Origin of the sequence: Citreicoccus inhibens (assembly GCF_019039035.1) — a bacterium.
In the GTDB taxonomy this organism is placed as follows: domain Bacteria; phylum Myxococcota; class Myxococcia; order Myxococcales; family Myxococcaceae; genus Citreicoccus; species Citreicoccus inhibens.
Map to the genome: position 1 here is coordinate 1 of NZ_JAHNZT010000046.1, position 51,047 is coordinate 51,047.

Here is a 51,047-nt window from a genome sequence, read left to right on the forward strand (position 1 = left end):
GAGCCGATGGTACTCCGCGGGAAACCGCGTGGGAGAGTAGGTCGCTGCCGGATTCTTTTTGAGAAGCCCTCGTCGCCTTCATGGCGCCGGGGGCTTTTCCTTTTTCTGCGCCTCACGCGCGCGACTGGCCTGTGGCGCCGTGCCGCCCAGCGCTGGGCCTTGCTGCCCGTGCCTCCTGCGCTTCGCGTCTGGGGCGTGTGAGCCGCGCTCCTTGCTCGCGGTAGGACCTGGCGGGCCTGCTGGCCCGGCGAGTGCCCCCGTCCGTGGCCGGTCCCTCGTTCGCTGGGCGCGGGCTGGGACTCAGGGCCCCCGCTCAGGCGCGAACGCGGGGCGGATACCTGTCACCTTCACACTCTTGATGTCGGCTCCTGCTTTGGCGGGGCTCAGCGCGAAGCTGGGGAGCCCACGAGGGTCTGTTTCCAGGCGGGACGGGTGCTGATGCGCTCCCACCATGCGGCCAGATGGCGGCGCGTCAGGACGAGGTCGTCCTGCTTCGCGGTGAAGAGGAACTGGAACGTGGGGACGTAGACCAGGTCCGCCAGCGAGTACTCGCTTCCGGCGAGATAGGGGCGGCTCTCCAGCGTACGGTCGAGCACATCCAGGACGCTGGCGACGAGCTCTCGAGCCCTCTCGACCTCGGCTGGGTCGGTCTTCCCTCCGAACCTGGGATTGAGGAACAGCTGCTTGCGAATCTCGAAGACGGGCGGCTGGAGGTACGACGGCTCCACGCTCACCCACTGGTCCATCACCGCACGGGTCTTGGCCTCCGAGGGCATGAGGCTGGGCGCGGAGGAGGGGAGACTGTCGATGTAGCGGACGATGGCGCCGGACTCATAGAGGCGGAAGTCCCCGTCGAAGAGGACGGGGATCTTCGCGAAGGGGTGCCGTTCTCGGTGCTGCGGCGTGCGCTGCTCACCTTGGGCCAGGTCCACGAGGACAAGCTCGGCGGTGTGGCCCTTCTCTGCCAGCGCGAGCAGGACCTTCAGGGTGCAGGTGCTGTAGGTATTTCCGTAGAGCTTCATGGCGGATCTCCGTCAGCGGCCGGGCCTCTTTCGACGCCGGCATCGTGAGACCTACCCTGCGCTCTCTGGGTGTCAGCTGTATGTCAGCTATGTTCTGGGGCTGGTGACCGCTGCCTCCAGTGGTCCGCATCTGGGAATCGTGCTTGGCGCCGTGGGGCGCGCTTCGTGCCGCTGGGGGAGGGGCGATGTCCACGACCTGTTGTGCTCCGCTTCGGCTCGGTCATGCTGCGCGTGCGCGCTCGCCGTTGTGCCCGCGTGGGCGCCAGTGGCGGACTCCGTGGCAAGCCGAGCCAAGAGGCCGCGAACTCGATGGGGCCTCTCTTCGCCGGTCGATCAGAAGATGCCCTGTCCCGGCGTGAGGATGTGGTCCGGGTCGTGGCGCCGCTTGGCGTGCTCGAACCGCTCCCAGTCGGGGTGGAAGTGGCGGCGCCAGTCTGCTGCGGTGAACGGTACGGCATCTACGGGATAGATCTTCCCTCCACAGGCCGTGAGCCGGTCGAAGATGGCTCGGTTCTTCTGCACGAGGGCTGCGACGTTCTCTGGCGTCGGTGGGATGGCGGTGCGAAGCATCGAGAAGAGGAAGATGTGGCGGTCGTCGGGGGTGCGTAGGAAGGGCGTGGTCAGCTCCGAGGCGCGGAAGGGGTAGAGGAGGATGGGGCCTTGGCCCATGTCGGCCTCGGTGGTCTGAGAGAGAACCTCCTGGACGAAGGACTCGGCGGCCCGGGCGGGGACGAACATGTCCAGCCACGGATGGGGAAAGCCCCAGACCCCGAGTTGTTTGAGGAACTCGATCAGCGGAGCGAGGCGGTTGGCGAAGTCGAAGTAGCTGCCGTCACTCACCTGGAGCGTTGCCGGCTCGAAGCCCAGACCTGTGAGGAGTCTCGCATCGTGGGGCTCCGCACCTGGGGCGAAGTACTTCACCACCTCGAGTTGATACGCCCAGCCCCCATTGGAGGCGACGGCGGAGCCCTCGACGTAGTCGAAACGACCGTCCTCGATGAGCCTCCGCTGGTCCTCCATGAAGCGGTGGAGGTCGTTGTAGCGCGCGGTGTACGTCCGTGCGCGGGGCGGCACCTCAACGAGCCTCACCCTGGCTCGCACGATGATTCCAAACTGGCCCAGGCCCGAGCGCACGGCGTCGAACAGGGGGCGCTCATGTGTGCGCGAGCACCGCACGAGCTCACCTTGCCCCGTGACGACGTCCATCTCCATGACGTTGTCCACCTGGAGTCCCCAGCGAAAGGCCTGCCCGCCGATGCCCCCCGCCGACAGGGTCCCACCGATGCTCAGCTCGATGTAGTCGGTCAGCACTGGCGGACTCCTGCCTCGGGGAGTCGTGGCCTGAAGCAGTTCGTGCCAGCGGACGCCTGCATCCACCCAAGCGCTGTCTTCGCCAATCTCGTGGATGCTCGACAGCGCGGACATGTCGATGACGATGCCTGCCTCCACCTGGGATTGGCCGAAGGTGCTGTGGCTCTCTCCGAGGCCCCGCGCCCCGGCAATCTTCAGTCCCTGGTGCCGAGCGAAGCGGACCATGGCCACGATGTCCTGCACCGAGCCGGGAATGAGAACCGCCCAGGGCATGCGGTGGCGGATGTGTCCGAAGTCCTCGGTGGCCGCGGCCCTCGATTCCGTGTCCATCCGCAACTCGCCATCGAGTCTCGGCAGAGGGACCGCGCCAGTCTCCATCGTGGAGGCCCAGCTCCGGGTCATGGGATTGAACGCGACAGTCACCAACGCACCTTGGAGCAACGCTCGCCTGGAGACGGTTCGACTCGACATTCACTCCTCCTTCTTCGGCCGCGCCCCCTATTCTGAGGCGGGCCCCCGACAATTGTTCTCTCCCCCTGGCTCCAGAGGTCGGGGGTTCTTGTAGGGATGGAGCGGAATTACGGCGCCATGGCTGCGAAACGACAAGCGGCCCGTACCGACATGCCGGTACGAGCCGCTTGCTGACGGGACTGCGTGCCTCGGAGCCCTCGTCAGTTGACGAAGACTTCAGCCAGCGCCGCGCGGACGGCCTCCTTCAACGCCGGAGTCTCCAGGGGGGCCCCCTTGCTCCGGACCTTTAGCGTCGCCAGGTCGAGCTTCCGACTGGGTGGGGCCAGGAAGTCATCCGATACCCGACGCAGATGGGAGCCGAACTTCCCCGCATCGACATCGGCGCTGTAGCAACTCGTGAACGTCGACTCGCGGTCGTTGTTCTTCACGAGGAGCGAGAGGCGATAGACGTACGGCCGGCTCCGACTGAAGGCAAACTGGCCGAGCGAAACCCGCATGTGATTGCCATGGGCATCCGGTGCGGCGTAGTCGACGTCGAACTCGATGACTTTCGCCTGGGTCATCAAGCGATCCAACGCCTTGCACTTCGCCCCGGGGGTGCCTCCTGGCGCGGGTGAATGATTCTTCGCGCCTTCGAGGTTCGCCTTCTTCGCGAGTTCCGGTGGAATCAACGCGTGCTCCAGATTGGCTCCCTTGAAGATTGCGCCCAGGAGGTTGCACGACACGAACCTCGCGTGACGGAGGTCGGCATCGGTGAAGTCACAGCGGCTCAGGTCGCAGTCGACGAACTGGGCATGTTGGAGAGAGGCTTTCCGGAAGATGGAGCCCTTGAGGTTCCAGCCATTGATTCGCGTGGCGAGTGCCCATGACGACTTCTGCGTCACCTTGGCTTGGGTGAAATCGCACTTCACGGCCTTGATGCCGCTCTGGTACACGATGGTGGTGAGGTCGGCCTTCTGGAAGTTGGACCCGCTCATGTCCGTCCTGCTGACGGAGAACGACGGCCAGAAGGAGCTGTCCAGGACCTGGCCGGCATGATTGCCCTGACGGCCGGCCTTGGGCTTCTGCTCGACGGGCTCCTGATTCGGCTTGGGCGGAAGTGGCCTCGACTCGTTCCACACGTCGAACGCGGTCGTCGAGAAGAGGTGCCCCTCCTCCAGGTGCTCCAGATACTTCGCGTCTGTCACCTCGACCAGGAGGTCGAAGCTGTGCAGGCTTTTCCAGGCGGCATCGAGGAATGCCCCGGTGCCCTTGTCCTCGAGCGGGGAGAGCTCCGCGCGGAGCTTCTCGAGCTTTCTCTCGGGGAGGGCGTTGTGCCGCTTGAGGAGCCGAACCCGCTGGATGTACGTCGGCGTGTTCTCGGCGTGCCAATGTTCATCGTAGTCGGGTCCTCCGACCTCGTCGATGAGCGACGAGCGGGCTTTGGCGACCTTCTTTGCCAGCGCCAGGCGTGTCTTCGCGACTGCTTTCGGAGACCCCTTCGTCAGCGCTGGAGTGTCGCCTGCGCGCGCGCGGGCATCAATGAGCAGTAACAAGGCGAAGGAGCGTGTGTCCGCGTAATCCTTCATTCCCCCCGCGAAGCCTGTCAGGCAGTGCAGCGTGACGGTGCGCCCTGCGAGCTTCCCCACACGAACGTAGTAGCAATCTGACGACACAGGTCACTCTCCTGGAAGTCCTCTGGGGCTGGACTCTATGCGATTCTTGCCAGCTCGCTTCAGCGGAAACGCTGTGGTTCGGTGTTCGCAACTCAACAGGGATGAGTGGGGCCGTAGACTCCGCGGCGCTCAGCCCGGTGGATTGTCTATCTCTCCGCCGCCAGCGTCGCGGATGACCGCTCCAATCCGCCGGTCCTGTTCCACACGCAGGTGGAGCGCGAGTTCGAAATGCACGGGTTTGCCTCGACCTTCTTGCGGCCGACCGGCTTCACGACGAATGCCTTGATGTGGGCCTCGCTGATTCGTGAACGCGGCATGGTGCAGTGTCCTTACTGGCTCGCGGCGAGGTCTCTCATTCACGAGCGGGACATCGTGGCGGTGACCGCGCGCGTCCTCGTCGAGGCCGGACATGAAGGCGCGAAGCACGTCCTCTCGGGCCCCGAGACGTTGACCCAGTTCGAACAGGTCCGATTGATTGGCGAGGCCTTGCGGTAACCCCTCCGCTACGGGGAGTTCTCCCCTTGAGGAGGCGCGCAAGCAATTGCTTGCCGCGAGGGGAAGCGAACGATTCGTCGCGACCGCCCTGTCGGGCTGAGCTCGGAGGGGCACCGAGCCCGAAGTCACCACCCACACCGTTTGAGAGGTGTGGGGCACGCCGGCGCGCACGTGCCGTGAGTGGGCGGAAGACCCTGCCTGCGACTTCGGTGGGGCGGTGGCTCCGTGAGGCCGTTCGAGAGCGCGGTCGCCGTTATCGCGGGCGGCACAATGGGCCGCGGGCTGGTTGGGTCGCCAGGCTCTTGGTGACGAATGGCTCGAAGGTCCTCGTCACATGAAGGCTGACGGCGCGTGCCATGATTTGGGGGCCACTTGGGGCATGTCGGGGGCATCGTGAAGGCGGCGCTGTTTGGCTCCTCCTTTGTCTTCATGCCGGGGCGGAGGTCGTCGTGGATGATGCCCTGGTTCTGCCTCACGTCAGCGGATCGCGGGGCCGAGTCGTCACTCCGGGTCGAGTCGCCTCGGTCCGGGGCCTTGCTCCCCGAGCGCGTCCTGGGGATTTCGCAGCGGGAATGCTCGAGCGAGAGGCACCCGCAGCCTCAGCTCGGAGGGAAGGGCGTTGGGGGAGCGAGGCGTGGTGTCGAGAAACCGCGAGATTCCCGCCCCGCGCAATGGCACACGTGTGCGCGCCGGCTTGGCCTGCTTTCCTCAGCCGCTCGACTTCAGGTGCGAGCGCGAGGCGGCGAGGTGACGCGAATGCGTGATTGCGCCTCGGTTTCAGGTCGCTCCCGTTCCCCATGGGGCCTCGGGCCGCTGCGGCCAGTGAGGTGCGATGGACGCTCCCGCGTGGCGGTGTTCCGGGGGCGTGGGAGGGGGCAGGCTTTCATGGTCGCCATGGAGTGCGACCGAGGTTGGCGCCCCGTCCTCGCGCCGAAGTCCTCTGGGGGGAATAGGGCGCGGAAGCTCTTCAATTTTTGCGCGCCGCGGGGAGCATGCGCATCTTGCCGTCGGTCACGAGCGCGTTGGCTCCGTCCGGTGCCGCGCAGTACCACGTGAAGTTCTGGGGCGCCAAAGGCCGCGTCTTCATCTCCGGGAGGGCGCGGCGCGGCGTATCGTGAGCCCTTCACTGAGCAGGGGGACCCGTGAAGCCGTTGGATGACAAGAGACTGGCCGAGACCTCCACGCGATGGACCTCGGCCTCCCGTATCGAGTGCTGGCGAGCCCTTCCTCCCGACGTGCGGCAGGCTGTGCTGGAGATGTGGAGGAGTCCGCTCGACATTTGGAGCCACACCACGGAGGACGTGACGCCCCTGCTCAAGGAGATATCCAGGCTGCGCAAGGCGTTGCAGCACGACCGCGAGCGGCCGAAATAGGACCGTTTCGGTTCGCAGCGCCCGAGGTCGCGGTCGATTCTCTGCAACACCGCCGCTCCACGTGTCTCCTCTCCATAGGGCCGGGTTTTCCTGTGGATTTTCGTGAGGACGATATGAAGACAGCGACATGTTTCCTGGGGCTTCTCTCCGTGCTGGTGGTGGGTTGTGGCAACTCCGACGCGGGGGAGGGAGGCGGAGGAACGTCGGACACGGCGCTCCAGTGTTCTTCCGTGGGCTGGTGCACGACGTGGGAGTCCGACCACCAGGTCGTGACGGATGCGCCTCCCCTTGCGGGTGGCACGCTGACCGATGGCCTCTACCGCACGGAGAAGGGCTATGGCTTCCGGGAGGCCATGCTCATCCAGGGGAAGTCCATCCTCCTCATCGCGGGGAACTGGAGCAACTTCGTGGGCACCTGGAAGACGGAGGGCGAAAAGCTCATCGTCTCCGTGAGCGGCAGCTGCAACGACTCCTACGATGAGCCGATGACGACGACGTTCACCTATGCCTTCGCCGTCAAGGGGGAGGAACTCTACACGCGAGAGCTGGATCGCTCCAACATGCCCGTGGTGGGCTGGCGCAAGGTTCGCTCGCTCTGTGAGGAGGACGCCTCGTTCAACTGCAAGGCGAGCAACTGCGCCTGCATCACGACGACGAACAAGACCCTCGTCGGGCAGCCTGGCTGTTCCTGAGCTGTCGTCGTGCGAGGGCAGGGCGGCTGGTGACGAGCGTCCTCCGAGGAATTCCTGCTCGGGACTCATACTCCCTGTCCGAATGTCTGCCTTGAGCACCTGCCGTGAGCGGGAGGGTGTGGCGCTCGCTCCGGCCTCTCATGGCAGACTCGGGTGTCGAGTTCGTGGATTCGGAGCGCTGCTGTTCCGTCACCCCGCGGGCGTGATGCAGGGAGGGACAGGGATGCGCTCGGGTGTCTCCGAGGCCCTCGAGGCCATGTTGGAAGCGATGGGAGAGCCACTGGCCACCCGTCTTCGGGTGGCGCCAGGCGGCCGTGAAGCGGTGTCTCGCGCGCTGGAGGCGGCCGCGTCGCTCCGCGGTGTCGCGCCGGCGCCCCTCGACTTCGCGCGACACCTGGGCGCGCAACTGGTGAAGGCGGAGGACCCGGCGCTCGCGCTGGAGCGGCTGCATGCCAGGGACCTGGCGCTGGCGCTCGCGTGTGCGACGCGACTGCCCGGCGCCGACGCGCGGTTCGAGGTGGAGGTCCTCCAGCGCATGCGGGTGCCGCTGTCGCGAATCCACCCGTCACCCGCCTTCGCGGACGAGGTGCTGCAGACGCTTCGCGCCAACCTGCTGATGCCGCGCGCGGAGGAGCCACTTCGGTTGCTGGGGTACGCGGGCGTGGGCTCGCTGGTGCAGTGGGTGAACATGGTGGGCGTGCGGCTGGCGCTACGGCTGAGGAAGGCCCAGGGGGCCGCATCGCAGGTGGATGCCGAGGTGCTGGCCGCGTGCCCTGCACCGGGGGGGCTGGAGCTGAGCGTCATCCGCGAGGACGCGAGGGCGCATGTGCGGGCGGCCTTCGTGAATGCAGTGGCTTCGCTGGATGACGAGGACCGGGAGCTGTTGCGCCTGCACTTCGTGGAGCGGCTGTCATTGGAGAAGATGGGGGCGCTGTATGACCTGCACAAGTCGACGCTCTCTCGTCGCTTGAGCGGCGTCCAGGAGACGTTGGAGAAGCGGACGCGGCGCTTGCTGTCGGAGCGGCTGGCCTTGCGTGAGGCGGAGCTGGAGAGCCTGGTGCGCACGCTTCATGGCCGGCTGGACTTGAGCTTGTCAGGGCTGCTGGGAGGGCGTGAGTGAGCTGTCCCGAGGAGAACACGCTCGCGCGGTATGTGAATGGGCTGCTGGGCGCGGATGGGGCTCGCGAGGTGCGCGTGCACGTGGCGGGTTGCTCCGAATGCCGGAGCGTGCTTGCGGCGCTGAGCGCGATGGAGGTGCCTCTGCCCGACGCGGGACAGCTCGTCACGGGCAGTCGGGTAGGACGCTACGTGGTGCTGGGGTTGCTGGGGGAGGGGGGCATGGGCCGGGTCCATGCCGCGTATGATCCGGAGCTGGACCGGAAGGTGGCGCTGAAGCTGCTGAACCTGGGGCGGCTGCGAGAGGACTCGCTGACCGAGGCTCGGCAGCGGCTGGAGCGCGAGGCCCGGACGATGGCGCGCCTGTCGCATCCGCACGTGGCGCAGCTCCACGATGTGGGGGAGTACGAGGGACAGCTCTTCTTGGTGATGGAGTTGGTGGAGGGCGGCACGCTGCGGCGGTGGCTGCAGGAGAAGCCACGCGCACGCAGGGAGCTGCTCGCGCGCTTCATCCAGGCGGCGGAGGGGCTGGCGGCGATGCACGCGTTGGGCATCGTCCACCGGGACTTCAAGCCGGACAATGTGCTGCTCACGCGGGACGGGCAGGTGCGCATCACGGACTTCGGCCTCGCCAACGCGACCGCGGTGCAGGGCGCGGCGAGGTCCGGGGGCGTACCCCCGAGCCGAGACACCCTCACGTTGACGGGGGCGGTGCTGGGGACACCGGCATACGGCGCACCGGAGCAACTGCGAGGCGAGCGCGGTGATGCGCGCTCGGACCAGTTCGCCTTCTGCGTGGCACTCTATGAGGCGCTCAACGGGCAGCGTCCCTTCGAGGGCGCGACGCGCGACGAACTCTTGTCGTCGATGGAGCGGCAGGCGGTGCGGCCCGAGTCGCCGGGCGTGCCGGGTTGGCTCAAGGCGCTGGTGCGCCGGGGACTGAGCGTGGACCCCGCCCGGCGCTTCGCGTCGATGGCGGCTCTGCGAGTCCAGCTCTCGCGGGACGCGGGGGCTCGGAGGCGCAGCGCTGTCACGGCGGTGGTTGCGGGCGGGCTGGTGGGGCTGGGGTTCCTCGTGCTGGGGCCGACCGCGGCGACGCCGAGCGAGACCTGTCAGGGCAGTGCGCGACACCTCGCGGGGATCTGGGATGCCGCCGTGCGCGAGTCCACGCACCAGGCCTTCCTCGCCACTCAGGCGCCCGACGCAGAGGCGTCCTTTCAGGCCGTGGCCTCCTCGCTGGACCAGTGGACCCGAGACTGGGCTCACGCGCATCAATCCGCCTGTGAAGCGGCGCATGTCTTTGGGGAGCAGTCGGAGGCCGTGTCGGGGCTTCGGATGACGTGCCTGGACCGGCGCCTGGGCGAACTGTCCCGGCTCACCGTGGCGCTCCAGGGCGCGGACGCTCGGACGGTGGAGCGGGGCTTCGGGTTGGGGCACTCGCTCGGTGGCGTGGAGCCGTGCGCGGACGTGCGGACCTTGCAGGAGGCGGTGTCGCCCCCGGACGACCCGAGGGTCCGCGCGGAGGTGGACGCCGTGCGCGTGGAGCTGGCGCGGGCGCACGCGGAGATGCTCGCGGGCCATACTCCGGAGGCCCTGCGAATCGTGCTCCCGGCCCGCGCGCGCGCGCTCGCCACCCGGCATCGCCCCTTGGAGGCGGAGGCGCATCAGCTCTGTGCGTTCTTGCAGGAGGACTCGGGCGCGTTCGAGGCCGCGCGCGACTCGTTGGCGCAAGGCGCGTTGGCGGCCGAGGCCGGGAGGCATCTGGGAGTGCTCGGGCGGGTGTTGCGGGCCCAGGCCTGGGTGCTTGGGTCCGACCTGGGGCGGCCTCAAGAGGCCTGGCCCGTCCTGAATCGGGCGCGTGCGGTGGCGGAGACGCTTCGGGACGCGGAGCTGGACACGCTGTTGGACAACGTGCAGGCGGAGCTCCTGGAGCAAGAGGGCCGCTACGAGGAGGCGGAGCCGCTGCTGCGGGCTTCGGTGGAGGCCGTCAGCGCGCGGGGACAGACGGACGCTCACGCGGAGCTGAGTGGCCGGCTGGGCCTGTTGGTCCGGCGTCAGGGGCGGCTGCTGGAGGCGAAGCGCTGGCAGGAGGAGTCCCTGCGCCTCCACGAGAAGCACTACGGCCCGGCGCACCGGGACACGGGACGGGCCTTGCTCAACCTGGGAGGGACGCTGGCGCTCCTGGGCGAACTGGAGCGCGCTGAGTCCATGCTCCAGCGGGCGCTTGGAATCCTTCGCCAGACGCTGGGTGAGGAGAACCTGTCGGTGGCCCGGACGCTGTCCAATCTGGCCCTGGTCTATTTCGAGTGGGGGCACGGCGCCCAGGCGCGAGAGGCCGCGGAGCAGAGCTGGGCCGTGGTGCGCAAGTGCGTGGCGGCTGACAGCCCGGTGTTGATGGGGATGGCGTCGAACCGGCTGGGCGTCCTGGGAGAGCAGGGCGAGCGGCGGCTGGAGCTGGCGCACGCGCGAGAGGTGTTGGCGCATCGCGAGCGCGCCTACGGCGCCGCGCACCCGGAGGTGGCCCTGGACGCCCACGAGGTGGGGCGGCTGCTGCGCCTGATGGGGCGGCCGGACGAGGCGCGCGGCTTTCATGTCCGAGGTGTCGCGCTCCAGGAGCCGTGGGTTGCCAAGGGCGAGGTAGACGGCGCGGGGCTGCGCGCCCTCGCGGATGCGCTCCTGTTCCTGGGGCGGGTGGACGAGGCGCAGCGCCGTGTGGAGGAGTCGCTCGTGAGGATGGAGAAGGACCTGGGGCTCCTGTCGTCCGAGCGCATCGAGGCGTTGCTCGTCCTCGGGGATGTCCAACTCGCACGAGGCCAGCCCGCCGAGGCCCTGCCCCCCCTGCGGACCGCGCTGGAGTCGCTCACGAGCAGGCAGGTGGTCTCCGCGCGTGTGCCTAGGGTGCGTCGTCGGTTGGCGCAGGCGCTTCGCCAGACGGGGGCCGAGAAGGCGGCGTGTGCGGAGGCACAGCGAGCCTGGGAGGAACTCTCCGTCTGGCGTGTGGCCTATGCCCAGGAGACGCGAGAGGCCCGGGCCGAGTTGGCGCACTGCCCCGGTGGGTAACCCAGACCGGCGCGTCCCGGCCCGAGTTGTGCTCGCTTCGCAGGCGGTCTTGGTCGCGCACCGTGAGGCGTTGGTCGGCATTGGGCAGGGGCGAGGTTTGGACCGGGAGGGAAACCTGGCTCCGTGTGCGCTGGCGAGTCCTCCGGCCCCAGCACCTGGGACCCACGCCTCAGTAGTACTTCGCGCATTCATCCCAGTTCGCGACGTAGCACTCCCCTTTGTAGATGCGAGCGACGTTGGGCGGGCACTTCCCTGGTTCCGATGACTGAATCTTCACCCAGCACCTCGGGCGTTGCTTCAGGTCCGTGGCAAAGTCATCGCTTGGATCTGTTGGGATGATCTGCCCATCCACCGGGTCGTTTCGGAGCACCACCACGGCCGCTGCCGCTCCAGCAAGGAGGACAGCAACGCCAATCGCTACCACCATCGGTCGAGTCAAGACGTCTCCTGGGAGTCCGCAAGGATCCGAGTTCAGAGGTTGGTGTGGGCTGGTGGCGCAGCCCTCGCGCCGGGCACTCGCGGCATGTGTCTTTTAGCTTGGAAGTCGATGAATCTAAAACTTCGAGGTGAATCAAGCGTTGAGGGAGGGGCCTAGTGAAATCCTCTCCAGGGCCGGCGTGACTGGGCCTGCCGGTCCATCAACAAGGTGCTCGAGCGATGCGGAAGAAGAGTGGGTTCTCCTGGATGCTGATGTTGAGCGGATTGGCGCTGGCCTCTGCTTGCGATCGCGAGCCCAGGCCTGTCGAGGTCATTGCCTCTCACGGGCCCGGCGACCTGGTGCTGCTGATGGAGCGAGAAGGGGGCGCGGGCCCCTACGTCGCGAGTACGGCGGAGCGCTTCCGGGTTGTCGCCTCGGGAGAAGCGTTCAAGGCGGTGCGCTGGAGTGCCACCGCCGGTGCGCTCGAGCCTGACGCGGAGCACGTCACCTGGCGGTTGCCCTCGGAGGGGACCGCTTCGTTGTCTGTCACCGTCGAGACGGAGTCTGGGAAGACGGCGGAGGGTTCGTTCCACTTCAGCGTGGTGGCCGCTCCGCTCGCGGCCAGCGCGGCGATCGACACGGGGCCAGACGTCACGGGAGGTCATTGCGAACTCGCGTTTGACGACGCGGGACAGGGGCATGTTGTCTATACGAACGATACCCATAACAGCCTGTGGTATGGGATTTGGGACGGCACGACATGGAAGACGGAGCAGATTGATGGTCCCGGCTTCAACACCGGTGGCACCTTCATCACGAAGCCCGTGCTGACGCTCGACGCGGCGACTGGCACGCCGCACGTGGGTTATCTCAAGGGGGCGGGTGTCCTCTCCACCGCCACGCTGCGCGTCGGATATGCCACCCGCGTGAATGGGGCATGGGTTCGCGAGAACCTGGACTCTGATGCGACGACCAAGCTTGGCATCGCGCTCAACCCCGCGCAGGGAAAGCAGCCCGTCCTCGTCTTCGCCAACAACTACGTGGGCACCATCCGGATCGCGACTCGGACGGCGGCCAATACCTGGTCCATCGCGGTGCCGGCCCTCAGCACCTCCCACCTCACGGGTGAGCCCGTCTTCGATGCGAGCGGGGCGCTGTATGTCATGACGAATCAGGCCAACACCCCTGCCGTCAACTACCTGCGAGTCATCCGGGGCTCGGTCATCGACAACTTCCGGGTGGAGGAGACCGGCACCGTGTCGCCTTGGCTCGCGATGGTCTGGGGGCAGGGCCAGCACCTCCTCGCGCTTGCAAACGGAATCCCAGAAGGGGGCTGGTCCGCAATCGATGACATCACGGTGGGGACGCCGCTGTCGGCCAGCACCGTGAGCTCCTCCCCGGTCGACTACAAGTTCGACGCCTCGGATCTGGCGTACGGCGGGGGCCGGCCTGTCGCCGTCCTCCGCAACGGGACGGCCATGGAACTCAGCACGCCGGACGCGCAGGGGCTTTGGACGTACACCCAGCTGGGGACCGTGGATGCCGCCATGCGCCCGAGTGTGGCGATCCGTCCCACGGATGGCACGCCGCACGTCTGCTATCAGCGGGGCGGCAAGGTGAGCTTCCAGTAGGTTGTCGCCCGCGGAGGCCAGCCTCGGTGTCGAGGCTGGCATCTCCAAGCGGCGACGCCTGCTCAATGGGGCCCCCCCGCGGGCGCGCCCCTCTCCAGGTGATTGGTCATGGCCTCGGACACGGCGAGGCGCCTGCCTCGTCGCGGCGCGCTTCCGAGGGCCTATTCCTTCAAGGCCTTCACAGGATAGTGGCCGGTGTAGGAGTGGAATCGCTGCTCCAGCTTCCCGGGCACGAGCACGCCCGTGTCGAACAACTTCAGGATGAAGTCCTCGTACTTCGTCCCCTGGGAGAAGTCCGCGCGACGCAGCTCCTCGTAGAGCAGGTAGGCCAGCACGTGCATTCCATCGTCGTGGTCGCGGAAGAAGGCCGCGCCCGTGAGCGGCTTGCCATCCCTCGCGCGGAGCAGGCCCTGTCGCTCGCTGACGAAGACGTCGATGGCCTCGGCGCAGTCCTCCTCCGTCAGGCCCTGGGCGGTGGTGTAGCCGAACGCCGGGTCATGCTCGCGGACCAGCCGCTGGAAGTAGGGGTCTGCCTCCAAGGCCGTCAGCCGCGCGTCGATGGCGCCCTCGCGCTTGAACGGAGGGTGGAGCAGCTCGTGCAATGCGGTCTTCACCGTGACGCTCAACGGGTAGGTGAGGTCGGTGAGGAAGTTCCAGCCCGTCACCCGGATGCCGTGGGGTTTGGCGAACTTCAGGACGTGGGCGTTCAGCTCCTCCACGTGGAGCGCCCGACCGAGGACGTCCTCGTCCCAGCCCACCACATCATGGGCCGCCACCTGGGCGCCGAGCTGCGCGATGGCCTGCTCGACCTGGGGCAGGTACTCCGCGCGCCAGATGCGAGAGAAGTCGATGCGTTGGAGGAACGCGAACAGCACACCCAGGTCCTGACGCACATCCTCCATCTCGGAGAAGTCGGAGTCCTCGCCGTAGCTCGTCGCCTTGAAGTCCTGGCGCATCGCCTTCCAGGCGGCGTCGTCAGCCACCGTCCTGGCCAGTCCGTCCACGGTGGCGGCGCCTGTGACGGAGAAGACGAGCGTCAGGTGGGGACCCACCATCGTCCCGGCCTGCTTTCCCATCCGCTCGGTGAGGTGTTCGAGCGCGGCCTTCTCCCTGGGCTCGAGCAGGGCGGAGAAGCGCTGGAACTCCGCGGGATAGAACTGCGTGTAGAACGCGTCGCCACGCAGGAGGTTGAGCAGGCAGAGGGCGTCATACGCCTCGGAGGGACGTAACACCCAGTGCGTGCGCCCCGCCTCCACCCGAGTGAGGGCCGGCGCGGGGGGCGTGGGGACCTCCTGGTGCGCTGCGCAACCGGATGACACCAGCCACAGCGTGGCGAGGAGGACCCGGGTGGGTATTCCCCGGCGGGAGTCGGAGGGCCGGGAGCGAGCGGGGACGGGGAAGTCGAGCGGGGCCGGAGTCATGGCGTCGAAGCTGAACCCCGTCGAGCGGGAATGTCTTGGACGAAAATCACCCCGTTGGACGAAACGCGCAGCCCGTGAGCCGTCGCCGGTACTCGGCGGGGGTCAGGTGGAGTCGCCGGTTGAATTCGCGCGTCATGTGACTCTGGTCGCAATAGCCCGCCTCCAACGCGATGTCGCTGAGGGCGTGCCCCGTCTCCCGCAGGGCCCGGCTGGCGCGCTCCAGTCGAGTGCGGCGCAGGTGGTCGGCGGGAGTGCACTGGAAGAACTGGCGGAAGCCGCGGCCCAACTGCGTGGGGCTCACCCCTGCCTCCCGAGCCAGTTGAGCGAGAGTGGGCGGCGGCCCTCGGCTCGCATCGAGTTGGTCGCGCACCCGCGCGAGCCACGCGGGAGGGGCCGACGCCTTCTGGGGCTTCGTGGCGCGGACGGCCTCGGCCAGCAGCTCCAGCGCGAGCCCTTCGATGGCGAGCGTCGCCACGTCATCTCCACGGTGGAACTCCTGATAGAGGCCCGCGCTCAGCGTGGACATCCGCGCGGAGGTCAGCTCCATCCGGCTGTTCAGCTGGGAGACGAGGGGGGCGCGCGACCGCCAGAACGACTCGGAGAAGTCGATGTTGAAGGTGCGTGTGCGCTGTCCGGCGATGCGCTGCTCGTGGGCGACCTCGGGGGCCTGGAAGGCGACCGACCTGGGAGGACATTCCCGGGCACGTCCTTCCATCACGTCGGTGAAGCTGCCTTCCAGCGTGAGCCGGAAGCCCGCGTGCCGGTGTCGGTGCCGGGCGAGGACGATGCCGGGAGCATAGGTGCTCTCCGTCAGGACGAGCCCCGCCACCTCCAGGCGCTGGAGCGGTGTGCCGAGATAGCGACCAAATCCAAGGACAGGTGCGGAGGACACGAAGTCCCAATGCACGGCCCGCGAATCGATTGCAATCTCCAGGCGCCAGGGCCATTGGGCTCGACCCTGGCGTGGCGCCGTGGGGGGGGGCGCAGTGCCACTTGGGCGAGCCGAGCCTGGGCGCTCCCTGACGCAGCGACCGAGGCCCGGGGAGCCACTGCCCCGGGCCTTCCTGGCAGCGCCGCGGGTGCTTGCGGAGCGGTGTGTCGCGATGGTGTCTTCCCGCGTGAGGATGTCCGCGTGGGCCGTGGTGATGGAGTCGCCCCGCTCGGCGCTCGGTCCTAGGGTTGTGTGACGTGCACGAGGCTGGTCATCGCGTCTACGTACAGCGTCGTGTCGTCGGCATGCAGCGGCAGCAGCGGAGTGACCGACACCTGGTTCAGCTTCGTCTTCCGAAGCTGTTGCGTGGCCGGATCCTTGAACACGGCGTACGGGACATCTTGGATGACGTAGGGCTCGCCCTCCACGTGCCCGATGATCATCAACACGTGCCCGGGAACGACGATGAGATCCCCCACCTGTGCTTGGGCGAGCGCGCGCAGCCGCTCGGTGTGCGAGTCCTGAGCCGTGAAGAGGCGGTGCTTCAGCGCTTCGCTCTTTCCTTGCAGCCCGGAGTTGGGCGGCAGGAACAGCCCCATGCTCCGGTACACGTCGCTGGTCAGGCCGCTGCAATCGCGCGCATTGAACTGGTGCCCCCAGCCGTAGCGCTCGCCGAGGAACTTGAACGCCTGTCGAAGGATGTTGGCGCGTGTCAGCGGCAGATAGCCCGGTGCGGTATCGGCGGTACGACGCAGCAGCGCGCTCTGGAAGACCAGTGTCCCGTCCTGCTCGCGCGCCGGTAGCAGCACTGGCCACGATGCATAGCTGCTGGCGCCGTTGATGGGGTCTCCGGCGGGCACATCGGCCCGTGGCAGCGCGACCCCCATGTCGAGTTCGAGTTCGGACACTCCGGGGGCTTCTGGCGTGAAGACGGTGCGTACCTGATCGCCCGTGACGACACGCCCGGGCGCTCTCGTCACATACGAAAACACCGTGTCCGCCGTGCCTTCCGCGACATCTCCGCGCTGGACCCACGCGGGCCCCTGGGTCGTCAGGACGAACAGCCATTGCTGATCCGCGCTGTGATGCGCGATGACGACCGGCTCGCCTGGGAACAGGACGCCGGCCTGCAGGCTTTCGTAATCGCGCAGGTTCTCCGCCGCGAAGAATCGCCGGGTGGACGGCAGTGACCGCAGAGGCGTGCGCCGAACGCTGAGGCCATAGCGCGCGGTGGTGGCTTCGGGGATGTGCGCAGTTGCTGCGTTCTGGCGCAACTCTGCGCGCATGGCCTCCGTCACCGGCTGCCCCTGTTCGTCGATGGCCGCCTGGATGGGAGTCTGCTGCGCCTCTTGGATCCAATTGGCGACCTGCGTCCGCGTCAGCGTCGCTGGGATGCGCTTCAGGTCGACCAGGCCGCCCGCTGGACCGAATGCGCGCATGCGCTGCGTTGCCACCTGGTCGGCATCGAGCAGCACCTTGTCGGGAGATGGCGCGCGGCGGATCCAGAACTCGGGCGACAGCATGTCTTCGCTGAACGCGGGAACCCCGGCTGGAGATACGGCGAGCGCGGATGGCGTGGCGCAGGCTGCGAGGCCGGCGGTGGTGCCCACGACCATGAGCGAGAGAGCCCGCATGCGCCAAGTGCGTGCTTCCACTCGGCGCGTCGTCGCAGGTGTCTGGGCGGACGGGGAGTCCAGGCGGCTCATTCGTTCAACTCCGTGAGGGGACGGCTCCAGGCGGCCGTACTTGCGTGCCGAGACGAGCAGGTCATGCCACGTGTGGCCGGCTGCTCACCCATGGATCCAACGAGCGCTCAGCGCGATCTATTTCACCTGTGCGCGGTGTTTTCACCGAGAGGCCCCCTGGGCTGGCCCGCGTCGCCGTGTTCGCGGTGGAGGATTCCGATGACGACGTCATGGGAGCCCTGGGACACGCTGCTCGAGGTGTCGTCGCTCCAGCCTCTCCTCGGCCGGTCGGTCCGCCTTCATGGCTGCGTGCCTCCTTCACGGAGCCACTCACAGGAGCACGGAGCCCCTTCTTGCGAGGAGGGGGCGCGGGCAGCGAGAAGCAGAATCATGCCCCCACGGAGGATGAGGCGCGGAACGGTACGAACTTGGGCGTCAGGCCACGCAAAGGGTTGCTAGCGTGCTCGGATGGCGACGAAGAAGACGCAGTCCACCGGTGATGGGGCGCAGGACCGGCCTTCTCCTTGGCGTGACGTGAACACGTTCCTGAAGGATGGCTGGCCCTCGTTCGTGGAGACTCACTCGGACGGCTCGCCGCAGGCGGAAGCCCTGGATGGGGCGGTGACGGAGGCATTCACGCTCTGGGGCGCGCCAGTTCCCCCCGATCTGGCCTCGCTTTTCGAGCCGCTTGCTTCGCGCGCGTCGCCACCGCTTGCGCAGTTCAGCATCGGCTCGTACGTACCCCGGCTGGCGAAGATAGGGAACCTGGCTGAACAGCGCCTCGTGGCGGCCCAGCACTATCGACCCCTGTGGAAGGAACTCCTCGCTGGCGTCGTCGAGGTTGGCTCCACTTCGGCGGGTGACATCTGGATGTATGGCCGTGAGCCCCAGCGCGGCAATGCGCGGGCTCAGATCTACCTCTACAACCACGAGACGGAGGAACTCGAAACGCCACAAGCCGCCGACCTTGATGCGCTCGTGTTTCGCGCGGCGCTTGTGCGAGCCCATCAGCAAGGTGAGGTGGATGCGGCGACGCTCGCGACAGCAGGCAAGGCGCTCGAGGGCCGCGTTGGAGACCTCTGCTTCGAGGACGTGTTCCCGGGGTTGACGCCATACAAGGCCGACGCAGAGCCGGCCTACAGCAACGACCTGAGGGCGGGTTGGCTCGCGACGCTGCTCACGGAGGTGGATGCCTCCGACACGGAGTTGCGCGGAGCCTTCTCCCTGGAGATGAACAAGCCGCTCACCGAGGCGTTGCTGGCTTCGAACGTGGAGCGCTTCAAGCACTTTCCCCCGGCCGCGTTCTACTTCTGTCTGGCCAGCTTCTTCGCTGGCGATGATGCGCGGCTCGCCCAGGCTCTGGAGTTGAGTCGATTGAGTGAGGCGCCGCTCGTCAAGGACCTCGTCACGTTGGTGGAGGAGCTGCGCGCGGGGCGCAAGGCGTTGGGCATCATTCCGGACGTGCAGGCCTTGCGTGCGCGGGTGATGGCGCTGGAGCTGTGGGACCCAGAGTCGAGGGCGCGGGCCTTCGAGAAGGCTGTCGCCGCGGCCCAGGAGCCGGTCGCGCGCGCCGCGAAGGAGGGCACGCTGGACGCGTTCGCCTGGGCTTCGGCGAAGGACTCCGCGGTCCTCTCCGCCGTGGAAAAGGCCTATGCGGACGATGCCTCGATGGCGCAGACGCTCTCCCTCGTCTCGCGGTGGACGAACGAGGAGGGGTATCGCGACGAGGCGGTCATCGCCCAGCTCATCGAGGAGGGGGACCGCCGGCTGGCCCCGCTGCTGGTGGCTCGCGCGCGGAATGAGGAGGATCGCGCGAGCGGCCTCGCGCTGGATGTGCTCGCGGAGTGGGCCGAGCCACGCAGCGTGGAGTTGGTGAAGGACACCGCCAAGGTCGTCGACCGCTTCCACCTCAAGCGCCACGCCTTCATCCGGCTCGTGCAAGGCGTGGGCGACCCAGTGCACGCGAAGGACTTGTTGGCCATCATGAGAGCGCATCCCCCCAAGGAGGGAGACTCAGGGCGCAACAAGATGCTCGCCGCGGTGACGTTCGCGCTCGGTGAGTTGGGGGACCCCGCCGCGGGCGGCGTGCTCCTTCCGTACCTGGACTCCCAGGCGACGGACGTAGGGTCGGAGGCGCCCATTCCTTTCTGCGACGCGGTCCTCTTCGCTGTGGGGGCGTTGGGGGAGCCGCGAGCCCTCGCCCCACTGGTGGCGAAGGTGGAGGCGAACAAGTGGGCGCCCTCGGGCTCTCCCGCGCTGTGCTTCGCGCTTGGCCGGCTGGCCTCGGATTCGGACGCCGAGACTCGGCAGACGGTGGTGTCGATGTTGGATGCGAACCGCATCACCCGGTTCACGGAGATTGGGATGGATCAACAGCCCCGTCAGCGGACGCGGGCCTCCCTGTTCAGCGAAGTGGGCGGACAGACGCGCACAACGGCCTGTCAGTTGATGTTGGAGGACGCGTTGGCGGGCCTCACCGAGGGGGCCGCGCGAGAGGATGCGCTGGCCAACGTGAGAGAGCTCGTGACGGGAGTCCTGGTGGGCTGGGAGTCGAGGCAGAACGTGCAGTGGCGCGGGTACGAAGGGTACGCGCTGCTGGCCTGGGCGCTGCTGGCGCTGCGGCGTCACCCCGAGCTGGGGTGTGAGCTGGCGAAGCCGTTCGTCGGCTTCTCCGTGCCGCTCGTGCGTCATCTGGCGAAGCAGGTTGTGCGCGGATAGCCGGCCCGTGCGCTGGGAGTCTCCAGGCGGGGGAAGGCGAGCCCCGTCTGGAGTCCCCGGCCTCCAGTTGAAGACGTGGCTGTTCGGCCGCTCCTCACGCTCTTCCGTGGGACGCCTCCGTCTCCGGGGCTTGCCCAGGTTGAAAGCCTCTTCTGGGATTGCTCCAACACCTCTGCCCGAGGGCGGACGCCACGTGGGTGCTGCCTGCGGGATTTGGGAGGCGGCTATCACTGTCAGCAGATTGCGGGGCACTGCGCAGGCCCGTAAGGTCGATGAGACTCAGCAGTGGGACGATGGAGACGAACGTGACACGGCGTGCTTTGGTTCTCGGTGGCGGCGGGGTGGCTGGGATTGCTTGGGAGATTGGTGTGTTGGCTGGACTTGCCGAGTCCGGCATCGACGTCACGAGCGCCGACATGGTGGTCGGCACGTCGGCGGGCTCGGTGGTCGCCGCGCAGATCACCAGTGGACTGTCGATGGCGGAGCTGCTTGCCCGACAGGTGGATCCGGCGCTGCAGTGCGAAGAGCTGGTTCCGGTGCTCGAGCTTCAGACGCTGTGGGCGGCGATCGGCGCCATCATGAACGAGACGAAGGATGTCAACGAGGCGCGGCGTCGTTTTGGTGCGCTGGCGCTGTCCGCGAACACGGTGAGCGAGTCCGCCCGGCGAGCGGTGATCGCGGGCAGGCTACCCGAGCACAAGTGGCCGCAGCGCCGGCTGGTGTTGCCGGCGGTGGATGCGCAGACCGGCCTGCCGCGGCTCTTCACGAACGACTCGGGCGTCGAATTGGTCGATGCCGTCGCGGCAAGCTGTGCAGTGCCCGGCATGTGGCCGACGACGACCATCGAGGGCAGCCGCTACCTCGATGGGGGCATCCGCTCGAACGAGAACGCTGACCTGGCAGCCGGGTTCGACCGGGTGCTGGTCCTCTGCGTGATGGAGATGCCGGGGGCCGCGCAGTGGCGGCTCGACCTGGACCCCCAGGTCGCCGCGCTGCGGACGTTCGGCAGCCGGGTCGAGGTGATCCGGGCGGACGAGGCCGCGGTGCGCGCGTTCGGCACCAACCCGCTTGCCCCCAGCACCCGGACGCCGTCCGCGCAGGCCGGTCTGGCGCAGGGGCGCGCTGAAGCGGACCGAATCCGCTCGCTCTGGATGTAGTTCGGCGGCGGTGCCAAGCCGTTGCGGTACGTCGGCTGTGGGGCCCATCAATCACTTCGAGACAGCATCGAGTGATGGATGCGGCCCTTCGCAACGGTCGAGGCCGGCTGATTCCGCGCGCGAGCGCTGCCCTTCGATTGGAATGCGCCGTCGAGTGGAGGGGGGGATGTGTGCCCCTCGTTCACGGGGCGTCCGATGAATGCTCTCAATGGGGCAGCAGGGCCAGAATGTTCGCGAGCTGGTGGGTCTTGGCGGCGCGAACGGGGAAGCTGTGTTCCAAAGGCTACTCATGGTCAGGACGTCAGGGTGTCTTGGTAGAGTCCTGGCCTCCAACTTGAGCAGGAGAGGAACCCTCATGGACAGACGACGACATGCAACCTCGACGCGCCTGCGCGCGCTCGGGCAGGCTGCGCTGGTGGTGGCAGGTCTGGGGATGGGAGGTGCCGCGCTCGCGCAGCCCGGCTCCTCCGATCCCGCTGACGCGGAGATCGCCCGAGACGAGCTGGGCCAACGGCTCTACACCGTGGACCTGCGGGTGGACGCGCAGAAAGACTTCTCACAGGACTTCACCCCGAGCGAGCGCTTCGCGCCGTACCTTGCCGGGCAGGCCGTGAACCTCGTGCAGTCCCTGGAGGCCCAGTACGGCTTCCAGGCTCGACAGATGACCAGCGTCACGCGTCTGAGCTTCACCGCTCCGCTGACGGAGGCGCAAATCAAGGCGCTCGCCATCGACCCCCGCGTGGTGGACGTCGCCCCCGCCATCCTGATGTACCCGAGCACCCCACCCACGGACACCACCGCTGTCTGGCGTGACTCCGCGAACACCACCGCCGAGCCGCCCTACTCGCAGTGGAAGCTGGTGCTTCCCTCGCTGCCGGCCATGCAAGCCTGGGGACAGCGCGCGGTGAACAACGCCAGCCCGGCCGTCGTGGCCAATGGCCCCGTTGTGTACGTGCTCGATGTCGGCACCGGGCTGCACGCCGGTCTCCCCAACGTCGTCGAGCGCGTCAACGGCGTGGTGCCCCTGGGCAATGACTGCGGCTCGCGCCCGGGCTTGTCTGCTTGCACCCCCGCGCAGCTCGCGAACGTGGTGGGGTGCTATAGCCACGCGACGATGGTCGCGGGCGTCGTCGGCGCGTCGAATGCGCAGGGCGGCACGCGCGGTGTCTACCCGGGTGTGAGTATCGTGTCGGTGTCGCTCTACCGGCCTCCCGCGGGCGCCCACGGCTGCGTGTCGGGCCCGCTCACCAACTCGGCGGATGTCGCGCAGGCGCTGGACTGGATTGGCAACAACATCCTCGCGACCAACCACACGGGGCGACCCAGTGTCGTGAACCTCTCCTTCAATTGGTCGTTCAACAGCCAGGTGCCCACCGGGTTGCTCGCGCAGATTCAGGCCGTCACGCACATGACGCCGGGGGCCCTCTTCGTTCAGTCCGCCGGCAACTTCTACCGGGACGCCTGTGCTAGCGCCTACACCCCGACGCAGGTCAATGACGGCGTGCTCGTGGTGGGCGCCATCAACGCCCACGGCCAGCCCGTGAGACCCCTCAACGGAGTTCCTGGCTTCTGGAAGGACGTTGCGGGCCCCCTGCATCAGTCCGGCTCGAACTATGGCGCCTGCGTCGAGGCATGGGCCCCGGGGGACGCGGTGCTCACCTCGGTCGGGGACGTCACCAACCAGCAGGGCGCGACCACGTACTCTTCATACGCCTACGTCTCTGGCACCTCTCTGGCCGCGCCGCATGTGGTGGGGCTCGCCGCGGCGCTCATCGCGAGCGACGGGACGCTGACCACTCCCGCGCTGGTGGAAGCCAAGGTTCGCTCCACGCTTCGGAACCTGGGCTCGCACGATGCCGATGGCCTGTCCATCTTCCTGCCCTCGCTGAACGCCGCGGAGAAGAACAAGGTGTGGAACACGCCCTACGCGGAGCTGTGGGTGACGCAGCAGTGCTACATCCCATACTTCGCGACCTTCGTATCGGGCTGCACCTTCCTCCGTGAGCCGGGGGAGGAGGACCGCCCCAATCTCTTTCGCGACCACGACACGCTCTACCGGCGTCCGAACATCGTGCCGCTCATGAGCCTCGACTCGAAGGGGGAGGGTAGCTACACGTGCGACGTGAAGTTCACGGACACGGGCTTCGAGTCGCACGTCGTGGCCACTGGCCAGAAGCAATACTTCATCGGGCTGGACGCCACCGCGCTGGGCTCCTCGTTGCCGGGCACGCTGTCCTCGACGTTGTGCCCATCCGCCACCGTGCGACTCGCCACGGATTGACGCCAGCCTCGGAGATGCCCGGGCGCGGCATGGGGCCCGGGCATCTTGACGAGCGTGGATGCCCCACGTGTTCCCTTGAGCCTGCCATGGCCCATGAATGCGCCATGCGGCAGAGCGGTGGCTCGGTCCGTGCGCGGTGCCCAGAATTGTCCAGATGTTCAACTGCACGCACGTCAACAGTCCCTCCTCGCCTGCGTGCGGCCGATCGTCCAACGTCTTCACGCAGCCCCGTGTGACGGTTGCGCCGATAGAGGCCGATATCACGGCCACGGATGCGGCCTCGTTGCTTTCGTCAAGCTAGACACCAGGCTTGCCGCGTCCTTGGTGTCCACGGAGGCGGCTCAAGCCGATGGGATAGCCTTGATGCCCAAGCGCCGCAGTGGGCGGATGTTCTTCGCACCGCTACGCCTCTTGAATGAGCGCCTTGAGATCCTTGTTTTCAAGCGTGCGGCTCCCGCGCCAGCTCCTGTCCAGGCCGACACGAAGCATTGCCCTGCCGAGGTCAATCGACCGGATTCCCAGGGGCGGAACCATCTTGAGGAGTGGGGCGAGGAGCCAGCGAGTCGCGCCTGTCGGCTGCATCGGGAGAATGCCTGCCGGACGCACGTTGGCCAGACGGGCCAGCTTCAACTCCGCCAGCCTGTCTTCGGCTTCAGCCTTCACCCTCGCCCACATCATGGAGGATGTGCGCTTTGTCCCTGACCCCGATAGATAGACAAAACTTGCGTCAGGGCTCTCCGCGAGGAGTGTACGGGCGGCAGCCAGGGCGTAGGTGACGTGAATCTCGCGGTACGGGGCTTCGCCCTTGACGTTCCTCACCGAGGTTCCGAGGCAGAACAGGCAGCTGTCCGCCCCCTTGAAGTGGTGCGCGATGCCTCCGAGATTGGCGAAGTCCGACCATGAGACCTCGCGGAGCTTGGGGTGCGAAATGCCCAGTGGACGACGCGTGATGGACCGGACCTCCGACACCCCGGGTTCCGCAAGGCAGGCCTGGATGGCGCCTTGGCCTGCCGTACCAGTCGAGCCGAAGACGACCACGATCTGTCCCTTGCTAGTTGGGTCTTGAGTCATTTCTGGACGGCCTCCCATCGGGTTCTGCTCATCAGGGGTGGTGTAGCACCCATTTCGAGCGGACAGGACTCGCGCATGGGACTGCGATGCCAATCGACACCGCGTCCCTGTCTCTGGGCTTTCACTTGCGCCAAGGCTCAGGGCGTCTTTCGCTGTTCCTCCTCCCGAGGCTGGACACTGCCTATTTCGCGGTGCCGCCGGATTGGCGGACGACGGCGCTGGAGCCCGGCACGCGCCCTTCGGTTGGCAGTGGCTCCAACCGCCCCCCGAGGTGTCGCGCCCGGCCTTCTCCAGCGCGGATACCATCCCAGGGAGAAGTCTCCGTCGGCCATGCGGCCCAGCACCTCGAAGTCCTCGCGCAGGCTTGCGTCCAACACCTTCCACCGCACGTGGCCGTCGGTGTTGAACGCCACAGCCTGGACCACCTTGCGCTCGGGGTGGAAGAGGACGTCGAACACGTCCGAGCCCGCGTCGTCCGCGAGCACCTTCTCTGCGCCTGTTCGCAGCACCTTCTCCACCACCCGCGAGGTGTTGGAGCCGTGCGGACTCTTCAGGTTCACCTTCGCGCCGTCGCGCGAGAAGCCGATGAACCCCAGGTACTGGTTGCCTAGTTCGGCAGATGCTTGATGGTGTAGTCGCAGGCGTTGCCGACAGTGATGATCTTCTCGGCGTCCTCGTCGGGAATCTCGAACTGGAAGGTCTCCTCCATGTCCATGATGAACTCGATGAAGTCCAACGCGTCCATGCCCAGGTCCTCGATGAGGCGAGACTCCAGATGGATGGACTCGAAGCCGACGCTCGTGTGGTCGCGGACGACCAGCTTCACGATGTCACAGATATCCGGAGGTGCGGCGAGAGAGCGCTGCTCGGTGGACTGTGAATACCCAGGCGACATGGGGGCGGAGGCGCGTCCCTCCGCCGGGATGAGCTGCGCCGCCAGCATGAGGCACAACGCGATCGGGAAGGCAGTGAGTCGATACATAGAAGCTCCTGATTTGTTTGGATTGGAGACTATGCCTGTTGTTGCTTGTGTCAAGACTGTGAGGCGTACGTGGGCCAGATCTGCTGCTCCTGGGTGGGGTCAAGTGGCCAGGGTGAATGTGGACCTCCTGCGGAGTTGCCCCATGCCTCGGCGACCGAAGTTGATAAGACATTGGGCTGTGGCGCGGGTCATGGCTCGTGATGCGATGTCGCGGTGCGTGCGGAGCCACGCGCTTGTGCATGGGGACGCTCCGAGGTGAACCCAGTCGGGCTCAGGCTCCGCAGGCCCGCGCGTCTTCTTGACGCTCCTGAAGGAGCAGGGGCCTTGAATGCCGTGAGGCCAGGTCCCTGGATGGGAGTCCGGCCTCTGCATGGCCTGGTGCCGATGCTGGAGCACACGCTTCGGTCATCCTGCGGGAAATTCGCAGAGGAAGGAAAGAGAGCGCCGTGATGCTCTCGGCAGTCGAGGTAGTGGCACACGCCGACGCGGTACGGATGTCCCGGTTCGGACGCTGCCGCACAGTCAGTCGCCGGTGACGCGCTCGGGTCCTTCGCCGCTCATCCCGCTCTGCGACGGAAGTGGAGCGCCTGCGCGCCGGACTCGAACCGCTGCGTCGATAGGAGTTCGAGATGCCGCGCACTCGACAGGCCATGAAACAACGTCGGCCCGCGGCCACTGATGATGGGATGAACGACGAGGCGGTACTCGTCGATGAGCCCCAACTCTTCGAGCGCAGTCGCGAGTTTGGGCGCTCCGACGAGGACGCCCCGCTGGGTCCTCGCTTTCAGCGCTGTGATCGCCTCGCGAAGGTCCCCCTCCACCCTGATCGTGTTCTGCCACGGAAAGTCGCTCCGCGAGCCCGACACGACATACTTCGCCTTCGCCTCGAGCTTCTCCGCCCACTCGCGCATCGCGCGTGGTGCCTTTTCGTCGTGTGCCACCGCGGGCCAGGCACCCTCCATCAGCTCGTAGGTGTTGCGGCCGAAGAGCATTGCCCCGCTCTGATCCATCAGCTGCGTCCAATAGTCGTGCAGCTCGTCGTCCACGATTCCCTGGGTGTGATCGATGCACCCGTCCAAAGTCACGTTGAGACCGAAGGTGAGGAGGCCCATGGCCTGGGATTCTACGAAAAGCGCGCCCAGCGCGCACCAGCCCGACCCATCGATGCAGTGCCCCATCCCGATGGGTATCGGCGCGCAGACACTCGACGCGCTCGAATCGAGCAGCCCGCCCGGCTGCGCGAGGACGGTTGGCTATGGACCAGGCCCCAAACTCAATGGAACCCACAACCACGATTCATTTCGTTGTCGGTGGTGCTGGGTGTGTTCCTGAATATAGGGACAAAGACACCGCGCTGGCGGTCACGGACATCATACGTAGAGTGCCCGGGGTTCATCGCCAGGAGATGCCCCTCGAGCATTTTCAATGTATGAAAAAGTACTGACCGGAGCGTCCGGTTCGTGCGCACGCGGATTCAACCCGCGACCACAGACGGATTCGTTCGAGCTGTGAATCAGAAAGGAGGTCCGTTCGTGGTGATGCGCAGTTGCTGCGAATTGATGGCGATGGCAAGCCGCTTGTAGAGTTCGCGATCCTGCTGCTCTGTCAGCTGGCCACGCAGCGCGAGAAAGGCGCTGCGTTCGTGCTCGCCCCATCTGCCGGCACTGATTCCCTGGTCCACGATCTGACTCGCCTGAGCGAAGGCCTCCAGGCTCGCCGGAGAGGGCGTGGGAGGCTTGGGCGCGGGCCGTTCCTCGGACGGCGAAGCTGGAGCCTCGGCCCGAGCGACCGAGAGCTCCTCTCGCATCATCCGCCGTAGGTCTTCTCGAAGCGCGGCCTCGTCCAGCCCCGAGACGGTGGGGAGGGCGGGGCGCGGCGCGCGCTCAAGGCTTTGTCTCATCAGTCGGACCTCTGTCTCCAGGCGCTCCAGGCGATGGGCCGTCTCGTCCGGTGCGGATGCTGGTTGGCTCCAGCGCCCTACCGCCACGCCTGCGCCTGCCGCCGCCACCAAGAGGGCCAGGTAACAGGCCCGGGATGCCGTGGTCATGGTCCGTGCCTTCTCGCTATTACTTGGGCATGTTGTACGAGGACGTATTCACCAGCACGGAGTTACAGGTGCCAGCGCCATCGTGGTAGACCATGATGGATGAGTCCGAGGTGAGCGAATGCAGCACCTCGATGAGCCCCGCATCGTAGGTGCGACAGGTCGCCGAAGCTCCGGACGCGTCCCGAACGGCGAGGTCCGCGAAGATGAGCCCGGTGGTGCTGGCGAAGTACGTGACATGGATGTACTGGATCGTGTCCGCGCTGTTGCGCGCAGCCCCCATGTCTCCGCCAAAGGCGTTGATGGGCGCCGGGTGGATGACCACGCCATAACTCTGCTTGTACCCAGCCCATGCGGTTCCACCTCCCGCGAGCAGCGCGAGTCCCAGGGCAATGGCAGTCTTCTTCGTGAACATGATGTCTCTCCATGTGTTGTGACGGGAAAGGTTACAAGCGCTGTCACGCGTCGACACCACGCCTGAGCGGGTGTCGCGAGTCTCGTAACACGTTTGCATTGGAGAGTGGAAATGCTTTCAAAACCGTCAAGCCCGGCAGGGGCCGTCGGCGTCGTGAGCGCTCAGGCCAGCGCGGAATTCTCAGGACGTGTTGAAATGGAGTAAAGGGGGCGGCGCGTTGACCGAACAAGATGCCCGACCTCGCAATGTCCGCGCGCACGCCGTAGCCGAGCGACCTGACAGATGAGCAGTGGGTCCTCATTGATACCTTCGTCAGGGCGGTGGGAGGACCCCCAAGAATCAGGTGCCTCCGAGGCGAGAGGTAGTGAATGCCATCCTCTACGTATCGCGGACGGGTGTGCAGTGGCGCGACCTGCCACATGACCTACCGCCTCGCATCGCGGCCCAGCTCGACACGCACTCAGTTCCAATCGGCTCGTGTTTCTTCAATCCACTGTCCACGACCGATTCTTCCGAGTCGTGAATGAGGCTGAGGGCAAGACGAAGGTGCTGACGTCGCGCTGCACACAGGACTCCCGCGCCAGGTGGAGGCAAGTCGCGCAGTGGGAGGGGCGCCCCCACGTGAGCGGGAGTTGGGGCCCGCGCGCCTCACCTCGAGCGTAGACAAAGGCTTCGGGCCCGATTTCGGGGACATCCGATGCGCTCTTTCGCCGAAGCCCCGCGCATCAATGCATTGCCTTCGTCGGGAGACAGCGCGCTCTTGGTAACACCCGTGCGACGGAGTGGTGCGTGGACCTGCGACGTACTCGAGCGCGTGCGAGGGAACACCTTGGTAGCGGCGAGCCACAGAGAAGTTCGGGGAGGGGCAGCTGAAACACCAGCAGAATATCCTTGAGGGCCCTCATGCACGTCCTCCGCTTCAAGGATGTTCGCAAGGGACCCGTTTGTTGCTCTCGGGGGCGCGGGCCGGCGTGGTATGCGCGGGCTCATGGTGTTCCTGTTCCGACGTCATGCTGCACGCGTTGACGCGACCACTCGTCAATCCTACAGTCAGTGAACGTGTGCCGGACTGAACTACGAAGATATGGGTGGCCGTTGGCGGTTCTCCTGCTGACCGCATGCGGCAAATCGGCTCCCTCCAACTCCATCCCGGCGGTGGCCACGGTGACGCACCTCACGGGCAGCAAGTGTTCCTGGCTCCCAGATGCCGGTGACCTGTGTCCGACGCTGACCATGCGCGTGTACCCAAAGGGAAGGCCACCATACGAAGCGACCTCCGAGGTGCGCATTCCGCAGGTTGCCGCATCCCGTGTCCAGCCTGGGGCGTGGCTCAATGTTCTGGTAGACCCGGCCGCGGCCTCGCGCGTATTCGTTGATGTTTCCTCGTTCTCCGGCCCTCCGCCAAACCCTGTTCCCGACGCGGATTCCCGCTGACGCAGGCGCGGTTCTACCTACGTGAGTATCACTTTGGGCGTGAGCCGCTCGCGTGGACAGGTTGACTCCGCTGCTGCCCTGTCGACCTCGGCTGGCGCAGCGTAGCCGATTGTCGAGTGAATGCGGTGCTGGTTGTAGAAGACCTCGATGTAATCGAAGAGCTTCACCTTCGCGGCGTTGACGCTCTCAAAGGACTCCCCCAACTCGGTGGTGTAGCCCTCATTTCAACCGGACAGGTCGCTCACGCAGAGGACCAGCCCAAACGACCGGTCGCGATTCTTGAACGGACTCATGCCGCGCGGGGAGCAGAGCCGACGCGCAGCATCCGGCTCGGAGTCTGTTGTGCGTTGCGAGCATTCAGGTCGGCGTCCACCGTATCTTCAGACGGAGGCGTGATGTGTCATGCTCTTCACTCGCCGGGGCATGGAGCGCTTGCGAGTGGCGCATTCGGGCAAAGGTCCAGCGCGCAGTCGAAGTCCGCGGGCAGCACAGTGAGAGTCTTCTGACTCACCTCCTGCCGGGTGAACCACCGCGGAGGCAAGGTGACAATGCTGAAGTCGGCCAACTTCTGCCCGTTGTAACCCCATGCCACCTGCATCGCTTGGCCTTCGATTTCGAGCCTGAGTGCGAACATACGCTTCCCACCCTTGGTGCTGACTTCGGCTGACTTGAAGGCCATTTCAACGGCGCGGTCGCACGCGTCGAGCCCGGCGCTCTCGAGACGCTTCGACGCGAGCTCTGCCCGGGCCTTCCATGCCGCTGCAACGGAATCGGTGCCTGGTGCGCCGCCGCGGGTTGGCGTGCTGGGCGCGGAACCGAGCATCACAAGTGAGAGAACAGCGACGACGGGGCGGCTCATTGACGCTCCAAGTGAGGGAAAGGACGTATGTTATCCGATCCGCAACAGGGCAACACGGTATGCGCTGCATGGACTTCAATTTTCGACTCAGCAAGAGGTCGCCTCCCGCTGACGGCGTGACTGTCAGTCATTCAGCGCGCTGATTCCTGGAGTCACTCCGCACCTGTCTGGACTGGAGCGCCTGCCGGGGGGACCCGGGGTGGATGCACGCAGGCAAGATGGAATCATGATGGGGTTGTGATGCTGTGTGCCCGCGGCCCGTGCCACATGGACTCCTGGCCCCGAGAGGTCCCATTCGCGTGGGCGCTTCCTCTGCTTGGGGACTGGAGGGATTCATCATGCGGTGTGGCGCGTGGGTCGTGATGCTCGCGGGACTGTTGATGGCATTTCCTGGCGTTGCGGCGGAGTCGTCGCTCCCCTCCGTGGACCTGGGCGTCCGCGAGGTGGACGCAGGAAGCCTGGCGCTCATCAGCCGGCGCACGGACGCGGACTGGTGGGCGCTGTCCCGGGTGGGGTCTGAAGTCGGGACGGGGCACCCACGCAAGACGCTCCACGTGTTCCGCAGCTCGAATGCCGGCCGCTCCTGGCAAGAGGATGTGGAGGCGACGGGGGCCGTGGCAGGGGGGGCGACTCCCGAGATCCTTCGAACGGGTCGCAGACCAACCCGGAAGTCGATTTCCTCGTCTGGTTGACACCCAGGATTGGTGTCATGGCGGGGTACATGGGTGCGGAGGTGCTGCGCACCACCGATGCGGGGCGGACCTGGGGCAGCGTGAAGCTTCCGTTCGATGACAAACTCTGGGTCTATGACCTGGAGCGGGCCGAGGGGCGGACATGGTTGTGCGGCTCGTCCGGGAACATCTACCGCAGCGATGACTCCGGAGCCTCCTGGGAGCAGCTGAAGGGGGCTCCCTTCGATCAGGATGACCGCTGCATGGACCTCTCCTTCCTGAGCCCGTTGCGTGGCTGGGCCTTGGGGATGAAGGGCTCCTTGTGGGCGACGGAGGACGGAGGGGCATCATGGCGTCGCATGGAGTCTCCCGGCCAGACGGACCCGATGCTGAGCGGGGGGCAAACGCCACCTTCCTGGGATTTGCGCCATGTGGCTCTGCTCACACCCCAGGTGGCATGGGTTGAGGGCAGGGCAGGTCGCTTCCAGACGACGGACGGCGGGAAGACGTGGCACACCCGGCCTTTCGTGCCCAGAGAGGATGAAGCGCCCCCGAGCGTCAGGAAGCAAGAGAATGGCCGGCGGCTCGTCACCGTGGGGGTGATGGACACGGGCGCTCCGGTGAACACCTGGATGCCATCCTTCGACGAACATGCAGAGGTGATGGGGGACGACACGGTGGTATTGATTCGTGGCGACTTCATGAGCACCTATGTGGCCGGCCGCCTCGAGAGGAGTTCCCCGCTCACCATTGCAGGCTCTGGCGTCCTCACGCCGCTCGACGGCGTGAGCTCGGGCCGGCCGTACGGGTGGTTCGGCTGGAAGGGGGACCAGATCGTTCGGTCCCAAGACCAGGGCCGCAACTGGTTCTCCGTGGGCCGCGTCCCCGAGGCTCCCCTGCGCACCCTGGCCCTCGCAAAGGACGGCAGGCTCTTCGCACAGACGCAGGCCGAGAGTCTCTTCCTCTCCTCGGACCTCGGCCGCACCTGGGAGCGGAGCTGTGCGTGGCTGGATGACTATGACTTCGTCGTGGCGACCGGCGTCTCCCCTGATGGATTGGAGTCACCGCTTCACTGCCTGCTCACTGCGCCTGAATCCGTGGTGAAGGTGCGGTTCGATATCGCCGGTTGTTTTGGCGGCACGACGAGCCAATTGGAGTTGGAGCTCTCGCAGGGCGATGCGACGCTCTTGGGCCGGTCGGGCGGTGGAGAGACGCCCCTCGAGGTCCGCTCCCGCAAGCTGAGTCGTGACGAGGGGCAGCGCATCCTCCGCACGCTGGTGGACGCCGCCACGCGAAAGGAGGCGCCGCTCGATTGTCGCTCCACCACCCGGTATAGAACCATCATCGAGTGGTCCTGTTCGCTGAAGGAGCCGGAGGAGCGGGACGTGGAGTTCGAGGCTGCTGGCTGTGGGCCACTCATCCGAGTGGACCTCGTCGGTGCAGCAACCTCGTCCGGCACGGCGAGCGCCGAGGGCTATGCGCGCTCACTCGGTGTGTACGAGGCCGCGGCCCGCGCGTTGGAAGGTCCTTCGCGCTGAGTGGCGCTGCCTGACCCCGGGGCTGGGCCTCAGCCCGGCTCAGGGACGGAGACGCGCATCGACATCGTCGCCGCCCCTGAGGGTGGTCGCGGATGCGCCTGCTAAACTCGGCTGGCGCCGAGCACGTGCTCGGCGCCCTACTTCACAAGCCAGAATCCCTCTCCATCACTGCGGCCGTTATGGTGCGCGACTGCATTCCGAGGACGAAGCCATCCTCCAAGCGGATGGTCCGCTATGATTGCCTCTCGCCGACTCAGGCCCGGTGAGAGCTCATGCAACGGCAAGCGGCCTGATTGCTGCCCATCTGGTGTCTCAACAATCAGGTGCGGTACAGACCATTGCGTTCGGCTGGCCGAGCCTCTGCGCAGTGATGTTGATGGACGCCAGCGAGGGCGCAGTTCGTGCGCGAGCGTCACGAGGACCTCGTCTTCCATCTGGTCGGCCTCCCTGAACCGCGCTGCCGTGATGAGCGCCTCCTTCTCTGCGCGGCGGCTGCGCAGGCCGGTGGCCACCGTTGCGAGCAACTCCTCGGGCTCGATGGGCTGGCTCAGGTAGACGTACGACACCACCGCGGGCTGCTCAGCCAGCGCGCGCTCAAACTGCCTTTACATTCCATCTGTCCGTATACTAGATACTGAACCACATGGTTCAGTACCTAGATGCCGGCCTCGATGCTTCGTTCGCCGCGCTCTCCGACGCCACCCGACGCGGCGTGCTGGAGCAGCTCGGGCGTGCGGAGGCCTCGATCTCGGACCTCGCCGAGAAGTTCAACATGACCCTCACGGGCATGAAGAAGCATGTCGGTGTCCTGGAGCGGGCCGGGCTCGTGCGCACGGAGAAGGTCGGGCGCGTGCGGACCTGCAAGATTGGCCCGCGTCGACTGGAGGAAGAGATGGCATGGCTCGACAGGTACCGCCAGCTCTGGGAGGCACGCTTCGACGAGTTGGACAAGGTTGTCGAGGAGTTGAAACGGAAGGGGCAGGTCGATGGACGTAAGAAGAGAGAGTGAGCCCATACCCATGAAGAACCGTACGACTGTGGAGCGGAAGTCCGAGCGTGAGACCGTCGTCACGCGAACTTTCAATGCTCCGGCACGCATTGTGTTCGAGGCGTGGACAAAGCCCGAGCTGTTCAAGAAGTGGTGGTTGCCGAAGTCAATGGGAATGACCCTGATTGCCTGCGAGATGGATGTTCGTACCGGGGGCACGTACCGTCTGGTGTTCGGCCAAGGGATGGAGTTCTTCGGTAGGTACACCGAAGTGACACCGCACTCGCGCCTCGTCTGGATCAATGAGGAAGGTGGCGACAATGGGTCCGTCACCACGGTGACCTTCGAGGAAGAAGGGGGCAAGACGCTGCTGGTCGTGAGCGAGCTCTACAACTCGAAGGAAGCTCTCGATGCTGCCGGCACCGGAGCGGCGGATGCGCTGGTCGAGACGTTCCAGCAGCTGGACGAGCTCCTCGTCACCCTGGGCGCGAGCTAGGACGGGCATGGAGTCCTCGTTCCCGCGAGCAGCCGCTTGGCTCTTCGCTCCTCGGCGACGAGAGAGTGAAGCCAAGCGAACCAGGGCTGCTCGCGGAGACGAGGGCCAACGCCTGCGCCATGACGCTGGCGACGAAGAGGGAACGCCGCGCCATCGAGCTCCTGCGCCAGTTGTCGACTGGCTTCCAAGCGGGGCATGTCAGGCGGGGACGTAGGTCAGCCGGAGCATCTGCACGCCGATCCGTTCGCCGTCCATGAGGCGACTCTTCCCAACGCAGGGGAGAAGGTGGCGGCCAGAACGGAGGGGCTGAAACAGAGGACGCTGCGAGTGGATTGGGCCGAATCGCTGGGGAGGAAGTTCGACTTCGACGTACTCGCCTGCATGGGGTGTGGAGGCAGGCGCCGGGTGTTGCGCTCCGGTTGACGTGTGCCAGCCACTCCAGCACCAGTGTGGACGTGGTGCGGTCGCGAACTGCGACTGCTACTTCAAGGCTATTCGCTTGGGGAGAGAGCGCAGCAACTGGCGCGAGCGTCACGAGTTCGCGACTGCGGCTCGGCCGCTTGGGCACAGTTGCGCCGCAGGCCAATTCGTCACTGGTGGGCGACATGGCCCACGTTCATCAGTTGGCCGGCAACGGCAGTGCACCTCGTGGTTCGACGACTACAATCACGTGCACCCTCACAAGGGTCTGAGGATGCGTTCCCCTATCGAGTACCGACGAGCAGCCCACCCCTCTGACCGTGTCCGGTTTGACGGGGGCAACTCCAAGGGTTTGCCCCCAAAAAGCCCTCGGCCTGCCGACGCGAAGAAACCCCATGCGGGCGTTTCTCGGTCGGCGCGGCCTGCATTGACTCTCCTTGTCTGATTCTCCGTCCAAGAGGTGCGCGGGCTGCTGCTGGCCCTGCTCCGACGCGCCGTCGCCCCAATTGAGCACGTCTTGGCCTGGAGTCGCTGGCGCCGCCACCATCAAGCCGTCGCCATCTTCTGCCATTACCGAACTCACAGCGCTCGTCTCAATCTACGGCTGTAGGACGAATGGTGCCTTGACGCGTTTATGACGCGGTGACCGAGTTTTGGATAGGCAAAGGCGATCAGAATACACAGGAGGAGCGAGGTGGTTTGAACCCCTGCTGTCAGTCGGCTCGCAGTGCCTCGGACACGGGGAGGCGCGCGGCGAGGATGACTGGGCGAAGGCTCGCGACGACACAGATGACGAAGAGCAGCGCCGTTGCCGCGCTCAGCGTAAGGAGGTCATCCGGAGCGACGCCGAAGAGGACGCTCCGGCCAAGGCGCGCCGTGACGAGTGCCACAGGAATGCCAAGCCCCAGGCCGACGCCTGCCAGGTGGACCGCGTCACGCAGCACGAGACTCGCCACGGACCACGCGGATGCGCCCAGCGCTCTCCGGACAGCCAGCTCCCGTGTGCGCTGCCGGACCGAGTAGAGTAACACGCCGCTGAGCCCCACCACCGCGAGGACCAATGCGCATGCACCCAAGGTGCTTGCCAGCAGTGCGAGTGAACGATCCGTCGAGGAGTCCGCGCGAACGACGTCGTCCTGGGTCCTGACGTAGAGGAGCGGGAGGCCGGGCGCCAGCGCTTCGACTTCTTTGCGGAGCGCGGGAAGGAACGACAGCGGGGCGCCCTGTGTCCGGACCTCGATGGTTGCCTGCCCCAGCAACTCCCCAGACGCCTGGGTGAGCGGCACATAGATCGCCCATCGCGTGCGGCCAGCGTCATCTCGGAGGGCTGGGCGGATGTCCTTGGCGATGCCCACCACCGTCAACGGCTCGCCGCCGCCGCTGAGCCGGACCACGTGCCCCAGCGCACCCATCCCGGGGGCGAGATGCTGGGCAAGGCTCTGGCTGATCACCGCGACGCGTGCCGCGCCGGCGGAGTCGGAGGTGTCGACGTCGCGGCCCGCGACGAGTGCCACCCCCATGGTGTCGAAGAATCGAGGCGTAACGGCATTGATGGACACCCGGGAGGGGCTCCCTCCCGCTCCGTCCTCATCGAGCCGCCGCTCGAAGTATCCACCGAAGAAGGGGGCTCTCGACACGGATGCCGCCCGCACGCCGGGCAGGGCTCCCAGCCTCTCCGCGAGCTGGGTGTACAACGCGACCTCGCGCGTTTGCTCATAGCCGAGCAGCGACGGGTAGATGCTCGCGAGCAGCACTTGCTCCCGCTCGAATCCCAGCTGCACGCCTTCGATGTTCCTCACGCTGCGCAGCAGCAGTCCCGCGCCGGACAGGAGCACCATTGACAGCGCGACCTGAAGCACCACCAGGGCCCGCGCGAAGCGCGAGCGTGGAGCCCCACCGGCCTGGCCTCGGTGGATGCCCTGGACCGTGTCGGAGCGCGTGGCGCGCAGGGCAGGGAACAACCCGCATAGGAAGGTCGTGCCGACGGCGGCCAGTATGGAGAACAGCATTACCCTCGCGGAGGGATGGAACGACAGGGATTCGTAGTTCGTATCCTCGCTGAGCAAGAGCAGAAGCCCATCGCCCATCCACCAGGCGGTGAGGAGCCCCACGACCGCGGCAAGCCCCGAAAGGGCCCCGCTCTCCACCAGGAGCTGCCTCACGATGTGGCCGGAGCGGGCCCCCAGGGCCTGCCGCACCGCCAGCTCGCGCCGCCGAGCAATCGCTTGTGCGAGGAGGAGGTTCGCGACGTTCCCGCAGGCCACGAGCAACATCAACATGACCATCCCCAGGAGAAGCAGGAGGGGGAGTCGCAGCGCCTCATGCGCGAAGCTCTCACCATGGGCAATGCTTCGCAGCTCGAGCCTTGCAGCCATCAGGCTCGGGTCCGCGCTGGGATGGCGCTTTAGCAATTCGTCATGGAGGCTGGACAGCTCCGCGAGGGCTGTCTGCGGTGTGGCCCCTTCCGCGAGGCGCACCACCACCCCTGCCTGATGGTCATTCAATCCCAGCCGGGACTGGAGCCAGAGCGGCAGAGTCACCTGTGGCGGCCTGTCACCGCGGGCCAGCCCGAAGTACTCTCGCGGTGTGACGCCGATGATGGTTGAAGCAATGCCTCCGACCACCAGTGTCGTGCCAATGACAGAAGGAGAACGTCCGAAACGCAGGGCCCACCAGGCGTCGCTCAGGACGACCACCGGCTCGGCTCCCGGGTGGTCATCCTCCTCGCTCAGCAGCCGGCCCGCCTGTGCCCGGACGCCCAGCACCTGATACCCGTTGCCCGCGAGGAACTGGCTCGACACCATCTCGGCTTCGCTGCCGGTGCCCACGACCAAGCGGGAGCCATCCTCCGCGAAGAGACCCGTGATCGCGCTCACGCCCGCGGGCCGCTCATGCCGCAGGCCCTCCACCAGCTCCGGCGCGAAGCCACTCTGGTAGCCCCGCTCCGGGAGGTTGCGGCCGACAGCGTAGAGCTGCTCGGGCCTGGTCACGGGCAGCGGGCGGAGCATCACGGCATCAATCAACCCGAAGACCGCGATGGTGGCCCCGAGGCCAAGCCCCAGCGAGGCAACCACCACAAACGACAACCCAGAGCTGTGCGTCAGCAACCGCCTCACGCTGGTGAAGTCCTGCCGCAGTCCGTCCAAGAATCGCGAGAATTCCATACCCATGAAACCTGCAGTCGTCATGCCAGAGCCCTGCCGACGAACAGGGTCGAGTCTCACACGGAAGGTGTGCTGAAAGTGAGAACTTCATGTCCCGGAGCCGGACACCTTGAACGCCACGCTGCCGGCATCGCGCTCACCACACCTGACAGGCGTCGGCGCCTCGCGACATGGGTGTGCCCGCCTTGCAAGCGAAAGCCTCCTGGAAATCGGGGGAGTTCGCCAGAGGGTTGTTCACGCGGAACCTGGGGAGTGAGTGGGGGTTGGTGAGCACGTGGCGGCGAGCGGTCTCCGGGCGATCTGCGGAGCACCAGGAGAAGGCGAAGGAGAGGAAGAAGCGCTGACGGGCGGTGAGTCCGTCGGCGCCAACGTCATCGAGCGATTTTCCTTCCTCCCGGAGCGCGGACTGGAGCGCCAGGAGCGCGATGTGAACCCCTCCGTTGTCGGCGGTGTCCTCCCCCAGAGTGAGCCGCCCGTCCGTCTTGACGCCCAACTCGGGCAACTCCCGGGTGTACTGCCGCGCGATGCAGGCCACCTGCTCGTCGTATTTCCTCGCATCATCTGCCGTCCACCAGTCGCGGAGGTTTCCCTGTCCGTCAAACTTGCGGCCCTGGTCATCGAACCCGTGGATGATCTCGTGGCCAATCACCACGCCAATCGCACCGTAGTTGACGGAGAGGTCGAGTGAGGCGTCGAACAAGGGCGGCTGGAGCATGCCGGCGGAGAAGTTGATGGAGTTGAGCTGCGCGTCGCAGTAGGCGTTGATGGTAGGCGGGGTCTGCGACCACTCCGCGCGGTCGACAGGCCTTCCAATCTTCGCGAGCTGCCGGCGGACCTCGAAGGCAGCCGCCTGGGCGATGTTGTCGAGAAAGTTCGTTCGGCTCACCTTGACGTGGGAGTAGTCGCGGAAGTGCGCCGGGTAGCCTATCTTGCTCTCAATGGCTTGGAGCTTGACTCGCGCCGCCGTGCGTGTCTCCGAGGTCATCCAGTCGAGCTGGTCGAGTCTGGCATCGAGTGCCTTCTCGATCCTCTCGACCATCGCCTCCACCCGCTGTTTGCTCGAGGGTGGGAATGCGCGACTCACATAGGCTTGTCCCAAGGCCTCGCCGAGGTCCCTGTCCGCATATGCGACGCAGCGGCGCCAGCGCGGGCGCAACTCCCGGGCCCCAGAGAGCACGCGCCCAAAGAAGCTGAAGTTCTCGTCGACGAACGCCTTGGGAAGCGCATCTGCCCTGCCGTGGAGGGCCCACCACCGCAGATACGCCTTCCAGTGGCTGAGGGATTCGCCCTGAATCAGTCGCTCGACTGCGTCGAGGAAACGAGGGGTCGCCACGACATAGTGACGAGGAGCGGGCGCGCCCACGGCCTTGAGGTACATCGCCCAGTTGAAGGACGGCGTCGCCGCAGTCACCTGTGCAAGCGTGCGCACGTTGTTGAGATTCTTCGTGTCCCGTCGCGCGACGGGATCCATGGAGGCCAGGGCGAGCGCTGTCTCGATTTCAAGGACAGCGTCGGCGTCCCGCGATGCGCGCTCCGGCGATGCACGGGCCAGGATGAACATCTTGCGTACGTGTTCTCGATACTGTGCGCGCTGCTCCAGGAGCTTGGGGGCTTCCGACACGTAGTAGTCACGACCGGGGAGCCCCAGTCCTCCCTGGTCGATGGCCGCGACCACGAGAGTGGAGTCCACGAAATCCTGCGTGGGACCGAACCCGAAGAGCGCTGCGGGAGTCCCCGTGTCGTTCATGTTGAATCCGCCCGTTGAGTTCGGGGCGGACAGGTGCAGCCGGGCGACCTCGGCCGCGAGCGTCGCCTTGCTTCGCATGCCGTCAATGCGGCGCAGGTCTGTGGCGAGCGAGTCCAGGCCCGCCTGTTCCACACCGGCTTCGTCCATGCACGCCGCCCAGTAGTCGCCGACCTGTCGCATGACGGGGGAGGGCGATGGAGCGGGGCTGGCCGCACGCTCCAGGGTCTCGCGAAGCACCGTCTGGTTCCAGAGCTTGAGGTTGGAGGTGGTGGTCCAGAAGCCCTGGTCCGCGGGAATGGGGTTCTGGCCGAGCCAGCGCGCGCACGCGTATTGATAGAAGTCCGTGCACGGGTCGAGCGTCGGGTCCGCGAGGGTCGACATGAACCGGCTGAGTTCGACGGAGTCACCCGCGTCCGCACGAGTGCCAATGCACAGCGTCAGCACGACACAAAGGACTGCACCCAAGGGGAGTGTTGGGCGCGCCTTGCACCTGCGGGGCTTCGGTTGAGAGAGAAAGAGGGAAGGATGCATGGTTGTTCTCTCTGCATAACCCATGCCTCAAGCCAGATGGGCTTCGCTCGCCATGAACGCCTCGGCAGACGCCCCGGAATTGGGAATCGAAGTCCCAGGTCTGGAATTGGGCGCTGTGCGCCAGACCGCTGGAGCGTATCCGCTCTCGTGTAGGTCGGTTCAGTTGACGGCCGCGTGCTCTGCCATTGAGCCCTGCTGGAAGGTGTTGCGTATAGACGTTGCCGGGGGCGGGATTCAAACCCCGGCCTACTTGAAGCCGCCGATGCCCGGGGAGCTGTCGGTGGGCATCGTGGGCTTCGGCGGTCGGGTCGGCTGTGCGGTGCGCACCGGCCCCACCGGACGTTCACGCGCTGAACCGCCGTCACCGCGAGCTGGCTGCGATCCAGCGTTCGCTCCTCGTCCTGGTGCCCTGCGAGCTGGAAGTGCAGCACCGACGCCTTGGTACGAGGCAGCACCCGCTTCGTGGGCGAGGTGCCAATTTGCGCCTCACCGTCGAAGTCGAAGATGGCCGCGCCCGACGGCGTGGACGTGAACTCCTCCACCGTCACGTTCTGGGGACGGGCCGCCGTCAGGCCGGTCCTGCTCCGCCTCCTTGAAGAACTGGGTGGGGGAGTACTCCAACAGCGCCTGTCGGGACTGCATGTACCGACGGACGCGAAGGATGGGCAGCCACACGCGCTTGCCCACGCGTACCTGAGACTCCTCCAGCTTCGGTCAAGTCCCGAATCGCGTGTAGTTGGTCAGGAGGGGGTTCGGGGGAGGACGGCTCCTTGGAGGCATCCCGCAGCACCGCGGGACTCTCGTAGCGAGAGGCACGAGGGACGGGGGCACATCATGCAGACGGCCAGGAATAGACTCGGCGGATGGTGGCCAAGTGCAGGTCACTTCATGGTCTCGATTTCCCAATGAAAGTGGGCTTCCTCCGCCCCACGATTTCTTGAGACACCTCTCCGGGGGATAAACACCCAGCAATGACGGCACTTCTGCTCTCGAAGCTCGTGCCCCCGGGCCTCTGGGTGCACGCTTTCGTGACACGGGCGCTTCTTGTTGCTGCCTGTCGCGCAGAGGTAGCGACTCCATTTGTCCAGCGGCCTGGCAGCTCATCTCGTCCACTCTTGCAGCCCAGCGTGGCCCAAGGCTTCCTGTCCGCCAGTTTTCGGCACCTCGAGCGCCGCTGCGCGGCCCCCCAATCCCGCGCTTCTCCGCGCTCGTGTGGATCGAAGCCCCGCGCTTCTTGAAGGTCGTCTCCACTCCACGAATCCGGGGCAACTTCATGCCGTGGTAGGAGCGGTAGTGGAGACGCCATGTCCCAAAAAGTACAAACCCGCTTTCGTTACTCGCGTGCAGACACCCTTCTCACGGTAGTCCTGTTTTTCTTGCTGCCCTTTCGTTCCGTGGCGGCCGAGGAGCCACCGATGGTACGGACTGTGAAGGAGTTGCTCGCACTCCCGGAGGATCGGCTCAACATTGGCGATGCTGCACTGCTCTTGGGGGCCTTAATGGACCCAGACACGGACGTCACCGAAGGCCGGCGGCGCATCGAGCTTCTGTCGGGACAGGTGCGCTCCCTAGTTGGGGGGCGAACTGACCCGGACTACCGCATCCGGGCCGTCAACCAGATTCTATACCGAGAGAGCCGCTTCGCATACGACAAGGATGACCCATTGGGGGCGCGGCTCGACGCCTCGTCTCTCTGGCGTCTCCTGTCGACGAAGAAGGGCAACTGTGTCTCGCTGCCCGTCCTCTGGTACGCAGTGGCAGAGAGGCTCGGTTACCCGGTGGCGATGGTGGAGGCCCCGCACCACTTCTTCCTGCGCTACCAGGAAGGACAGTACCAGTCCAACATCGAGGCAACCTCCGGGGGCGGTGAGGCGAGCGACGAGAAAATCATCCTGGACTTGGAGATTTCCCAGGAAGCCGTTTCCTCGGGCGCCATGATGCGCTCGCTCTCCAAGAGGGAGTTGCTGGGCGCCCTCATTGCCGAGGTGGCCGCCCGCCTCATGAATGACTGGAACATCGGCCTTGCCGCGCGACTGTCCGAGCAGGCCCTTACAGCCCATCCTCGCAGCATGGCTGCAAACTGGAACCTGGCAATGGTCTACAACTACGAGGCCGCCATCGGGAGTTCGGTCCGCACGCCGGGGGAGAAGGCCGCTTCCCACAAGAATCCTCGTGTCATGGAGGCCGCACGGCGAGCCTTGAACTACGCCCAGGCCGCGACTCGTCTGGGAGCGCCAGGCCCGCTCGCCCCTGACTACTGGAAGAAGGTGTCCACTCTGGGCGGCACCGAGATGGCGGCGAAGAAGCCATCACCCCGTCCCTTTAATGTCTCCACTCTGTTCGCGCCTGGAGGAAAGCCCATTCAGTTCGCGCTTGCTGTAGACCCCGGCATATTTGAGCGAGCGTCACGCCACCCAGGGAACGTCCTAAGGGTCTGCTCGGCCCTCTGTGGCCCTGCGCCCGGCAATCGCTGCGCGGATTTCAAGCCTTTGGATTTGGGAGATCCTGAATGAAGCGAGTCCTGTGGATTCGTCTGCTGTTGACGTTGCTGTGCGTACTGCCGCTTTCGGCATCCGCACGTTGGTATGATGCCGGTACTGGCCGCTTTCTCTCTGAGGACCCGCTCCTCGGTGACATCCTCGCGACGAAACAGCGCCTACCAAACCCCACCAGCGTCCATGCGTGGCTGTACGCGAATGGGAACCCGCTCCAGTACACGGATCCGGATGGTCGGGACGCAACTCATGATGGGTATGGTGTCTATAGGGACCCTGTCGTCGAGAAAGCCTGTCTAGAAGGAGGAGGCTCTACCTGCGCCAATCACGGCTTCAGGGCGATGCGTGAAGACTGTTCCGCAGGGAATGAGACGGCGTGCGCTATCGGTAATGCTTACGTAACAGCCATTACGGCGCCAGCTTTTCTCTCTAGGCCGGTGATTCTGGGGTGGGCGGCGCTGTCACTCTTTTCATCGAAGGGGCACAACCCTGGTGACCAGCAGATTGTTGATCCGCTGACTGCTACTGCCGAGGGTACGTTTGGAACTGCGTACCAATGCGGCGACGACATTTCTATGGGGAAGGCGGCCACGATGTCTTGTGGTTTGACTGCCTTCAACCTGGTGACGTTGGGCAGGGCGAGGCAGGTGGCTCGTGCAGTGGCAGTTGAGGAGGCGTGGGCTATTGAAGCTCAAGCGGCTCTGTCCCAACGCGAGCGTATTCTCTCTAACCTTGCGGAGAGTCGTGCTGCGCGAGAGGCCAGCAATTTTGAGCAGCACGTGATGCTGGATAGCTCATGGGCGCAAACCTCCACACTAGAGCGAAGCTTGGCCGCCAACTGGACGCCGGCATCCTCAGTTGTCGATGCTGCAGTTGGAGCTGAAAACTATACGGTTATGCTGGATGCCGCCCCAGGAGTTGAGATGCCTGCGCCGGTTACGTACGGAATGCCGAACGTCCGGCACAGGGCTCAGAGTGTGAGGATGGATAGTACTGCCAAGGAAGTGAATACGGTGGTTGGTCCTGGTGTGATTGCTGAGGATATGAAGTGGATTCGCGCGGGATATGCTAAGAGGGTCGAGAACCAGCTCGTGGTCAAGGGTCGCACGTATGTGATTGAGGGGAATAGGAATCGGACGCTATTCCCTGCGTCTGGTGGGAATGGGGCGGGTAGGGTATGTCCTATGACGCGGGCGCAGTATAAGGCGCTTGGGATTCTTAATGAGCTTGGCGATGGCACTCCGGCTGCGGCTCTGCAGTTTAGTCGGCTGAGCTATATTGCGCCGGCTGATATCGAATATGCCCGGTCAGTGCGGGCTGCGCTCGGGATCGCTCAATGAGGTGGCAAGAGTTTTTCCTGAGTTCTATTGTTGGTTTGGATCGGATTCGTGTGGTTGTTGCGAGTCGATTCGGAGTTGGTGCTGGTGCGGTTGCGATTTCTGCGTCGTTGGAGGAGGTTTTGCCTGAGGGGACTCGTGTTTGGGTTGTTGTCCGAGACTTTGCGGGGCAATTCCCGATGCGTCTTTCGATTATTCCTCAGTGGTGGCCAGTAGAGGTTGGGGGAGAGGATGTGATTCTTCGTGGATTTGCTGCGGATCTTGGATGCGATCTCCTGGTTTCGGATGACTCGCCCAGTCCGTATTCGTGGTTGAGGGTTGGTCCCGAGGGCGTTCGGGGGCGCGTATTGCTTGATGCTGTTGAGCTTGAGCGTGAGCGATATGTGGTTGAGTCAGAGGCGCCGGTGTCGAGCTAAACGACGAGGCGTCATCGGCGTGATCTTTGGAAGGGGCAGCCGAGTCCATTCCACGGCGATGTTGGGGTTGAAGGCCAAATCCCCCAACAGCTTCGCCCACAACCCAGGCTGCCCGCGGGCCTCCTGCGCGTCCGCATCGACGACAGCGTAGAGGGGCATGCCGTACCAGGCACTGAGGGACTCCACCAGCAGGGACACGGCTGGAGTCATTGCCGGTACAGGCGGAAGGCGCGCCTTCAGGACGGTGCCCTGCCTGGGCACGGAGAGAAGCAGTTGGGTGTATGGGGTATGTGCCTCGAGCGTCAGCCACAGCGGCGGTGAAGACATAGAGAGCCACCTCCAGACGGCGCCGGGCGGCTGGCTCATCCAACTCGCGGGGCACACGTGCGACTCTCGTTACGCTCGCCTCCGCCTGGACTGAACCTGGATGTGTGACTCTCCGCGCTCGCTGTCGTGCCCGTTGCTCGGCTTTGCGGGCCGCCGCGTCACGACGCACCTCGACAGGAAGCAGGCTCGCCCGGTAGGCGCGGCTTGCTTTGCGCCACTGCGCTCTGCGCGCCAGGGCGCGGCACACTTCACGGCAATAGGCCTGCCCCCTGTCGCACCTCCGACAGAGCCAGAATCGCTCCCTGCAATGACGGCACTCTCGCTCTCGAAGCTCGTGCACCCAGGCCTCTGGGTGGACGCTTTCGTGACACGGGCGCTTCTTGTTGCTGCCTGTCGCGCAGAGGTAGCGACTCCAGTTGTCCTGCGGCCTGGCATCCCCCCAGGACGCTCATCTCGTCCACTCTTCCAGCCCAGCGTGGCCCAAGTCTCCCCAGTCGCTAGTTTTCGGCACCTCGAGAGCCCCTGCGCGGCCTTCCAATCCCGCGCTTCTCCGCGCTCGCGTGGATCGAAGACCCGCGCTTCTTGAAGGTCGTCTCCATTCAAGGCGGGGCAGCAGGTGCGCTACAAGCAGGGGGGGGCTCCTTCACTGCTCAGGTGACGTCCATTGACGAGAAGGCAGGAACGGTGACGCTGGCTCGAGACAGCGACGGCAAGCAGGTGGCGCGGCCCTTTGCGAAGGTAGAGGCGGCCTGATTCAGTAGACGCGTGAGCCATCGCTCAATCGGAGCGCTTGTTGGGGCTGACATTGGGGGACAGTTCGGAAATGGTCGGCGGCGCAATGGGGGCCACACCCCCAATGGAACGTGGGCGGCTGTGTCTCCTCTTCATTTCGTGATGTGTCCCGGTTGGTGTTTCTCAGCCCCATCGAGCCTTGGCTCAATGGGGGCGTAAAGCAAGGGTGACGCAACCCCGAGGACATGCCTTCGTCTGAATGACTCGCTGCCCCGCAGTGTCCGGGCGGGGCCCCTCCAGCAATGATCGACGGAGGGGCCCCCAAGGCATCGAAGGCGCTGCCATCCGCGAGCTTGCTTTGGGGGACTCGGGGCTTTCACATTCACCGTGGCCTGTCGCCAAGGCACTGAGAGGTCCTCCAGCGCCTCTCCCAATAACTCTGAGGAATGAAGGACGGTATTCCCATCAAGGCCTGTTAGGGTCCTCTTCGGGCCCCTCGGGGCGTGGGACTAATCAACTCCGCCCGTTGGAGCCCGGACTCATACGCACCGGGCGTATCGAGCACTGATGTTGGAGAGAATGTGAATAGACGCAATGTGTTTTCATTTCTGTTGAGCTTGCTCGTCGCAGTTCCCGTGGCTGGCCAAGCCCAATCCGATGGGTGGGAAGACCTCATCACCCCCGCGACATTTCGGCAGGGTCACTATGATTCTGCCACGCCCACTGTCGCGCCCAGAGGCGTGTACGTCGCGCCCTACTCAATCAACACGGGAGAGCTCCCCAGCATTTACGTCCAGAGCCCCGAGTCCTTCCGGCTGCGCATCTACCGACTTGGCTGGTATGGCGGTGCGGGCGCGCAGGTGGTCTTCGACTCGGACACCGCGCTGTCGACCGCCTACGGCCCGATTGCCCAGCCCCGATGCGGCATCGCAACGCCGACCACCGTCACCGGATATCAGGCCCTCCGGCAACAAGAGACGGACTACGGATTGGTGGAATGCGCGTGGACGCAGCCCGTGCAGCCCCCGGTCTCCGCGCTCACGTCGGGCCTGTACTTCGTGAGAATCACCCCCAACCCCGTGCCCCCCAAGAAGCCCCTTGAGACCCTGGCGACGTTCGTTGTCCGCAATGACGCGTCCACGGAGCGCCTCGTCATCGTCAACCCGACGACGAACGAGGTTTACAATCCCTGGGGGGAGACGCTGTACAACCCAGAAGACCCCGCTAATGGGGTGACTTGCGAGGCCTGGACGAAGTGCCCCAAGCTGAGCATGTACTCGATACCGAGGGCCTCCAAGGTCTCCATGGCGCGGCCGTCCTGGAACATTCCGGACCATTTCAAAACGGATGTTCCACTGCTCCGCTTTCTGGAGAAGAACAACCTGCCGTACTCGGTGGCCACGGACTATGACGTCTCGCGCTTCCCCAATCTCCTGGCTGCCCGACGCTCCGCCATCATCTCTGGCCACGGCGAATACTGGGACATGGCGACACGCAACAGTCTGGATGGCTTCGTCGCGCGGGGCGGAAACCTCCTCGCAATGGCTGCGAACACCGGCTACTGGCAGATCCGCTATGAGGCCTCCCCGACGGGCAATCCGGGCCCCATCATCGTGGGTTACAAGGAGAGCGCCACGGACACGGCGACCTCAACGCCTGCTTGCCGGAGCGCAATCATCGTCCCAGCCGCAGCGGCGAACTGCGCCGACCCGCTCTTGTCGGTCTCGCCCCAGCTCACGACGACCTACTTCCGGGCTCCTCCCGTGAACAAGCCCGAGCAGGAACTGTTGGGCGTCCAGTACCCCCTCAATCCCGCGGGTAACACGTTTGAACTCCCCCTCACGTTCTTCACGAACACCGTCGCCGCTCGCCCAAGCCTCGGCAGTGGCATCACCGCGGCCGGAGACGTGGTCATCGGCCCCACGCTTCCCTCGTCGACCACCCGCGTGGGCAATCTCGGATGGGAGGCGGATTCCATCCATCCGAACCTGTTGTTCAGAATGAGCCCCACCGCCTGCCTTCTTCCACTGGGGCAGGGGCGTTTCTCCGACGACCCCGCCTGGGCGTCGGCATTTCCCACCCCATATGGCAATGAGTTTACTCACCTCGTGATGTATCGCCCCTCAGCAACGAGTGGCCACGTCGTCGCCGGCATGAGCATGCTCTGGAGTTGGGGTCTGGATGACTGGTCCACGCTGCGAAACCTGGGCGGTCCCGCCATCTCGCGGGTCGACTCGCGGCTCCAGCAGTTCACCCGAAACTTGCTGGCATCGAGTGATGGCGCTGGCTTTGGCGCGGATTGCGACAAGGGGGCCGACTTCGACGTCTTCTTCGGAGATGCCTTCACGGACACAAAGCCCGACGGCACCGCCCTTCCGGGAGGGGATGGCCGTTCTGTGGAGATGATTATCAAGGAGCGCGAGTACCCAGGCCGCTGGGGGAGCGTTGCCATCGCGAAGCAGTCGGGCGAAGTGAAGCTGGTTCCTACCTTCACGGAGGTCGCGAAGCTGACGAACTGGGCCGTCGTCAGTGACGCCTACAATCTGTTCCTGGTGGATGTGAACAATGATCGCAAGAAGGACCTGGTCGCGCAGAGCCGTGTCAATGGCGAGTGGGACGTTGCGATAAGCGACGGAACGCGCTTCGTTCCGACCGGCTCCGCTTGGCTTTCCGCCACTCCGGGGTGGGCTGTCGGCAGCGACTATGACGTCTTCGCCGCGGACCTGAACGCGGACGGCAAGGCCGACCTGGTGGCAAAGCGGCGGACGTCTCCTGGCACTTGGGAGGTGGCCCTCAACACTGGGACACAGTTCGTTCCGGTGACTGGTAACTGGCTCTCTGGATGGGCAGTCGTCAGCAGTGCGTATGACCTCTTCGTCGCGGACGTGGACGGTGACGGCCGGGCGGACCTCATTGCCAAAGAGAAGAACTCGCCCGGTAATTGGTACGTCGCGCACAATACCGGAACGGGTTTCATGGCTCAGCCCACCGCCCTTTCGAACTGGGCGGTCAGCAGTGCGGACCATGACTTGTTCGTGGCGGACGTGAATGGTGACCACCGCGCGGACCTCATCGCCAAGGAGCGTACTGGCGGCAAGGTCTGGAAGGTGGCCCTCAGCACCGGACTGGCGTTCCAGGAGCAACCCACGCCTTGGCTCTCAGGCTGGGCCGTGAACAGTAGCGATTTCCGCCTCTTCGTCGCGGACGTCGACGGGGACGAGGAAGGAAAGGCGGACCTCATCGTCCGCGAGCGCACCACGTTGGGCCGCTGGTATGTCGCCTTGAGCAACGGCAGTTCATTCGTGCCGCAGGCGGCGAGGTTCGACGCACGTTGACCCCGTGGTACCCGTGGCGCACGTTTCGGCAGCTTGCTCAGCGAGTTGGTTGACGTCGTTGGGAGCCGCTTAGTGATAGGGCGCGCTGGCCCAGTCTGGGCCAGCGCGCGGAAGCAGAGGGGTAGGAGGTCCGCTACACGCAGGGGCGAGGCACCTTCCCCGCCGCGGTGACGGCCATCGACACAAAGGCCGAGACAGTTACGCTCGAGCGCCAGAGCGATGGCAAGCAGGTGAAGCGGCCCTTTGCCAAGGTTGAACCTGCATAGCGCGATGCCAGAGAGTTGACTGCATTCGGACTCGATGCGTTCTGGGATGAGTCTCTGCCGCGAAATCCGCGGCTTGCGACTACGTGTTTCCTTGGCGAAGTGACGCCCGGCCAGACGGAGGGGCTGTTCCTGGGGTGTTATTTGCTTGGAAAGCTCGCATTTCATGGATATGCTAAGTCTTGGGATAGGCTCACACCGGTGTGGGCCTGCCTGTTGCCGTGGCGGGACAAGCGGCAGTTCGCCGCTCCACTTCCGTCGCCTTGACTAAACACGGGTGCCACCGATGCGGCGCCCGCCCCAGGAGCCCCAATGGGCACACGAACGACCCTATCGCTTTTCACGTTGGCTGTGCTGGCAATGCTCTCTCGCCCGAGTCTCGCTGCATCGCCCACCCAGAGCACCGTGTGCACGGAGCAGGGCTCGCCGCCGAACGGATTTCCGAGCTGCGTATGGGCGATCCCCGCGACGGGCGGAGAGGTGCTCCTCGACACGGTGGGAAGCACCAGCGAGGCGGAGGTTCGACAGGCAATCGCTGAGAGGCGCGCGCCGAAGCTCGCGCCGCACTCGGTGACCCAGGCGGAAAGCGCGCGCGCGGTCGATGCCGTGCAGCGCTCGACATTCGAGTTCACCGGCGTGCTCGACAGCCATCTGCCGGACTACACGCCGCCGGGCGGCACCGAGCCGGTGACGGTGATGGTCGGCCAGTTTGAGACCGATGTCGGGGGAATCCACATCACGATCTACGTGCACCACAATGGCGGCGTTACGATTGTGTACGAGTTCTCCAACGGCGGTGGCCTCATCTACGACAGTGAGCACGGGTGGTTCACTCTGATGTGACCGGCTCGTACGAAACGACGAACGCGATTCTCGAACGGACTCATGCCGCGCGTTGAGTAGAGCCAACGCGCAGCATCGGGCTCTGCGTCTGTTGTGCGTTGCGAGCTCCCAGGTAGGCGTTCACCTCGGCCATGAGCGCTGGGCTCGTCTTGCGCCGGTGGTGGTGGGTGACGTTGGCGTGCACGTCCCATCAGGCTCACTCAATGCGGCCCCTCGGGGCAGTACGGCGGTAGGAAGTGCAGCACGACTCGCCTAGCCATTTGGGCCAGTGCCTTCTTGCTGGAGTACGTGGCTGCGTTGTCCAAGATGAAGTGTAGGCGCCTGGTTTGGGGGTGGGCCTCGCTCCCCGCGCGCACTAGTTCGAAGAGGATAGCGCCCGTCTTGCGCCCCCTCTCGCCCACGTCAGTTCGCCCGTGCGCGAGTTCAGCGCTTCGGCGACGTAGCGTTTCTGGTTGTTGGCCGGAGTGACAAGTTTCCGCCGCTCTCTGGGCAGCATCCAATCGCTCCCCGCATTGGGGGTGAGGTGCACGTCCAACTCGTCCTCCTAGTACCACTTAGTCGGTTGTTGAAGCCGCCGGTCGATCATGATCTACGTTCGCGATGGACCGGCGGACGCTGAAGCGACTCGATGAGGAGTTGCGCGAGTACCTCGACTCGATGGTGGAAGGCATGGGCCGCCCCGAGCGGCGCGCCGCGATGGCGGCGTACGTGACGGGGTTGCTGCTCGACGGCGAGCGCAAGAGCATTCAACCCATGGCGGCTCGGCTGGTGGATGACGCGTCGGAGACGGAGGCGATGCGCCAGCGGCTTCAGGAGTGCGTCGTCATCAGCGGATGGTCCGATGCGGAGGTGTTCCGACGCCTGGGCCAAAAGTTGGAGCGGGAACTGCCGGGACTGGAGGCGTTCGTCCTCGACGATACGGGCTTTCCGAAGAAGGGGACGCACTCGGCCGGCGTGGCACTCCTCCGCCCCACGATTTCTTGAGACACCTCTCTGGGGGATAAACGCCCCCCCGTGAGGTGGATGTGAAGAAGCAGCAGAAGCAGGACAGGACGTCGGAGCGTGGACGGTTCTCAGCGAAGAGGAAGAAGGAGGCGGTACTCCGGCTGCTGAAGGGCGAGGAGCTCGACACCTTGTCTCGGGAGCTGGGCGTCACCGCCGCGGTGCTGAGCGAGTGGCGGGAGAAGTTCCTGGCTGGAGCCGAGGCCAATCTGAAGAGCCGCGAGCCGGAGCCAGCGGATGATGAGGTGCGGCGGCTGAAGGCGATGGTGGGCGAGTTGATGAAGAACGAGCTCTTGGAAGAGAAGGCGCAGTTGCTGGAGGGCAACGCACCGGGTTTGGTCGTGTCCCTATAAGTGTGTAGTCGGCGAACAGGGGTGAGCGGGAAAGAGGGAAGCTCCTCGGAGAAACCAACCGAGACGGTCTCCCCCTGGCAGGGGAGCCGAGGAGTTCCCGTCGTGGACGATACCGAGTTTGCCGCGCCCTCGCACGAGGAGGTGCGC

Annotated in this window: 39 protein-coding genes and 1 pseudogene; 20 read left to right on the forward strand and 20 right to left on the reverse strand. The window is 65.7% G+C overall.

Annotated elements, in window-relative coordinates:
- Window positions 1-383 precede the first annotated feature (383 nt).
- From KRR26_RS32490 to KRR26_RS37725, 3 genes are all read right to left on the reverse strand, one after another.
- Window positions 384-1,022: a glutathione S-transferase family protein gene (locus tag KRR26_RS32490; RefSeq protein ID WP_217081715.1), complete on the reverse strand. Its 639-nt coding sequence runs from the start codon at window positions 1,020-1,022 to the stop codon at window positions 384-386.
- Window positions 1,023-1,355: 333 nt separating this feature from the next.
- A complete protein-coding gene (locus KRR26_RS32495; RefSeq protein WP_236069414.1) occupies window positions 1,356-2,663 on the reverse strand; it encodes an FAD-binding protein in 1,308 nt (435 codons plus the stop codon).
- A gap of 341 nt (window positions 2,664-3,004) precedes the next feature.
- On the reverse strand, window positions 3,005-4,459 hold the full coding sequence (locus KRR26_RS37725) for a pentapeptide repeat-containing protein (RefSeq protein ID WP_217081717.1): 1,455 nt from the start codon (window positions 4,457-4,459) through the stop codon (window positions 3,005-3,007).
- 228 nt (window positions 4,460-4,687) lie between these two features.
- Between KRR26_RS37725 and KRR26_RS32505 the strand changes: the two genes are divergently transcribed.
- The 5 genes from KRR26_RS32505 (at window position 4,688) to KRR26_RS32525 (ending at window position 11,195) form a co-directional block, all read left to right on the forward strand.
- Window positions 4,688-4,954, forward strand: coding sequence for an SDR family oxidoreductase (locus tag KRR26_RS32505; protein ID WP_217081718.1), 267 nt, complete (start codon window positions 4,688-4,690; stop codon window positions 4,952-4,954).
- Window positions 4,955-6,096: 1,142 nt separating this feature from the next.
- Complete coding sequence (locus KRR26_RS32510) at window positions 6,097-6,327, forward strand: hypothetical protein (protein ID WP_217081719.1); 231 nt, start codon at window positions 6,097-6,099, stop codon at window positions 6,325-6,327.
- 113 nt (window positions 6,328-6,440) lie between these two features.
- Complete coding sequence (locus KRR26_RS32515; protein ID WP_120211210.1) at window positions 6,441-7,019, forward strand: hypothetical protein; 579 nt, start codon at window positions 6,441-6,443, stop codon at window positions 7,017-7,019.
- Window positions 7,020-7,242: 223 nt separating this feature from the next.
- Window positions 7,243-8,139 carry a transcriptional regulator gene (locus KRR26_RS32520; protein ID WP_217081720.1) on the forward strand — a complete coding sequence of 299 codons (897 nt, stop codon included), beginning with the start codon at window positions 7,243-7,245 and terminating at the stop codon, window positions 8,137-8,139.
- Window positions 8,136-11,195 carry a protein kinase domain-containing protein gene (locus tag KRR26_RS32525; RefSeq protein WP_217081721.1) on the forward strand — a complete coding sequence of 1,020 codons (3,060 nt, stop codon included), beginning with the start codon at window positions 8,136-8,138 and terminating at the stop codon, window positions 11,193-11,195. The genes KRR26_RS32520 and KRR26_RS32525 overlap by 4 nt, the downstream gene beginning before the upstream one ends.
- Window positions 11,196-11,364: 169 nt before the next feature.
- On the opposite strand, the gene KRR26_RS32530 is transcribed toward KRR26_RS32525, so the two are convergent.
- The gene (locus KRR26_RS32530; RefSeq protein ID WP_147423144.1) at window positions 11,365-11,571 is read right to left on the reverse strand and encodes a hypothetical protein; all 207 of its coding nucleotides are present in this window, start codon (window positions 11,569-11,571) and stop codon (window positions 11,365-11,367) included.
- A gap of 281 nt (window positions 11,572-11,852) precedes the next feature.
- Between KRR26_RS32530 and KRR26_RS32535 the strand changes: the two genes are divergently transcribed.
- A complete protein-coding gene (locus KRR26_RS32535) occupies window positions 11,853-13,244 on the forward strand; it encodes a hypothetical protein (RefSeq protein ID WP_120211038.1) in 1,392 nt (463 codons plus the stop codon).
- Between the two features lie 161 nt (window positions 13,245-13,405).
- Here the strand turns inward: KRR26_RS32535 and KRR26_RS32540 are convergent, their stop codons facing one another.
- The 3 genes from KRR26_RS32540 to KRR26_RS32550 form a co-directional block, all read right to left on the reverse strand.
- A complete protein-coding gene (locus KRR26_RS32540; protein ID WP_328707245.1) occupies window positions 13,406-14,476 on the reverse strand; it encodes a hypothetical protein in 1,071 nt (356 codons plus the stop codon).
- 235 nt (window positions 14,477-14,711) lie between these two features.
- Window positions 14,712-15,572 carry an AraC family transcriptional regulator gene (locus KRR26_RS32545; RefSeq protein ID WP_328707246.1) on the reverse strand — a complete coding sequence of 287 codons (861 nt, stop codon included), beginning with the start codon at window positions 15,570-15,572 and terminating at the stop codon, window positions 14,712-14,714.
- A gap of 266 nt (window positions 15,573-15,838) precedes the next feature.
- On the reverse strand, window positions 15,839-17,302 hold the full coding sequence (locus tag KRR26_RS32550; protein WP_236069415.1) for an SH3 domain-containing protein: 1,464 nt from the start codon (window positions 17,300-17,302) through the stop codon (window positions 15,839-15,841).
- A gap of 447 nt (window positions 17,303-17,749) precedes the next feature.
- Here KRR26_RS32550 and KRR26_RS32555 point away from each other — a divergent pair, with 447 nt between their 5' ends.
- The 3 genes from KRR26_RS32555 to KRR26_RS32565 all read left to right on the forward strand — a co-directional run bounded on the left by KRR26_RS32555 (window position 17,750) and on the right by KRR26_RS32565 (window position 23,437).
- The gene (locus tag KRR26_RS32555) at window positions 17,750-19,999 is read left to right on the forward strand and encodes a hypothetical protein (RefSeq protein WP_217081723.1); all 2,250 of its coding nucleotides are present in this window, start codon (window positions 17,750-17,752) and stop codon (window positions 19,997-19,999) included.
- A gap of 293 nt (window positions 20,000-20,292) precedes the next feature.
- Complete coding sequence (locus KRR26_RS32560; RefSeq protein ID WP_120211034.1) at window positions 20,293-21,156, forward strand: patatin-like phospholipase family protein; 864 nt, start codon at window positions 20,293-20,295, stop codon at window positions 21,154-21,156.
- Window positions 21,157-21,511: 355 nt separating this feature from the next.
- Window positions 21,512-23,437 carry a S8 family serine peptidase gene (locus KRR26_RS32565; protein WP_217081724.1) on the forward strand — a complete coding sequence of 642 codons (1,926 nt, stop codon included), beginning with the start codon at window positions 21,512-21,514 and terminating at the stop codon, window positions 23,435-23,437.
- Between the two features lie 402 nt (window positions 23,438-23,839).
- On the opposite strand, the gene KRR26_RS32570 is transcribed toward KRR26_RS32565, so the two are convergent.
- The 6 genes from KRR26_RS32570 to KRR26_RS32595 all read right to left on the reverse strand — a co-directional run bounded on the left by KRR26_RS32570 (window position 23,840) and on the right by KRR26_RS32595 (window position 27,949).
- Complete coding sequence (locus KRR26_RS32570) at window positions 23,840-24,475, reverse strand: Rossmann-fold NAD(P)-binding domain-containing protein (protein ID WP_217081725.1); 636 nt, start codon at window positions 24,473-24,475, stop codon at window positions 23,840-23,842.
- A gap of 170 nt (window positions 24,476-24,645) precedes the next feature.
- Window positions 24,646-25,068, reverse strand: coding sequence for a hypothetical protein (locus KRR26_RS32575; protein ID WP_217081726.1), 423 nt, complete (start codon window positions 25,066-25,068; stop codon window positions 24,646-24,648).
- A gap of 47 nt (window positions 25,069-25,115) precedes the next feature.
- Window positions 25,116-25,490 (reverse strand): acyl carrier protein, encoded by a 375-nt coding sequence (locus tag KRR26_RS32580; RefSeq protein WP_217081727.1) that lies wholly within the window; start codon window positions 25,488-25,490, stop codon window positions 25,116-25,118.
- Window positions 25,491-26,047: 557 nt separating this feature from the next.
- Window positions 26,048-26,602 carry a dihydrofolate reductase family protein gene (locus tag KRR26_RS32585; protein ID WP_217081728.1) on the reverse strand — a complete coding sequence of 185 codons (555 nt, stop codon included), beginning with the start codon at window positions 26,600-26,602 and terminating at the stop codon, window positions 26,048-26,050.
- A 401-nt stretch (window positions 26,603-27,003) separates the two neighbouring features.
- A complete protein-coding gene (locus KRR26_RS32590; protein WP_217081729.1) occupies window positions 27,004-27,171 on the reverse strand; it encodes a hypothetical protein in 168 nt (55 codons plus the stop codon).
- 385 nt (window positions 27,172-27,556) lie between these two features.
- Window positions 27,557-27,949 carry a hypothetical protein gene (locus tag KRR26_RS32595; RefSeq protein ID WP_120211029.1) on the reverse strand — a complete coding sequence of 131 codons (393 nt, stop codon included), beginning with the start codon at window positions 27,947-27,949 and terminating at the stop codon, window positions 27,557-27,559.
- Between the two features lie 343 nt (window positions 27,950-28,292).
- Between KRR26_RS32595 and KRR26_RS37885 the strand changes: the two genes are divergently transcribed.
- Window positions 28,293-28,472 (forward strand): transposase, encoded by a 180-nt coding sequence (locus KRR26_RS37885; RefSeq protein ID WP_407931750.1) that lies wholly within the window; start codon window positions 28,293-28,295, stop codon window positions 28,470-28,472.
- 928 nt (window positions 28,473-29,400) lie between these two features.
- On the opposite strand, the gene KRR26_RS37890 is transcribed toward KRR26_RS37885, so the two are convergent.
- Both KRR26_RS37890 and KRR26_RS32610 read right to left on the reverse strand, forming a co-directional pair.
- Entirely contained in the window at window positions 29,401-29,586 is a 186-nt protein-coding gene (locus KRR26_RS37890; protein ID WP_217081731.1) for an IS3 family transposase, read from the reverse strand.
- Window positions 29,587-29,792: 206 nt separating this feature from the next.
- The gene (locus KRR26_RS32610; RefSeq protein WP_147423121.1) at window positions 29,793-30,242 is read right to left on the reverse strand and encodes a hypothetical protein; all 450 of its coding nucleotides are present in this window, start codon (window positions 30,240-30,242) and stop codon (window positions 29,793-29,795) included.
- 709 nt (window positions 30,243-30,951) lie between these two features.
- Here KRR26_RS32610 and KRR26_RS32615 point away from each other — a divergent pair.
- Window positions 30,952-32,451 carry a YCF48-related protein gene (locus tag KRR26_RS32615; protein ID WP_217081732.1) on the forward strand — a complete coding sequence of 500 codons (1,500 nt, stop codon included), beginning with the start codon at window positions 30,952-30,954 and terminating at the stop codon, window positions 32,449-32,451.
- A 137-nt stretch (window positions 32,452-32,588) separates the two neighbouring features.
- Here the strand turns inward: KRR26_RS32615 and KRR26_RS32620 are convergent, their stop codons facing one another.
- Window positions 32,589-33,017 (reverse strand): hypothetical protein, encoded by a 429-nt coding sequence (locus KRR26_RS32620; RefSeq protein WP_217081733.1) that lies wholly within the window; start codon window positions 33,015-33,017, stop codon window positions 32,589-32,591.
- 77 nt (window positions 33,018-33,094) lie between these two features.
- Here KRR26_RS32620 and KRR26_RS32625 point away from each other — a divergent pair, with 77 nt between their 5' ends.
- The 3 genes from KRR26_RS32625 (at window position 33,095) to KRR26_RS37895 (ending at window position 34,800) form a co-directional block, all read left to right on the forward strand.
- On the forward strand, window positions 33,095-33,460 hold the full coding sequence (locus KRR26_RS32625) for an ArsR/SmtB family transcription factor (protein ID WP_217081734.1): 366 nt from the start codon (window positions 33,095-33,097) through the stop codon (window positions 33,458-33,460).
- 10 nt (window positions 33,461-33,470) lie between these two features.
- Window positions 33,471-33,935: an SRPBCC domain-containing protein gene (locus KRR26_RS32630; protein ID WP_217081735.1), complete on the forward strand. Its 465-nt coding sequence runs from the start codon at window positions 33,471-33,473 to the stop codon at window positions 33,933-33,935.
- 424 nt (window positions 33,936-34,359) lie between these two features.
- Entirely contained in the window at window positions 34,360-34,800 is a 441-nt protein-coding gene (locus KRR26_RS37895) for an integrase core domain-containing protein (RefSeq protein WP_407931751.1), read from the forward strand.
- 268 nt (window positions 34,801-35,068) lie between these two features.
- Here KRR26_RS37895 and KRR26_RS32640 read toward each other — a convergent pair whose 3' ends face one another.
- Entirely contained in the window at window positions 35,069-37,519 is a 2,451-nt protein-coding gene (locus KRR26_RS32640) for an ADOP family duplicated permease (RefSeq protein WP_217081737.1), read from the reverse strand.
- A 136-nt stretch (window positions 37,520-37,655) separates the two neighbouring features.
- Complete coding sequence (locus tag KRR26_RS32645) at window positions 37,656-39,821, reverse strand: M13 family metallopeptidase (protein ID WP_328707247.1); 2,166 nt, start codon at window positions 39,819-39,821, stop codon at window positions 37,656-37,658.
- A gap of 1,280 nt (window positions 39,822-41,101) precedes the next feature.
- Here KRR26_RS32645 and KRR26_RS32650 point away from each other — a divergent pair.
- On the forward strand, window positions 41,102-42,310 hold the full coding sequence (locus KRR26_RS32650) for a transglutaminase-like domain-containing protein (protein ID WP_217081739.1): 1,209 nt from the start codon (window positions 41,102-41,104) through the stop codon (window positions 42,308-42,310).
- Window positions 42,307-43,632: an RHS repeat-associated core domain-containing protein gene (locus tag KRR26_RS32655; protein WP_217081740.1), complete on the forward strand. Its 1,326-nt coding sequence runs from the start codon at window positions 42,307-42,309 to the stop codon at window positions 43,630-43,632. Before KRR26_RS32650 ends, KRR26_RS32655 begins: the two co-directional genes overlap by 4 nt.
- Window positions 43,633-44,021: 389 nt before the next feature.
- Here the strand turns inward: KRR26_RS32655 and KRR26_RS32660 are convergent, their stop codons facing one another.
- Window positions 44,022-44,243, reverse strand: a complete 222-nt coding sequence (locus KRR26_RS32660) for a hypothetical protein (protein ID WP_217081741.1) — start codon at window positions 44,241-44,243, stop codon at window positions 44,022-44,024.
- Between the two features lie 1,601 nt (window positions 44,244-45,844).
- On the opposite strand from KRR26_RS32660, the gene KRR26_RS37730 reads away from it, so the two are divergent.
- Window positions 45,845-48,439: a VCBS repeat-containing protein gene (locus tag KRR26_RS37730; RefSeq protein WP_217081742.1), complete on the forward strand. Its 2,595-nt coding sequence runs from the start codon at window positions 45,845-45,847 to the stop codon at window positions 48,437-48,439.
- Between the two features lie 668 nt (window positions 48,440-49,107).
- Window positions 49,108-49,545, forward strand: coding sequence for a hypothetical protein (locus KRR26_RS32670; RefSeq protein ID WP_236069416.1), 438 nt, complete (start codon window positions 49,108-49,110; stop codon window positions 49,543-49,545).
- A gap of 200 nt (window positions 49,546-49,745) precedes the next feature.
- On the opposite strand, the gene KRR26_RS37900 is transcribed toward KRR26_RS32670, so the two are convergent.
- Window positions 49,746-50,099, reverse strand: a complete 354-nt coding sequence (locus KRR26_RS37900) for a transposase (protein WP_407931752.1) — start codon at window positions 50,097-50,099, stop codon at window positions 49,746-49,748.
- A gap of 46 nt (window positions 50,100-50,145) precedes the next feature.
- Between KRR26_RS37900 and KRR26_RS32680 the strand changes: the two are divergent.
- A pseudogene (locus tag KRR26_RS32680) lies at window positions 50,146-50,505 on the forward strand (transposase); the annotation flags it as partial.
- Between the two features lie 65 nt (window positions 50,506-50,570).
- Entirely contained in the window at window positions 50,571-50,900 is a 330-nt protein-coding gene (locus tag KRR26_RS32685; protein WP_217081745.1) for a transposase, read from the forward strand.
- Window positions 50,901-51,047: the final 147 nt, after the last annotated feature.

Bases quoted from the DNA above. Each gene is read 5' to 3' on its own strand.
- KRR26_RS32610 (WP_147423121.1), bottom strand. From the start codon at position 30,242: ATGAGCCGCCCCGTCGTCGCTGTTCTCTCACTTGTGATGCTCGGTTCC.
- KRR26_RS32580 (WP_217081727.1), bottom strand. From the start codon at position 25,490: ATGTATCGACTCACTGCCTTCCCGATCGCGTTGTGCCTCATGCTGGCG.
- KRR26_RS32595 (WP_120211029.1), bottom strand. From the start codon at position 27,949: ATGTTCACGAAGAAGACTGCCATTGCCCTGGGACTCGCGCTGCTCGCG.
- KRR26_RS32585 (WP_217081728.1), bottom strand. From the start codon at position 26,602: ATGGGCCTCCTCACCTTCGGTCTCAACGTGACTTTGGACGGGTGCATC.
- KRR26_RS32645 (WP_328707247.1), bottom strand. From the start codon at position 39,821: ATGGGTTATGCAGAGAGAACAACCATGCATCCTTCCCTCTTTCTCTCT.
- KRR26_RS32615 (WP_217081732.1), top strand. From the start codon at position 30,952: ATGGCGGGGTACATGGGTGCGGAGGTGCTGCGCACCACCGATGCGGGG.
- KRR26_RS32555 (WP_217081723.1), top strand. From the start codon at position 17,750: ATGGCGACGAAGAAGACGCAGTCCACCGGTGATGGGGCGCAGGACCGG.
- KRR26_RS32560 (WP_120211034.1), top strand. From the start codon at position 20,293: ATGGAGACGAACGTGACACGGCGTGCTTTGGTTCTCGGTGGCGGCGGG.
- KRR26_RS32495 (WP_236069414.1), bottom strand. From the start codon at position 2,663: ATGGACACGGAATCGAGGGCCGCGGCCACCGAGGACTTCGGACACATC.
- KRR26_RS32535 (WP_120211038.1), top strand. From the start codon at position 11,853: ATGCGGAAGAAGAGTGGGTTCTCCTGGATGCTGATGTTGAGCGGATTG.
- KRR26_RS32650 (WP_217081739.1), top strand. From the start codon at position 41,102: ATGTCCCAAAAAGTACAAACCCGCTTTCGTTACTCGCGTGCAGACACC.
- KRR26_RS32515 (WP_120211210.1), top strand. From the start codon at position 6,441: ATGAAGACAGCGACATGTTTCCTGGGGCTTCTCTCCGTGCTGGTGGTG.
- KRR26_RS32630 (WP_217081735.1), top strand. From the start codon at position 33,471: ATGAAGAACCGTACGACTGTGGAGCGGAAGTCCGAGCGTGAGACCGTC.
- KRR26_RS32565 (WP_217081724.1), top strand. From the start codon at position 21,512: ATGGACAGACGACGACATGCAACCTCGACGCGCCTGCGCGCGCTCGGG.
- KRR26_RS32655 (WP_217081740.1), top strand. From the start codon at position 42,307: ATGAAGCGAGTCCTGTGGATTCGTCTGCTGTTGACGTTGCTGTGCGTA.
- KRR26_RS32520 (WP_217081720.1), top strand. From the start codon at position 7,243: ATGCGCTCGGGTGTCTCCGAGGCCCTCGAGGCCATGTTGGAAGCGATG.
- KRR26_RS32640 (WP_217081737.1), bottom strand. From the start codon at position 37,519: ATGGAATTCTCGCGATTCTTGGACGGACTGCGGCAGGACTTCACCAGC.
- KRR26_RS32505 (WP_217081718.1), top strand. From the start codon at position 4,688: ATGCACGGGTTTGCCTCGACCTTCTTGCGGCCGACCGGCTTCACGACG.
- KRR26_RS32550 (WP_236069415.1), bottom strand. From the start codon at position 17,302: ATGAGCCGCCTGGACTCCCCGTCCGCCCAGACACCTGCGACGACGCGC.
- KRR26_RS32625 (WP_217081734.1), top strand. From the start codon at position 33,095: ATGGTTCAGTACCTAGATGCCGGCCTCGATGCTTCGTTCGCCGCGCTC.
- KRR26_RS32490 (WP_217081715.1), bottom strand. From the start codon at position 1,022: ATGAAGCTCTACGGAAATACCTACAGCACCTGCACCCTGAAGGTCCTG.